This window comes from Actinoallomurus purpureus (genome assembly GCF_024055795.1).
Taxonomy (GTDB): Bacteria; Actinomycetota; Actinomycetes; order Streptosporangiales; family Streptosporangiaceae; genus Actinoallomurus; species Actinoallomurus purpureus.
In genome coordinates this window covers 57,672-112,743 of record NZ_JAMXMY010000011.1, presented here as the reverse complement: position 1 = coordinate 112,743, position 55,072 = coordinate 57,672, and the positions used below count along the sequence as shown (strand labels likewise).

The window sequence follows — 55,072 nt, the reverse complement described above, 5'->3', positions numbered from 1 at the left end:
GTGCCGTACGTCGTCAGCACCAGGTCCGCCTCTGCCGCCGCCTTCGCGAGGTCCTCGCCCCGGTGCCGCCCGCCGCCGTGGTGGACGTAGATCCGCAGCTTCGGCGTGAACCGCGCCGCCTCCCGCTGCCAGTTGCCGACCAACGACATCGGCCCGATCAGCAGTGTCGGTCCGGATGTCCGATTGGTCATCAAAGCAAGGGTTTGCGCCGTTTTGCCAAGTCCCATGTCGTCCGCGAGGATTGCGCCGAGGCCCAGGCCGTCGAGGAAGGACAGCCAGGCGAGGCCGCGTTCCTGGTACGGGCGGAGGGTGCCCTCGAAGTCGTCGGGGGTGCTCATCGGTTCGAGGCGGCGGTCGGCCTCGCCGGAGAGCAGGTCGCCGAGTGCCCCGTCGGCGTCGATCCGCAGCAGTGGCAGCGCGTCGTCGCCCGCGTGGATCGCGGCGCGGACGGCCTGGGCGGCGGTCATCTCGCCGGTGCGCCGCTGCTTGAGGAAGTCGATGGCGGAGGCGAGCTGCTTCTCGTCCAGCTCCACCCACTTTCCGCGCAGCCGCACCAGCGGCGCCTTGAGCCGCGCGAGCTCGGCCAGCTCCTCCTCGGTGACGTCCTCGCCGTCGATCGCCAGATCCCACCGGAAGTCGACCAGGTCGCTCAGGCCGAAGCCGGAGGAGGTGGCGGCGCCGGCCTCGGTCGTGGTCTGGGTGCGCGTCGTGAGCTTCATGCCGAGCCGGGCGCGGCCCGCCCACTGCGGCAACTGGACGCCGAACCCGGCAGCGGACAGCAGCGGTGCGGACTCGCGGAGGAACCGGAACGCGCCCTCGGCGTCGGTGGTCACGCTGGTCGGCGTCGCGACCCGCAGGGCCTGGGCCACGTCGGGGTAGAGCCGCAGCGCCCGGCCCAGGCCGGTGAGGAGGGTCTCCTCGGCGTTCGGCACCGAGGTGACCTCGCCGGTCCAGAGGGCGGCGGCCGGGACGTACAGGCTGGGGTCCTCGGTGCCCTGCACCGCGAACTCGACGGTCCACGGCCTCTGCTCGGTGGTCTCGTCGTCAGGGGCGGGCGGCTCGACGAGGCGGAAGCAGACGCGCAGCGGGCCGGTCGATCGGCGGGCGGCGGCGGCCCAGGCGTCGAGCTCGGCGGCGAGCGCGTCCGGATCGTCGCCCGGCTCGCGGGACACCGTGGGGTCGGGCCCGGTGAGCGCCGCCGCCCAGCGCTCGGCCAGGGGCAGCCGGTCCGGGACCCGCCCCATGCGCTCGGGCAGGAGCGGGTGCGGCACGACGCCGCGGGCGGCCGCGTCCACCAGGCCGGACAACGCGTCCAGCAGGACGTCGGAGGCGGGACGGCCCTCGTCGGCGGCCCGGCAGGCCGGCGGCATGGCGGTCGCGAGCTCGCGGAACCGCGCGGCGTCGTCGCCGGTGATCACCGGTCGCCACCGGGCCGTCACGTCGCCGTCCTCCCGCGCGAGTGCGGGCAGGACCCGGCCGCGGGAGGCGAGATGCACCGCCTCTTCGGCGACGTGCGCGAAGAACCGCAGGTCGGCGCCGCGCACGACGTCCTCAGAGTCGGTGGCCAGGTGCAGCAGCGTCATCGCGGAGAGCGGGTCCAGCACGAGTGCCGGAACGCGCCAGGGATGCGGCTTCGGCCGCCGGGACGACGGCTCGCGCGCCAGCTCGGGGGAGGGGAACGGGCCGGTGGCGGCGCCGGGGAGCAGCAGGGTCGGCTCGATCCTCGGCGCGCCGTGCGTCACGGCGGCGTAGGAGGTGCCGGAGAAGTCGGAGGTCGCGAAGGGGTGCGGCTTCGGGGACGTGCGCACGCGCGTGGTGGGTGGGAGCGCGGAGTCCTCCGCCCACAGGCACAGCGCACCGCCGTGCCAGGTGGCGTGCGCCACAAGCATGTTCGTTCGCCCCCCGGGATGGCGCTGCGGACCAGCTGAAGTTACCAAACGGACCCGACGGTTCTCGCCGTTCCCGCGCACACGGAGCGCCATCGCCGCGCGCCGCCGTGTCAGCAAATTTCTCCTTTTCCACCAACTCGGGCTCTTTGATCCGCGATTGTGGATCTTGCTCAGAGCCGATCTTGGTGAGGAGAAACGTGGCACGACGAATGACATTCGCGGCTGCCCTGGTCCTGGCGCTGCCCCTCGCGGTGGGCACGGCCGTCGAGGCGTCGGCGGCCCCGCCCACGCCGCCGACGGCGGCCAAGGTCCGTACGGAGCTCACGAAGCTCAAGGTCGCCAAGGAGGGAACGCTGACCGGCTACAGCCGGGCGCAGTTCCCCCACTGGATCGACCAGGGGCACGAGTGCAACACCCGGGAACTGGTGCTGAAGCGGGACGGCAAGAACGTGCACACCAACGCGAAGTGCGCGCCGACGTCCGGCACCTGGTACTCCCCGTACGACGGCGCGACCTGGCACAAGGCCTCCGACGTCGACATCGACCACATGGTGCCGCTCGCCGAGGCGTGGCGGTCCGGGGCGAAGGCGTGGACGAAGGCGCGCCGCCAGGCGTTCGCGAACGACCTGACCCACGCCCAGCTGTGGGCGGTCACCGACAACGTCAACCAGGAGAAGGGTGACAAGGACCCGGCCAAGTGGAAGCCGTCCCTCAAGCGTGAGTGGTGCGTGTACGCCCGCGCCTGGACCGACGTGAAGTACCAGTACGGCCTCACCGTCGACACCAAGGAGAAGGCCGCCCTCGCGGCGATGCTCAAGGGCTGCTGAGCCGCGTGGCCCGCGGCGCGCCCCCTCCGGTCGGCGGGCCGCGGGCAGGCGGGCATTAGGCTCGCCGCGCAAGCGCAGTCGATGAGGGAGGTCCCCGTGGGCGAGTTCGTACGCGTGGAGGTCGAGAAGGCCGTCGCCACCATTCGGCTCGACCGGCCGAAGATGAACGCCCTGAACGCCCAGGTGGTGGCCGAGCTCGCCGAGGCGGCCCAGGTCGTCGACACCGATCCGGCCGTCCGTGCCGTCGTCCTGTACGGCGGCGAGCGGGTGTTCGCGGCAGGGGCCGACATCAAGGAGATGGCCGAGCTCCCGTACGCCCGGGCCACCGGGCACGCCCGCGCGTTGCAGGACGCCCTGAACACCGTCGCGGGGATCGGTAAGCCCGTCGTCGCCGCGATCACCGGCTACGCCCTCGGCGGCGGTCTCGAACTCGCGCTGTGCGCCGACTTCCGGGTCGCGGGAGAGTCGGCCAAGGTCGGCCAGCCGGAGATCCAGCTCGGCGTCATCCCCGGTGCCGGCGGCACTCAGCGGCTGCCCCGGCTGATCGGCCCCGCCAAGGCCAAGGACCTGATCTTCACCGGCCGGCACGTCGCCGCCGACGAGGCCCTGGCGATCGGCCTGGTGGACCGGGTGGTGCCGGACGACCAGGTGTACGCCGCCGCGACCGAGATGGTCGCGCGGTACGCCGAGGGCCCGGCCGTCGCGCTGCGCGCCGCCAAGCAGGCGATCGACGCCGGCCTGGAGACCGACCTGGCCACCGGCCTGGAGATCGAGCGGCTGCACTTCGCCGGCCTGTTCGCCACCGAGGACCAGAGGAACGGCATGCGGAGCTTCGTGGAAGAGGGCCCCGGCAAGGCCCGCTTCACCGGCCGCTGACGGAAGGGAACCCGACGCCCCCCGCCGGACGTCTCACGACTTGACGTCCTCCCTCGCCTGGAAGGCGGGGGATTCCAACCCGGTCTCTACCCGGAGGTGAGAGCAGGTTGAGGTTCGCGGTTCACGGCCCCGCCTGGTGGCTGGAGGGCTCCTCGCGCTGTCACGGCACGTCCTGCCGCGATGTTCTTGGCCGCGTTCACATCAGCGTGATCGGTGTGCCCGCAGGCGCGACAGCGAAAGACCGCTTGGCTCTCACGGCTCTCCGCTGCGCAGTGCCCACAGGCATGACAGATCTGAGATGTGTACGCGGGATTGATCTTTTCCACCCGGCCCGGCGCCTTCTGCTCCAGGCGGTTCACCAGCAGACCCCAGCCGGCCGCATGGATAGAACGGTTGAGCCCGGCTTTGGCTCGCACGTTCGTGCCCGGCGCGGCGATCGTGCCGCGCGCGGACCGGACCATGTTCTTGATCTTCAGGTCCTCGACCCGGATGACGTCGAACTCGGTGGCCAACTGGGTGGAGGTCTTTTCAACCCAGTCCTTACGCCGGTCGGTCTCACGTGCCTTGATCCGGGCGATCGCGATCTTGACCCGAGCGCGGCGATTCGATCCCCGCTTGGCGCGCGCCAGCCTGCGTTGCAGACGTCGCAGGCGTTTGGCCTCGGTGTCGCGCAGGCCGGGCACGGTCAGCTTTTCGCCGGTGGACAGGGCGGCCGAGACCGCCACGCCACGGTCCACCCCGACGATCTCACCGGTACCGGGCCCGTCGATCCGGGGCGGGATCACCGCGAACGCGACATGCCAGCGGCCCGCCCGATCCCGGTTCACCCGGAAGGACTTGGCCGAATCGGGGACCTGGCGGGACCAGCGGAACCGGACCCAACCCACCTTCGGGACCCACACCTCACCTGTCTTGCGAGACAGGCGGCGCACGTCCCAATGCTGGCCACGCTTACCGACGATCCGGAACCCCTCATGCACGCCCGCCTTACGCCAGGTCGGCCGCCGATGCGTCCCGGCGAAGAAGCCCGCCATGGCCTGGGCGAAGTCACGCAACGCCTGCTGCTGCACCGTCTGCGACCCCGCCGCCAACCAGGCGAACTCTCGTCTCGCCTCGGTCAGCTGGCGGGACTGCTCGCCATAGCCCGGCGCGGACGCCCGACCCGGCCGCCAGTGCTGATGCTGCTCAACCGCGAGATTCCACACAAGCAACCCCCGCTCTTGAGCAGGCGTGGGCGCAAGCCGAAACCGCATGCCCGCACACTAACCACCACCACCGACAATCCGAGGAGGGAACGGCGTTTCCTCCCCGGCCCGACGGCCGGGGCCTCCACGCCACCAAGCAGATGAACGCGTCCGGCCGGGGCCGGGGAAGAGGGGGCCGGGTGTCGAACGATTCACTGCCGCCGGCGGCACAGGCGCGGCTCGGCCAGGCCCGGCAGAGCGGCACCTGGACGTCCGGCCTGACCGTCGACGAGTTCGCCGGGCTGCGGTCCGTCGGGTTCGAACCGGTCGGCCAGGTGATGGGCAGCACCGTCCACAACCTGGGCTGGTGGTACCGCTCCACGATCGACTGCGGCTTCCGCGGCGGCCTCTTCGGGGCGGGCTCCGCCAGCACCATCACGTCCGGGATGCAGGGGGCGTGGGCCGGCTACGGCGCCTACATCGACACGCTCTACCGGGCCCGGCACACCGCGATGGGCCGGATGGCGGCCGAGTGCGCCGCCCTGGGCGGTGACGGCGTCGTGGCCGTCAAGCTCACCATCGCGCCGTTCCAGGGGGCGGCCCATCACCTGGAGTTCCAGGCGTTCGGCACCGCCGTGCGCGCCACCGGGCCAGTCCGGCCGGGCCGGGTCTTCCTGTCCCATGTCAGCGGGCAGGAGTTCGTGAAGCTGATCGAGACCGGTTGGGTCCCCGTCGACCTGGTGATGGGCGCCGCCGTCGGCGTCCGCCACGACGACTGGCGGGTCAACTGGTCGACCGGCCGGTTCGCGCCCGCGCAGGAGGTACAGGGCTGGACCGAGCTGGTGTCGGCCACCCGGCACGAGGCGCGCGGGCACCTGCTCGCCGATGCGAAGCGCACCGGCGCCGACGGCGTCGTCGTCTCCCGTGTCGATCTGCGGGTCGACGAGCGCGCCTGCAACGTCGGCGACCACAACCATGACCACGTCGTCGAGAGCACCATCCTCGGCACCGCGATCGCCGAGTTCCGTACGCCGCACCGCCCGATCCGACCGCTGACGATCATGAGGTTCTGACGATGACCGATCCCGTCGCCCAGGGAGTCCCCACCGACGCGATGGCCCGGCTCGCCGAGCTGCGCCCCGGCGCGCCGGGTGGCCTGTTCACCAGCGACCTGTCCGTGAACGAGTTCCTCCTCGTCCGGGAGGCCGGGTTCCGGCCGCTCGGCCTGGTCCTGGGCAGTTCGATCTACCACGTCGGCATCCAGATCGGCCGGTGGAGCAAGAACATGGAGCTCGACCAGCTGTCCAGCGCGATGTACCACGCGCGGGAGCTGGCGATGACCCGGATGGAGGCCGAGGCGGACCAGCTCGGCGCGGACGGCATCGTGGGCGTACGCCTGCGATTGGAGTTCCGCGACTTCGGCAGTGACATCGCCGAGTTCATCGCCATCGGCACTGCCGTGAAGGCCGACGACACGTCCCAGAACTGGCGGAACAACAAGAACCAGCCGTTCACCTCGGACCTCAATGGACAGGACTTCTGGACCCTCATCCAGGCCGGGTACGCGCCGCTGGGCATGGTGATGGGCACCTGCGTCTACCACATTGCGCACCGGCGGCTCGGCTCGGTGCTCGGCAACCTGGGACAGAACGTCGAGATCCCGGAGTTCACCCAGGCGCTGTACGACGCGCGGGAGCTGGCCATGACCCGCATGCAGGCCGAGGCGCAGACCCTGCACGCCGAGGGCATCGTCGGGGTGGAACTCGACCAGTTCCACCACCAGTGGGGCGGCCACACGATGGAGTTCTTCGCCATCGGCACGGCCGTACGGCCGCTGCGCGAGGACCACGTCATCGCCAAGCCGCAGATGGTGCTCGGCCTGGACCGCTGATTCACTGGTGACCATGGATTTCGACATGGTGGCCGCCGCGCTGCGCCGGGACACCGCCGACGTCGCGACGTACGCCCGCGTGCTCACCGGCACACTCGCCGACGCGCTGCCGCCCGGCTGCGTGAGCGTGGAGTACGAGCGGAGCCTCGGCGACCGGCTGCGCGGCCGTGAGGGCGATCCCCGCCGCGTGGTGGTACGGCTGGGGGAGCGCACGCTGTCCCTGACCGCCGGGACCGGGCGGCCGGTCGCCGAGATCCACCATGAGGTGCGCGGCGTGGTCCTGTCCCGGGACCAGGTGACGCTGGACGTGTGGGTACGGGCTCTCGCGGAGGAGTTGGTCACGCAGGCCGACGCCGACGCCCGCGCCGCCGAGGCGCTGCGCCGCCTGGTCGCGGGCGGCTGACATGAGGCAACGGATTTCTCGCGGAGGGAGTCATCAGTGAGGGTGTTCGTCTCGGTCGACATGGAGGGCGTGTCCGGGCTCACCGATCCGGATGAGATGCGGGCGGGCGGGCGCGGGTACGAACGCGGCTGCGAGCTGATGACCGCCGACGCGAACGCCGCGGTGGCCGGGGCGTTCGACGCCGGGGCGGACGAGGTGAGCGTCACCGACTCGCACGGCAGCACCAAGAACCTGCGCGTCGACCTCATCGACGAGCGGTCTACGCTGATCCGCGGCCCGTACCGTCCGCTGCGGATGGGGCAGGGGCTCGACACCGCCCACGACGCGGCGATGTTCGTGGGCTACCACGCACGCGCGGGCGTGCCGCACGGCGTGCTCAACCACACGTGGATGGGTTATGAGATCCAGAACCTCTACCTGAACGGCGAGGTGTGCGGCGAGATCCGGCTGATCGCCGGGCTGGCCGGGTCGATGGGCGTGCCGGTCGCGCTGGTGGCGGGCGACGAGGCGGCCTGCGCGGAGGCCCGCGAGGTGCTCGGCGACGTCGAGACGGTGGCGGTGAAGAAGGGCATCGACCGCTACTCCGCGCAGCTCCTGCCGCCCGTCCGCGCCCAGGCCCTGATCCGGGAGGCGGCCGGCCGGGCGCTGCGGGACATCGGCCGGTTCCGCCCGTACACCGTGCCGTCCCCGTACACGCTGGGCATCGACTGGGCGTCCACCGCGATGGCCGAGTCCTGCGCCATGATCCCGGGCATCAAGCGGGCCGGCCCCCGGTCGGTCGAGTTCACCACCGACGACTACGGCGAGATCGTCGGCGTCCTCGGCATCATGGCCACCATCGGCGGCAGCGTCGGCTGCACCGGCCAGCACTACGGCTGACCGTCCGCCCTTGTCTGCAGGTGTGACCCCTGCGTCCTTACTGGCGATTGAGGTAGGTGAGGACTGCGAGGACGCGGCGGTGGCCGCTGTCGGCCGGCGAGAGGCCGAGCTTGGCGAAGATGTTGCCGATGTGTTTGTGGACGGCGTTCTCGGTGATGACGAGCCGGGCCGCGATCGTGGCGTTGTCCTTTCCCTCGGCCATCAGGGCGAGCACCTGACGTTCGCGTGGCGTGAGATCGGCGATCGGGTCGCGGGCGTGACGGGTGAGGAGTTGCGCGATCACCTCGGGGTCCATGACAGTGCCGCCGGCGGCGACCTGCCGCACCGCGTCGATGAACTCGCTCACCCGGCTCACCCGGTCCTTGAGGAGGTAGCCGACGCCGCCGCGTTCATCGGAGATCAGTTCGCCGGCGTACTGCTGCTCGACGTACTGGGAGAGTACGAGCACCGGCAGGCCGGGGTGCAGGCGGCGGGCCTGGAGGGCGGCGTGGATGCCCTCGTCGCGGAAGGTCGGTGGTAGCCGTACGTCGACGATGGTGATGTCGGGCCTGTGTTCGGTGACGGCGTTGATGAAGCCGGGGGCGTCCTGGGCGATCGCGGCGACGTGGAAGCCCTTGGCGGTCAGCAGGAGTTCCAGTCCACTGGACAGCAGGACGTTGTCCTCGGCGATCACGACGCGCATGGCAGGCTCACCGTGATCGTGGTCGGGCCGCCGGCGGGGCTGTGGATCTGGATGGTGCCGTCGAGTGCCAGCACGCGGTGGCGTATTCCGGCGATGCCGGTACCCAGCGTCTCGTCGGCGCCGCCGATCCCGTCGTCGGTGACCTCGATCGACAGCCGGTCACCGTCGCGTGCGACCCGGACTTTGGTCCGGGTGGCCCGGCTGTGCTTGGCGGCGTTGGTGAGCGTCTCGGCGATGGTGAAGTAGGCCACGGCCTCGACTGCGGCGGGGATCGTGCCGAGCTCGCCGATATCGAGGGTGGTGTCGATTGCCGATCGGGTCCCCAGGGCGGTCAGCGCCCCGGCGAGGCCGCGATCGGCGAGGATCGGCGGGTAGATCGTCCGGATCACCGCGCGGAGCTCTGCCATGGCCTCCTCAGTACCCTCATGCGCCTCCCGCAGGAGTCTGTCCAACATCTGAGGGTCCTCGCCCAACGACTCACGCGCCGCGCCCAGCCGCATCGCGATGGCCACCAGCCGGGCCTGCGTGCCGTCGTGCAGGTCGCGTTCGATCCGGCGGAGTTCCGCGCCGTGCGCGTTCATGGCGCCGGCTCGTGTCTCGGTCAGCGTCTCGACACGGTGCGTCAGCCGCTCGGCGGCCGAGGGGGACAGCAGCGCCACACAGATCCGGGCGTGCAGGCGCGCCAGCAGTGGAACCAGCCAGTAGGTCAGGGCCGCGAAGATGGCGAATTGTACGGTCCCCAAGGTCAACGCCGTGCCCCACCCGGACAATGGAACACCGACGGCGAAGCCGCCCGCGCGGGTGCCGGGGGGCAACGCCCACCACAAGGGCACCGTGATGGCCGTGGCCACCGCGTTGCCCGCGCACACCACCACGACGAGCCCGAACGCCAGACTGGTCACGATGTACGTGCACAGCCACCCGAGAACACGCCACGTACCGGCACGGACGGGACCAGAACGCGGAGAAAGCAGCAACCGGTCGGCGCGGCGACGATGCCAGGACGCCCAGGCGCGGGCCATCCTCGGGACGATGAGCACAGGCAGCGCGAACAGGGCAACCGCAGCGGTCAACAGGCTTACCAGCAGATAACCCAGACCGCGCCACATCGCCGAAAGCCGACCGGCCCCATGATCGTTCATCCGCACAAGTCTGAGCCATGGCGATCGAGCCTGGCACTACAGCCCACTACCCCTTTTTCCGACTAGTGAGCTGTATCGTGCGCTTCCCCCCGCCAGACCTAGCGTCAACGCCCATGACGACATCACCGATTTATTCACCGCGGCGGCGCGGCCGGTCCATCCGGCGGAACCTGGCTCTGGCCGCCATCGTGGCCGGTGCCCTCTCCACCAGCATGCCCGGCGCGATGGCCGCCCAGCAGCACGGCGACCAGGCGCGGCTCCGGCGCGACGCCGACGCGATCACCGCACTCGGCGTGGCGGGCGTCCAGGCCCGCCTGACCAGCCCTGACGGCCGGAACCTGATCGCCACCAGTGGCGTCGCCGACCTGACGACCCGGCGGCCGGTCTCCCCGAACGGCTACTTCCGGATCGCCAGCGTCACCAAGGCGTTCGTGGCCACCGTGATCCTGCAACTGGCCGGCGACGGCAGGCTCTCCCTGGATGACTCGGTCGAGCGATGGCTTCCTGGCGTGGTGTCCGGAAACGGCAACGACGGCCGCGCGATCACCATCCGCCAGCTGCTCCAGCACACCAGCGGCATCCACGACGACTACCCGGACTACACCTCGGCGGAGGACTTTTACCAGCACCGATACGACACCTACACACCCGAGCAGATCGTCGCCAGGGCGATGCGCCACCGCCCGGACTTCCAGCCCGGAAAGGACTGGCGTTACTCCAACACCGGCTACGTCCTGCTCGGCATGGTCATCCAACGGGTCACCGGACACCCCTGGCATGAGGAGGTACGGGATCGGATCGTCCGGCCGCTCGGCCTCGATCACACCTTCTGGCCGGGCACCTCGCCCACGCTGCCCCGGCCACACGCCAGCAGCTACCAGCGGTTCAAGCCCGGCGAACCACTCGTCGACGTCACCGAGCAGGTCGGCTCGGGCAACAATGGAGAGGCCGGACTCGTCTCCACCACCGCCGACCTCAACCGATTCTTCCGCGCCCTGCTCGGCGGCCGGCTTCTGCCCTCGGCGCAGCTAGCGCAGATGAAACGCACCATTCCAGTAGGCAAGGAGTTCGAGCCGCTCATGCCCGGCGCCCGTGACGGGCTGGGGCTCTTCTCCCGCCCGCTGTCGTGCGGCGGCAGGTACTGGGGCCACGAGGGCGGCGATTCCGGCTGGATCAGCGCCGTCGGCGTCACCGCCGACGGCCGGCGCAGCGTCACGGTCTCGATGTCGGGCACGATCGCCGATTCGACGGACGACGTCCTGCGCATTACACAGACCGAGAGCAAGCTGGTCGACGACGCGCTGTGCTCGACTTCCGAACGCCGACCGTATGCGGCGTTGAGATAGGCGAAGATCGTCGTCAACCTCTAGTCTGGCGCCCATGTGGGGACTGTCGCTAGAGCCCGCCCTTGACCGCACCGACCTGCTCGCCGCGCCGGTCGCCGAGGCGATCCGCGCCTGGAAGGGCGACGACGCCTTCCAGGTCGCGCAGATCGACCCGGACCTCGCCGACACCGCCGCGTTCTGCGAGCGCTACGGCGTTCCCCTCGACGCGTCGGCCAACTGCGTGATCGTCGCCGCCAAGCGGGGCGGCGACGTGCGGCTCGCGGCCTGCGTCGTGCTCGCCACCACGCGCGCCGACGTCAACGGCGTCGTACGCCGCCGCCTCGACGCCCGGAAGGCGTCGTTCGCGCCGCAGGAGCAGGCGGTGGCCGAGGCGGGCATGGAGTACGGCGGGATCACCCCGTTCGGCCTGCCGGCCGACTGGCCGGTGCTCGTCGACCAGGCCGTCGTCGAAACCCCGCACGTCGTCGTCGGCAGCGGCGTGCGACGCTCCAAGCTGATCGTTCCGGGGACGGCCCTGGCCTCGCTCGGCCAGGCCGAGGTCATCGAGGGCCTCGCCCACTGACCTCTGAATCGGCCTGGTAGCCGCGCACCTGCGCCAGCGTCAACCCCCGCTCGGCGAGCCGGTCGATGGTACGGCGCTCGATGTGGGAGATCAGGGCGTACAGGTCGGCGCAGAAGACCGAGGGATTCACGAAGCCCGATCCCTCCCGATAACGGTGCGAGTAGAGGCCGCCGCCGCAGGTCGCGACCAGTCGGCACGCGCGGCAGGTCTCGCTCAGCGCGTCCAGCCCGACCTGGCGCGCGACGATGCCGGGCGTCACCAGAAGCTCGTCCAGCGAGTGGGTGAAGACGCCCATCCCGGTCGCCGCCGCGCCCTCGTACGCGGCCTTCATCGAGTCCACCTGCTCGTACGTGCCGTCGGTCTCGACCACCACCAGGCAGACCGGCGCCAGGCCGAAGAACTCGTAACTGTCGATGCCGCCCATCAGAAGGTTCAGGATGTCCTGGAAGATCCGCACCGCGGCCGGTCGGCGCGGCGCGTCGAACCACTCATCGAAGATCGGAATCAGCCAGTCCGCGTACGGGGTGCCTGCCTCTCCGGGCCGTACGCCCGGCGGCGGGCTGGACCAGGTGCCGTGCGGCAACAGGAAGTCCACGGCGGGGGTGCCGAGGTCGAGCAGGCTGCGCCAGACGCGCAGCGGATCGGCGGGCAGCTGCACCGTGCACAGGACCCCTCCGAACCGGTCGCGATTCTCCGGCCGGACCATCCGCCGGATGGCCGCCTCGACGAAGTCGTAACTGGACCTGCCGTCGCGGAATCGGCGATGCAGGTCGTTCGCCGCCCGGTCGCCGTCGAGACTGATCCCGACGATGACGCCCTCCTCGACGAGGAAGGCCGCCATCGCGTCGTCGAGCAGTACCCCGTTGGTCTGCACCGAGAAGTCGATCGCGATGCCCGGGGTGTTCTGACGCATGATCGACAGGAAGTCGGCGAGGTACTCCCGCCCGCCCAACAGCGGCTCACCGCCGTGGATGGTGACCTTGACCCGGTCCATCCCGTGCCGCCCGGCATGCTCCGCCATCCGCCGCGCGGCGGTCCGGACCGTGTCCGGCGCCATGTACTTCGGCTGTCTCCGCCAGCCCTGATCGGCCAGGTGGTAGACGTAGCAGTAGTCGCAGTCTAGATTGCACCGCGACTGAACCTTGAACACGTACTGGCGAAACGGATACGACGTCGAGCCCGGTTCGGTCCAGTCGGTGTGCGGCACGGGCCATCTGCGCTCAGGAACCGAGCCCGCCCGACGACCAGGACGTGCATTCGTAGCGCACGGTCGGCGGAGCCTCGGGATGAGTCGCCCGATGCGCCCGTTCTTCGTGGGACCGGCGAAGCGCGAGTGCGAGAGCGTCATCTTCTGCTTGAAACTGGTCAACTGCGTCATACGGGAAGTTTTCGCCCGCCGTGGGGATCTGGGTCATCCCGGAACCTCCTTGCGAGGATACTGCGGCAAACTTTACCTTTTGATTTGATGCTTTCATATAGGCCGCGTGCGTAATCCGTGCTGATGCTCGTAGGAGTCGCTGGAAGATGACTGAGGCCGACCGGATCGCGACGTCTCATAACGAGTTCACCGGCGGAAGGGCCGAAAACGTAATTCAGGTTCGGGATATATATGGAAATCTGGTTGTGCCCGAGCGGACGCTTCCGGTTCCCAAGCAGCTACCGCACGGAGTCGCCCGGTTCACCGACAGGACGGCGGCCCTGGACCAGCTCGACTCCACACTGGCCGCGAGCACCGCCGGTCCTCTCGCCGTGCTCATCTCGGGAACCGCCGGTGTGGGCAAGACCGCTCTGTCGATTCACTGGGCTCAGCGAGTTCGTGAGCGCTATCCCGATGGTCAGCTCTATGTGAACCTTCACGGCTACCATCGTCGGCCGCCGATGGAGACGGAGCAGGTCCTCGACGGTTTCCTGCGGGCGCTGGACGTCGACCCGGACAAGATCCCCGCCGAGCTGGAAGCGATGATCGGGCTGTACCGGACGCACCTCAACGGTAAGCGGGTTCTCGTCGTCTTGGACAACGCGAACAGCGCAGAACAGGTTCGTCCCCTGCTCCCTCCCTCGGAGGATAGTCTCGCGCTGGTCACCAGCCGGAGCAGACTGAGCGGACTGGTCGTTCAGGAGGGTGCCGTCCGGCTGATCCTGCCGCCTCTCGAGCCCGAGGCGGCGGTGCAACTGTTCGAGAGCGTCGTCGGCCCTCAGGCGCAGGCCGACGCGGAGCTCGCAACGGCTCTCGTCCAGCGGGCCGGATGTCTGCCGTTGACGGTTCTGATCACAGCGGAGCAGGCGGCCGCCCGGCACTATCTCGATCTGGCCGAGATGCTCGAAGAACTCGAAGTGGAAAGTGACCGCTTGGATGCGTTCGCGACCACTGATAAGGACATGGAGGTCCGGAGCGTGTTTTCCTGGTCATACCGGGAGCTGGCGCCGGAAGTCGCGCGTATGTTCAGGCTCTTGGGCCTGCATGCCGGCCCTGACATCAGTGTGCCCGCGGCTGCCGCATTGGCCGGGCTCTCCGTCACCGCCGCACGCCGGGCGCTCATCACGCTCACCGGCGTGAGCATGGTGGAAGACGTCGCCCGTGACCGCTACCGCTTCCACGACCTGATCCGGAACTACGCGGTGGAGCAGGTCAATGAGGTGGAGCCGGTGGAAGAGCGGAACAACGCCATCCGCCAGGAACTCACCTGGTACTTGTACACGGCGGACGCCGTCGACCGGTTGCTCGCACCACAACGCCGCCATGTGCCGCTCGACCCGCCTCCAGAGGGCATCCATCCGCTGACCTTCTCCCGGTACGAAGACGCGCTCAACTGGTGTGAGGCGGAGCGCCCCAATCTGCTGGCGGCCGTCGAGCAGGCGGCGGCGATCGGCGCGGACGACATCGCCTGGAAGCTGCCCGTCGCTCTGATCATGTTCTTTCACTGGCGTAAGCACCGGATGAACCGGCTGTCGACGACGCTCACCGCCCTTGATGCGGCGCGGCGCGCGCACGATCGATACGGGGAGGCGTGGAGCCTGATCTGCATCGGCGGTGCCTACGCCGATCTCAAGAGATTCGACGAGGCCGCCGCCCAGTATCAGCAGGCGGAGGTGATCTGCCGCGAGATCGGCGATCGTCAGGGCGAAGGAATGTCCCTCGTCAATGTCAGCTTTGCCCTTCGGGGCAGCGGGCGTGACGCGGAGGCGATCGACTATGCCGAGCGGGCGCTGCCCGTCTGGCGCGAGATCAACGACCGGCGCAATGAGGTCATCACGCTGAACGCCCTGGCCGACGCATCGTGCGGGCTGGGACGACTGACGGACGAGCTCTCGTACTACGAGCAGGCGCTTCCGGTCGCACGAGAGGTCGACAAGGAGAACGAAGGGGTGAGCCTGCACGGTCTCGGCACGGTCCATCAGAGACTCGGTGATGCCGCGGCGGCCATCGATTTCTTCAGACAGGCGATCACGGTCCGGCGTGAGATCGGCGACAGTGAGGGCCAGGCCGTATCGCTGTACGCGCTGGGCGGCGTGCTCCGGGACACCGGAGACCGGGAGGCGGCCCGCGAGGCGTTCACCGAAGCATTGGCGATCTTCGAGAGCCTGAAAGACGCCACTGCGAACGATGTGCGACGCGATCTCGCCGAGCTGTGAGTTGTAAGGCGCGCGGCCACGCGCCGCGCTAGACGATGCGGAAACCCTGAATTCCGGGCGAATTGTACGAGGGAGGCGTGGGTGTCTTCTCTGAGGTTTCTACTGAGGCGAGATATTTATCGCCTCAGTAGAAACGCCGGAACGAGATGGCCGAGGCGCGGCTGTGATGGGCCGCGCCGGATCCCATTGGTGCCCAAAGCACTGCCTACCGACACCGAGAATCCCTTGGAATCAATCGTCTATCGGGCAGCCGTGGCTCATTCCGGGACTCCGATCTGTGCGAGCTCAGCGGCCGTCAGCGTTACGTCCGGTGCGGCGATGACGACGTGGACGGTCTTGGCGTGTTCGACGTAGGTCACCCAGCGTGCGACGGCCAGATGGTCGACGATGCTCATGCCCCGGCCGTGTTCGGCGAGCTGGCCGCCCTTGTCGCCGTGATCCCGTTCGAAGCGGGAGCGCACGCGGGCATGACGAGTTCGTTCCATATCCTGCGGTTCCCCGAAGAAGGTGCCGCTCGAAGTCACCGCGATACCTTGGCGCTGATCGCCGAAGGGTGATTTACGGGACCGAGAGGGACGTATCCATGCCAAGAGATGTGCCCGTCGCCGCCTGGAGAAAGAGCAGCAGGAGCAGCCAGCAGGGGGCCTGCGTCGAAGTCGCAAAGGTGACCGAGCGGTCCGACGCCGAGTAGCGCTCGAAGAGGCAAAGGGGCTCGGTCAACTTGGTCGCCGACCGAGCCCGCGGCCGACTGGTTCCGAGCCGAAATCCGTGGTTGACGGGCGGGTCTTCAACGTTCGGCAGGTCGACGGGAACCTGCGGTCGTGATCGGGCGTCGAACCGGGCATGGACGCGACGGGAGTTGCGCCGCTCGGAGCGTACGAGCTGCTGGAGCGGGTCGGTGAGGGGGCCACGTCCGTGGTGTACCGCGCCATGGACCGGTTCGGGCGTACGGTCGCGGTGAAGGAGCCTCGGCCCGACTTCGCCCACGATCCGACCATCCGACGTCGTCTGCGGCGTGAGGCCCGGGCGATGGCGCGGGTGCGGAGCCCGTATGTCGCCGAGGCGCTCGACGCCTGCCTGGAGGGGGACCGGCCCTACCTCGTCACCGAGTACATCGCGGGCGTTCCCCTGCGGGACCTGGTCACGACGTACGGGCCGCTGTGGCAGGAGGCGCTGTGGGGCTTCGCCGGGCGGTTCGCGCAGGGCCTGGCGGCGGTGCACGGGGCCGGGGTGCTGCATCGGGACCTCAAGCCCGGCAACGTGATGGTGCTGGGCGGCATCCCGAAGATCATCGACTTCGGGATCGCGCAGGAGACGGGGGCCGAGCAGGTCACCCAGCCGGGGGTGCTGACCGGGACGCCGGGCTACGTCGCGCCAGAGCTGATCGACGGCGGTCGCTGCAGCGAGGCCTCCGACGTGTTCTCCTGGGCCGCGACGGTCGCGTTCGCGGCGACGGGCCGCCCGCCGTTCGGAGCCGGGTCGCTGCACGGCATCTGCTTCCGGGTGCTGCGGGGGGCCGCCGACCTGGACGGGGTGCCCGAATCGGTTCTGCCGCTGCTGCACCGGGCCCTGGCGCGCGACCCGGCCGAGCGTCCCACCGCCGCCTGGCTGGCGGGCCGCCTGGCCGAGCGGCGGCCGGTCCCCGCTTCGTGATCGGTTCCGCCGGAAGGCCGTGAGGGAACACATGCCCAGGTATCGTGACGCACCTATGAAGGGGGTAGAGACGTCCGGGGACAGCATGGGCCGGTACCGCCTGCTCGAGAAGATCGGGGAAGGCGGCATGGGGGTCGTGCACCTTGCCGCCGACCCCATGGGCCGCAAGGTCGCCGTGAAGGTCCTGCGGCCCGGCGTGGCGTCCGACCAGACGGCGCTGCGCCGGCTCGCTCGTGAGGTCGACTCCATGCGCCGGGTGCACAGCCCGCACGTCGCGGAGATCGTCGACGCGGACGTCACGGCCGAACCGCCCTATGTCGTCACGCAGTTCGTCCCCGGCCGCACGCTGGAGCAGACCGTGCGCGACGACGGCCCGCTGCGCGGGGAGAGGCTGCAGCGGCTGGCGACGGGGCTGGCCTCGGCGCTGACCGCCATCCACGACGCCGGCATCGTCCATCGGGACCTGAAGCCGGGCAACGTCATGTTCCTCGAGAGCGGCGAGCCGGTCGTCATCGACTTCGGCATCGCCCAGGGCGTCGACGCCACCCGGCTGACCGCCACCGGTCTCGTCATCGGCACGCCGGGCTTCCTCGCTCCCGAGATCATCGAGGGTGAGGACGCCGGCGCGCCCGCGGACGTGCACGCCTGGGCCGGCACGATCGCCTACGCGGCGACCGGGCGGGCGCCGTTCGGCGGCGGCACGTTCGAGTCGATCTTCTACAAGATCATGGAGGGGCGGCCGGACCTGGACGGCGTGCCCGAGGCGCTGCTGCCGCTCGTCCGGGCGGCGATGGCGCGCAATCCCGCCGAACGGCCGACCGCGCACGCCCTCGTCGGGCTCACCACGCGCATCGACGTCAACAGCACCCGGGTGGACCCGCCGTCGTCCCAGACCAAGCGGCTCACCGCCGTCCAGGCCCCGCCGCCGGCGCCGGCCCGCCCGCGTGACTTCGTCGGGCAGCTGCCCCCGGCGCCGCCCCCGCCGCCTCAGCAACCGTACGCGCGGTCCCCGTACGGCCCGCCGGGTCAGCAGCCTCCGGGACGGTACGAACCGCGCCCCCCGAAACAGCCACGGCCCGACGAGCCGAAGCCGTACGGCGTCTACCGCTTCCTCAGCCTGCTGCTCCTCGTCGGCGCGGTGGGGCTGGCCGCGGTGACCCCCGCGATCGCGCTGATCGTCGTCCTGGCCGTCCTGCTGGTGCTGCGGACCGCGGACCGCGGCCACAAGGAGCTCAGTTCCAAGCGCACCCGGCGCGGGCCGAGAGCGGGCGACCTGGTCGCGGTCGCCGCCAAGTCGCCGTTCTCGGCGGTCCGCGCGGCGCTGGGCATGCTGCTGGTCAGCCCGCTGGCGATCATGGCCGGCGTCGTCGTGCTCCTGATCGGGCTGGCCGCCAAGACCGGGCTGCCGATCTCGCGGGCGGTCGCGCTCGCCACCGCCGCGTTCGTCATCGTCCAGTGCCTGGGGCCGGGCAGCGAGCCCGCGCGCCGCCAGCTCGCCCGGTTCTGGGGAGCCGTTCTGCCGAGGAGGTCGCAGGCCATGATCGCCCTGGGCGTCCTCGGCTTTCTCGTCTTCCTGCTCGTGTCGTTCTCGCTGAGCCAGACGCCGGACCTGCGGCCGTTCGATTCCGCGTCGCTCACCAAGAGCCTGGCCCACGTGCGGTCCGGCATGCGGAGCTTGCTCGGCGGCTGAACCGGGGACACTCTGACAGCGAAAGACCGAACATGCCAGTGGAGGACGCCGCGGTGGAGATGGTGGGCCCGTACCGCTTGGTGGCGACCCTCGGCGAGGGCGGCATGGGCGTGGTCCACCGGGCGGTCGACGACATCGGCCGCGAGGTCGCCCTGAAGGTGGTGCGTGCGGAGTACGCCGAGAACGCGACCTTCCGGCGGCGGCTGGCCCGCGAGGTCGACACGATGCGGCGGGTGCGCAGTCCGTACGTCGCCGAGGTCCTCGACGCGGACGTCGCCGCCGAACGCCCCTACATCGTCACGCGGTTCATCGACGGCCACCCGCTCGACGGCGTCGTCCGGGCGGCCGGGCCGCTGTCCGGCGGCCCGCTGGCGCGCCTGGCGGTCGGTCTGGCCGAGGCGCTGACCGCGATCCACGAGGCCGGCGTCGTCCACCGGGACCTCAAACCGAACAACGTCATGATGGTCGAGGGCGCTCCGATGGTCATCGACTTCGGCATCGCGCACGCGGTCGACTCCACCCGGCTCACCCAGACCGGGATGGTCGTCGGCACGCCGGGCTATCTCGGACCAGAGATCATCGACGGCAAGCCACCCGGCCCCGCCGTCGACGTGTACGGGTGGGCGGCCACGGTCGCGTTCGCCGCGACGGGGCGGGCGCCGTTCGGCGGGGGCTCCCTGGAGGCGGTGCTGGCCCGGATCCTGTCCGGCAAACCCGACCTCGACGGCGTGCCGCCGGCGCTCGAGCCGCTGCTGCGCGCGGCGCTCGCCCGGGATCCGGAGGCCCGGCCGTCGGCGGTGGAGCTCACGCGCCGGGTGCGCGCCGTCGACCTCGGCGCGCCACCGCCCATCACCGCCACGGCCTTCGGCGTGACCGACGCGCCGCCCGGGCCCGCCGGCACGCCCCACGGCCCCTACGGGCCGGCTCCGGGCACACCTGGGACGCCGTGGACACCGGGCGTTTCCACGGTCCCGCCGAGTCCGCCTCCCGCGCCGATGACGCCGCCTCCGGTGCCGCGCGTGGCACTGGGCTGGTACAAGCTGCTCGCCTACCTGGCGATCGTCGCGGCCGTGGCGGTCTGCGGGGTGGTCCCCGTCGTCGGCGTGCCCGTCGTGGTGGCGGCCGTCTGGTACCTACGGGCGGGAGACTCGGCCGTCCGTTCCCGGCGGGTGCCCGTGCGCGGGGCCGAGGATCTGGCCCTCGCGCCCTTCCGCGTGTCCGGATCCCTGGGCTGGTCGACCGGGGCACTGGTCCCCGCCCTGCTCTACTCCGCCCTGGCGGCGACGGGGACCGGCCTGGCGCTGCTCGTCTGGAGCGCCGCCCATGCCGAAGAGTGGCCCGACGCCGTCACCCGGTGGAGCGCGGTGGCGTTCGCCCTGGTGACGCTTGCGGGGCCCGGCATCATGGCTCCGCGCCGCCAACTGGTCCGGCTGCTGTCGGCGGTGGCCCAGGACCGGCGCCACGCGGCGTCGGTGGGCCTGTTCCTGGCCGGTGTCGCGTCGCTCGCGGCGGCGGCCGGATGGCTGCTGCGGCCGCGGTGGTGGCCGATCGGCGACAGGGCCGGATTCTTCGTCGACCTCACGCACCGGATCGCCCTGCTCCTGAATCAGTGACGTTCGGGTCGCCCACCCCCGAACGTGCCCGGTCAGCTTCTCGGTCCTGAAGGTCCTGAAGGACTGAGCGTGCGGCTAGAGCCTCACTGGTTGTGAGGTGGTCTGCCGCGCCTTGGCCATCAGCTGTGCAGGCTGGTGGCCGGGACGTGTGACTTCCGCCCCGCATCCCACGCGTTCTGGCCTCTTCGGGCCAGGACGCGGGAAGCGTTCCGGTCCGCGTGCGCAACGACGCCGCAGCTCCGGCAGGTGAACACGGCTTGAGACACGCGGTTGAGCCGGTCGATGTGCCCGCACTCGGCGCATTCTTTGGAGGAGTAGGCCGGGTCGACGAACACGACAGGGACGCCGGCTCGGCGTGCCTTGTAGACGATGAAGTCTGCGAGCTGGGCGAAGGCCCAGGAGTGCAACGCGACCCGTTGGGGCTTGCGGAGCCGTACCCGTTCACGGATCCCCGTCAGCTGTTCGAGGGAGATGCCGCGCCCGGTGCGTTCAGCCTCGGTCACGATCGTCTTGGAAACACAGTGGTTGATGTCTTTGGCCCGCCGCGATTCCTTCCGGCGCTGTTTCTTCAACAGCCGTTTGGCGGACTTGGTGCCCTTCTTCTGGAGCTTGGCCCGCAAGGCGAGTTGCCGCCTGCGGTAGCGGTTCAGGTTGCGCCCGGCGGCCCGGTAACCGGTGGAGGTGGTGGCGATGTTGACGATGCCCAAATCCACCCCGATGAACCCGTCCGGCTCATGGGCCTCGGCCTCGGGGACCTCGCACGTAGCGATCAGATAGAACACGCCGTCGCGTTCGACCAGATCGCTCTCGCCTTTGCGGTGGGCGATGAGCTGTTTGAGCGCGTTCGGGGAGCAGGCGAAGCGTACGCCTTTCAACCGGCCCGCCATCGTCCAGATCGAAACGGTCTGCGCGTCGTACTGCCAGCTGAGACACCGATCATCGTACGGCTGGGCGGCCTGGGGCCGGAAAGCGATCGGCTTGGACTCGGCCTTGATCCGCCGCTTGGAACCCTTCTTGCCCAGGTTCCCCGCCCGCAGGTTGGCGTGAAGGCTGGTGTAGGCGTCCCGGACCTTTTTGATCACATGCTGGGCCGCCTGCGCGCCAAGGCCGCGTTCCTTGAGTTCGGCATAGGTGTGCTTGCGCAATTCGTACTCACGCGGAACACCCTGGGCGAACGCCACTAACGACACCCGGCACGCAGCCTCATTGACCGTGCGCAGGGTGTGTTTCAGCGCCGCCGCCTGCTCGGGCGTCGGCAAGAGCTTTACTTGCACAACAACCTTCACAGGACGTGACCATAGCATCGCTTTATGTCACATCGCTGGAAGTTGGCCCCCGATCATTCGCGAGAGAACACGCGAGGGAAGGAGCGCCGTCCACACCCTGCACACGCACGTGGTCTCCGACCACGTCCGCACGTGCCCGTGCGGCCACCACTTATGGCCGGCCGCCTATATCGCCGCTTTGCGCGACGGCGCGCCCCTCGCCGTCATCAAGGAGCACATCGACAACCAGAAACGCCCCGCCTGAGCGGGGCACCGTTCCGACTCGACGCTCCAGCGCTCCGCGCCGCAGGGCTCGGGATCCGATTCCTCCGGGGGCCTGAAGTTGAAGGCCCGGGGTTCCTCGCAAGAGCCGGCTGAAAATGCGTGCCTGCGGCCTCATCGAACCGGCGGCACCGGCGCGGCGCGGTAGTGTGGCGTTGCCTTCGCGTCCGCCCGATGCGGGGACCCCAGCGACATTCCGAGGAGGGAACGGCGTTCCTCTCCGGCCCGACGGCCGGGGCCGCGCCGCGCACCGATGACGTGGGACGAGACATCCGGCGCGCTCTCCGAGCGGCCGCGCGCGGCCGAGGAGACCGTCGACGCCGTCGTCGAGGGATGGTCACGGCTCTTCGCGTACCTCGTCGTCGCGATCGTTCTCGGGCTCAGCGTCATCATGCCGTTCTTCGGGCTCCTGCTGGCGCTGGCGGGCGCGTCGTACCTGCGCGCCGGTCAGGTGCACGCGCGGCGGCATCCCGGCGGGTTGCTGCGGCTGGTCGTCGGCCCGCTGACCGCGCCACTGGACCTCGTGCGCGGTGTCGCCGGGACCCTGCTCACCGTGCCGTACGCCGCGGTGTTCGCGGTCGTCGTCCCCATGGCGATCATGGCGACGGCCGCGATCGACGTCCAGGTCGCCCCGCTCGTCGCCGCCGCCTGGGGGGCCGGGGCCGCGGCCTACGTCCTCCTGGCCGCGCCGGGGGTCCGGGCGCCGCGCCGCCACCTGGTCCAGGTGTTCACCGCGCTGGCGTACGGGCCGCGCCGGATCGCCGTGGTGGGAATCCTCCTGTGCGTCGTGACGCTCGCCGTGCTGGCCGCCGCGATCGTGCTGAAGCCGACCTTCGCGCCGATGTACGAGCTGGAGAACTCCATCGCCCAGGAGTTGTCCCGGTTCCAGGACTCCATCCAGCAGCGCGTGTCGTGACGGCGGGCCCGCCGGGCCGACATTTACGATCATGCGGTAGCCCGTCCACCGCGGAATCCCCCAATGACGTCCCTGCGCGAGAGTCTCGGCCCGTACCGGCTCCTTGAGGAGATCGGTGTCGGTGGCATGGGCGAGGTGCACCTCGCGCTGGCTCCGGACGGCCGCACGGTGGCGGTCAAGATCCTGCATCCCGCCGTCGCCCGCGACGCGCTGGCCCGCCGGCGCCTCGAACGCGAGGTCGCGACGATGCGGCGGGTCCACAGCCCGTACGTCGCCGAGGTCGTGGACGCCGACTTCACGGGACGCCGGCCCTACGTCGTCACGCGGTACGTCGAGGGCCGCTCCCTCGACGTGCGCGTCCGCGGTGGGGGCCCGCTGCGCGGGTCGGCGCTGCCGAGAGTGGCGCGCGGGCTGGTCCGCGCGCTGCACGTGATCCACGCGGCCGGGGTCGTTCACCGAGACCTGAAGCCGGCCAACGTGATGCTCCTCGACCGCGATCCGGTCGTCATCGACTTCGGCCTGGCGCATGTGCTCGACGCGACCCGGCTGACGCGTACGGGCACGGCGATCGGCACGCCCGGATACCTCGCGCCGGAGATCCTCGACGGGGACCGGGCCGGGCCGGCCGCCGACGTCTTCTCCTGGGCCGGAACGGTCGCGTTCGCGGCCACCGGCCGGTCGCCGTACGGCCCCGGGCCCGCCCAGGCGATCTTCTCCCGCGTGCTCCGGGGTCGGCATGACCTCCGCGGCGTGCCGGGCGAGCTGCGGGCGATGCTCGAGGCCGCGCTGGCGCTCGACCCGGAGTCGCGTCCCGGGACCGGTGACCTTCTCGAGGCGCTCGCGGTCCGTGGCCGCCCACGGCCGGTCGCCGTGCCGGACGGACCTCCGGAGGCGGCCGGCCCGGAGCCGGACGGTCCCGCGTCGGACCGGGCACCGGACGGCCGCGCGGCCCAGGGCGGGGCGCCCGGCGAGCACGCCGTCCAGGGCCGGGTGCCGGGGGAGCGCGCCTCCCTGGACGGCCGGGAGGCCAGGAGTCCGGCGCCGGGCGACCGCGCCGCTCCGCGGCGGGCGCCGGACGGTCCGGTCCCCGAGGCGGCCGACGTTCCGGTCGCCGCCGGTGCCGCGGAAGGGGAGAGGCGCGCCGAGCCCGGTGCCGGGACCCGCCGCCGCGGGCTGCCGGCGCGCCTTGTGCGGGGAACGGGGGTTCTGGTCGTTCCGGCGGCCTGCTACGCCCTGCCGGTGGTGGCCGTCGCGACGATCCTGTCGGCCTGCGCCGCCGGTTATACCTGGGACGCCATCGCCCGCGCCCGCCGCCGGACGGAGGTACGGGTCGGGCGGCTGGCCCGCCTGCGGTCCGTGCTGGGCGCACTGGTCGCGGTTCCGGCGCAGACGGTCGCCCGGCTGGTCGCGCTGGTCAGCGCGCTGGTCGTCGGGTACGGCGCGGTGCTGGCGATCACGTGGTGGTCGGTCGTGCCGCGCGAGCGGGCCCTGGCGCTGCCTCTGGGCGTGCTGGCGGTCGTGGCGGCGGTCGTGCGCGCCCGCTATGCCAGTGAGCGCCGCCCGGTCCGGCTGGTCGTGGCCGTTCTGGCGGCCGGGATGCTGGTGCCGGCGGTCCTGGGGATCCCGTTTCCGGCGTGGTGGCCGGTCACGGCACCGTGATCAGGGGGAGCGGACTTTGCGCACTGCCTACCGGTGGGTAACATCGGGGGCGATGCGTCCGTGAACGCCCCCGGGGCCGAATCCGCTTCGGGTCTTTGGCAGGCTTGGGGCGTCCAACGCATCAGCCCGCGTCGCCCGTAGGGGCGGCGCCCGTCGTGCCGGAGGAGCGCGTAGATGAAGTGTGCAGGGAGGGCGGACACCATATGAACATCGTCGTCTGCGTGAAGCAGGTCCCCGACACGGCGACCGAGCGCAAGCTGCGGTCCGACGACAAGACCCTCGACCGTGAGGCCGTCGATGGTGTCATCAACGAGCTCGACGAGTACGCCGTCGAGGAGGCTTTGACGATCAAGGAGGCCCATGGCGGTGAGGTGACCGTCCTCACCATGGGTCCCGCCAAGGCGTCGGACTCGATCCGCAAGGCTCTGGCCATGGGCGCCGACAAGGCCGTCCACGTGTCCGACGAGGCGCTGCACGGCTCGGACGCGCTGTCGACCTCGTACGCGCTCGCCCAGGTGCTCAAGAAGGTCGGCTTCGACATCGTCATCCTCGGCTCGGAGTCGACCGACGCCCGTACGGGCATGCTGGCCGCGATGCTGTCCGAGCGGCTCGGTGTGCCCCAGGTGACGCTCGCCAACAAGGTGGAGATCGACGGGTCCTCCCTCAAGGCGCAGCGGCTGACCGACTACGGCTTCGACCGCGTCGAGGCGAGCCTGCCGGCCGTCGTGAGCGTCGTCGAGAAGATCAACGAGCCGCGCTACCCCTCCTTCAAGGGGATCATGGCGGCGAAGAAGAAGCCGGTCGAGAAGCTCGCCGTCGCGGACGCGGAGATCGACGCAGCCAAGGTCGGGCTCGCCGGAGCCTCGACCGAGGTCGTCGACTTCGCCGACGCGCCACCGCGCGAGAAGGGCCAGATCGTCAAGGACGAGGGCGACGGCGGCGTGAAGGTCGCCGAGTTCCTCGCGTCCAAGAAGTTCATCTGAGAGGCGGGGAAATGGCGGAGATTCTCGTCCTCGTCGACCATGTCGACGGTGAGGTCAAGAAGGTCACCTTCGAGCTGCTGACGCTCGCGCGCCGGCACGGCGACGCCGCGGCGGTCTGGATCGGCCCGGGCTACGAGGGTGCCAAGGACAAGCTCGCCGAGTACGGCGCGGCCAAGGTCTACGTCGCCGCCGACGAGGAGCTGACCTCCTACGTCGTCGCGCCGAAGGCCGAGCTGCTGGCGCAGCTGGTGGCCGAGAGGTCGCCGGCCGCGGTGCTGGTGGCCGCGACGGGCGAGGGCAAGGAGATCGCGGGGCGGCTCGCGGTCAAGACCGAGTCCGGCGTGCTCACCGACGTCGTCGACGTCGCGGACGGGTTCGTCGGCGAGCACTCGATCTTCGGTGGCTCGATCGTGTCGCACGCCAAGGTGTCGAAGGGCACACCGATCATCGCGGTACGCCCGAACTCCACCGCCCCCGAGGCCGCGCCCTCGACGCCCGCCGAGGAGCAGGTGTCGGTGACGCTGTCCGACGCGGCCAAGGCCGCGAAGGTCGTCGAGAAGGTCGTCCAGGAGAAGGGCGAGCGCCCGGAGCTCACCGAGGCCGCGATCGTCGTCTCCGGCGGCCGGGGCGTCGGCGGCGCCGACAACTTCAAGCTCATCGAGGAGCTGGCCGACTCGCTCGGCGCGGCCGTCGGCGCCTCGCGCGCCGCGACCGACGCCGGCTGGTACCCCCACACCTTCCAGGTGGGCCAGACGGGCAAGACGGTGTCGCCGCAGCTGTACATCGCGGTCGGCATCTCCGGTGCCATCCAGCACCGGGCCGGCATGCAGACCTCCAAGACGATCGTCGCCATCAACAAGGACCCCGAGGCGCCGATCTTCGAGCTGGTCGACTACGGCGTGGTCGGCGACCTGTTCCAGGTCGCTCCGAAGCTCACCGAAGAGATCACCAAGCGCAAGTAGCCGCGCGCACGGCGACGCCCCGGCGGAATCCCGCCGGGGCGTCACCGTCTTCAAGACCGCGTCACCGCGCGGTCGGCGTCGGAACCGGGGCGCCCAGAACCGGCGGCTTACCCGAACCCGCGCGGGTGTGGGCCTGCCGTGTCGGGCCGACGAACAGCACGACCTGGTTCTGCGCCCACGGGTCGGCGTCGTGCACGAACCAGCCCTGCTGCACCTTCGCCGGCGGCACACCGTTCTGATACGGCGCGTTGTCGCCGTCGGCGGCCTCGTACCGGTACTGCGGCACGGTGACACCCCGCTTCTTCAGCATCGCCAGGACCTCGGCGACCGTACGGCCGCGATAGGTCATCCCGTGCATGACCTCACCGGGCGCGTCGACCGGGGCGGTCGAGTCGTAATGCTCGCCGGGCTTGGCCGCACGGCCGAAGGCGAGCTGGATGTGCTTCTTGAACCCGAGGGGGATCTTCACGCCCACCGGGCAGGCGCCGCCGCCCCCGGTACGGCATCGGCCGGGCGCGTTGATCGTTTTGATCGCGGTGCCCACCGATTCCGACATGACCACCGTGCCGACGATCGACGGGGACGCCGGGACCATCATCAGGTCGACGCTCATGCCGTGTGCGGCGAACTCCTTCCGGTACCGCGCGGGGTCGGCGAGCGGGTCCTTGACCGTGACGACCAGGTACTTCCCCTGCGTCGAGAAGCTCAGGGCCGCCAATTGGATCTTCACGGGTCCGCTGCCCGGACGCGCCGTCGGCGTGGGCGGTGTGGGCTCGGAGCCGGAACCGGAGCCGAGGGAGGCCGCGACCACCGCCGCGGCGGCCGCGGTCGCGATCAGCGGCAGGCCGACGAACAGGGCGCGGCGGCGCCGGGCCGGCCGTCTCTCCGGGGCGGCGGTGGACGTGATCCGGTCGGCCAGGTCGGTCCTGGTCCGCGGGCTCACCATGCGGGCGGCCTCCTCATCGGTGACGGGCGCGAGCCGCCCGATCAGTTCGTCGTGGTTCATGCGTGCTCTCCCTTCGCCATTCGTGCCCGGCGCGACCGGGCCTCCGCGAGGGCCTCCCGGCCCTCCCGCTCCTCCCGGGCCGCCAGCTCGCGGGCGAACCGCTTGCGGGCCCGATGCAACCGGATGCGTGCGGCGTTGCGCGAGCAGCCGAGCACGGTCGCGATCTGCCCGGCGTCCAGGCCCTCCCAGCCGACCAGGGACAACAGTTCCCGGTCGTCGTCGGACAGGCTGCGGAACGCGTCCGCGACCGCGCCGGCCGGTTCGCGGTGATCGGGGGACCGTACGGCGGCCCCCAGCTCGGTGCGGAGCCGGTCGCTCAGCGCGGTGCGCCGCCGCTCGCCGCGGCGGTGGTTGGCCAGGACCCGCCGCGCGACGCCGAACAGCCAGGGACGAGCCCGGTCTCCGGCCGGGACGTCGTCGAGCCGCCGCCAGGCGATGAGGAACGTCTCGGCGAGGACGTCGGCGGCGTCGTGACCGTCCTCGGTGCGGCGCATGACGTACCCGAGAACGGGGTCATGGCAGGCGGCGTAGATCTCCTCGAATCTTCGCCTTCTCTGGTCGAGAGGTCCCAAGGACCCTCTCCTCTCGGTCGGTGCCGACCCGCGGAGGTGCGCGGTCATCTCGGACGTGTCCGGCCGACCCATACCATTTCGCGAAATGATCACCTGATTCCCGACAGTGGTGTTCGGGCCGTCCGCCGGGACGTCCCGGGGAGAGGGGGCCTCGTGGCGATCGGGCGAGTCGGCTTCGGCGTGGGCGCGGCCGTGGCGGAGGACGACGGCCGCCCTCAGGCGACGTGGCCCGCAGCGGGTGCCGGCACGTCCCGTCGCTTGTGGGCGCAGCCCCGCTGGGACCCGTACTGGCTGGCCGCCGCGCTGTTCCTCGCGTACGCGGCGCTGTCGCTCGCCCGGTACCGCCGCATGATGACGCTCTCCTGGGACCTGGGCATCTTCGAGCAGGCCATCCGCGGCTACGCGCACCTGCACGCCCCGATCGCCGACATCAAGGGCCCCGGCACGAACATCCTCGGCGATCACTTCAGCCCGATCATCGCGCTGATCGCGCCGTTCTACCGGCTCTTCCCGACACCGGTCACCCTGCTCGTCGCCCAGGCCGCGCTGTTCGCGTTCGCCGCCGTCCCGGTCACCCGGGTCGCCGCGCGCCTCCTCGGGCGCGGGCAGGGGGTGGCGATCGGCATCGCCTACGGCCTGTCCTGGGGCGTCCAGCGCGCCGTCGAGTTCGACTTCCATGAGATCGCGTTCGCCATGCCGCTCCTCGCCCTCTCCTTGGAGGCGATCCTGCGCGGGCGGTGGTGGACGGCGCTGGCGTGGGCGTTCCCGCTGGTCCTCGTCAAGGAGGACATGGGTCTGACGACGGCCGCGATCGCCTTTGTGGTGGCCCTGCGGGCGCGAAACGACCCCTCGCGCGGGCGTGTCGTGCCGTGCGCGATCGCGCTGGCCGTCTTCGGTGTCCTGGCCACCGTCCTCGCCCTCACCGTGATCATTCCGGCCTTCAACACCGGCGGCGACTACGGGTACTGGCAGAAGCTCACCGGCCACGGCGTGTCCGGTTCCCGGCACGTGCCGCCCGGCATCGCCGTGCGCACCGTGCTGTGGATCCTCGTCCCCACCAGCGGCCTGTACGCCCTGCGTTCGCCGCTTCTCCTCGTCGCCGTGCCGACGATCGGCTGGCGCCTGGCCGCCAAGGACGACCACTACTGGGGGCTGGACTGGCACTACAGCGCCGTCCTCATGCCGGTCGCCCTCCTCGCGCTCGTGGACGCCATCGCGCGGGACCGGGCCCGTACGGGGATGCCGCGCCGGCTGCGCGCCTACGCCGCCCGGCTCCCGGCCGCCGTCGCGGTCGCCGCCCTCGCGCTCACGACGACGCTCCCCCTAGGGGCCCTGCTGCACTGGGGGGCGTACCGGGTGGACGCCCGGACCATCGCGGTGAAGAAACTACTCCGACGTATCCCCGACGGCGCGACCGTCGAGTCCGACACCACGCCGATCAGCCGGCTCACCCGCCGCACGACCGTGTACTGGATCGGCGACGCGAAGGGCATCGCACCCGACTACATCACGTTCTCCCTGCGTCCACTCGGACGCGGCGACCCCCTCGGCTACGCCCGTGCCCTCCATCCCGGAGCGACCTACGACGAGGTCGCCAGGGCCGGCGGCCACATCCTCCTGCGCCGGGACTGAGGACGCTCGTCGCGCACGGCCCCCGCCGGAGTGGTCGACCAGACGGTGATCCGTGCCGACCGGGGAGCGACACGCGAAACAGCACGCAATTCCGACGTTTCGGTTGACGCGGTCTGACCGCTCCGGCAGTCTTCCGGGGTCAAGTCGATCTTGGGGGAGCCACCGAATGATCAACCGACGTCGCGCGATCGGTGCGGGGGTCGCCCTGGTGGCGGCCCTCGGCACCGGCGCGGTCCTTGTCCAGCAGCAGTCCTCGTCCTCAGCGGGGCTGCAGTCGTCGTCCTCGCCCACGCGGCAGACGGCGTTCGCCGCCGCGGCCAAGCAGTACAAGGTGCCGGCGAGCGTCCTGCTCGGAGTGTCGTACCTGGAGTCCCGGTGGGACGCCAACGACGGCCTGCCCAGCACGAGCGGCGGGTACGGCCCGATGCACCTGATCCAGGCCCCCGCCGCCGCGTCGGGGCGTGGGATGGAGCAGGGAGGCGGTGACGACTACGCCGCCGCCTCGGCGCCGAAGACCACCGCGGCGCCCGAGCCGCAGACCCTGCCGGCGGCGGCCAAACTGACCGGCCTCGACGCCGCGAAGCTCCGCACCGACCCGGCCGCCAACATCCGCGGCGGGGCGGCGCTGCTGGCGAAGTACCAGCGCGACGCGGGCAAGCGCCTGAGCACCGACCCGGCCCAGTGGTACGCCGCCGTCACCCGGTACGGCGGGAGCGCGTGGTTCGCCGACGAGGTCTTCTCGGTGATCCGCTCCGGGGAGTCCCGTACCACCGACGACGGGCAGCAGATCTCGCTTGCCGCCGACCCCAAGGCCGTTCCGGCCGGCTCGGGCGCGAGTACCGCCGCGACCACCGCCGCGGCGACCGACTGCCCGGCGAGCCTGAAGTGCGAGTGGATCCCGGCGCCGTACAAGCAGCTGGACTCGAAGGACCCCAGCAAGTACGGCAACCACGAAAAGGCGAACCGGCCCGCCCAGCAGAAGATCTCCTACATCGTCATCCACGACACCGAGTCGTCGTACGCCTCGGCGGTCCAGTCGGTGCAGGACCCGGCCTACCTGGGGTGGCACTTCACGATCCGCTCGAAGGACGGGCACATCGCCCAGCACGTGCGGGTCAAGGACGTCGGCAAGCACGCCGGGAACTGGTACATCAACTCCAAGTCGATCGGCGTCGAGCACGAGGGCTACGTCGCCAACGGCGCCTGGTACACCGAGGCGATGTACCGGGCGTCGGCCAAGCTGGTCGGCCACCTGGCCGCGACCTACGGCATCCCCCTGGACCGTGGGCACATCCTGGGCCATGACAACGTGCCCGCCCGTGCCATGGACACCGTGTCCGCGATGCACCAGGACCCGGGCCCGTACTGGGACTGGGCGCACTACTTCTCCCTGCTCGGCAAGCCGCTCACGGGCGCGGCGACGATTCACGGCCGGCTGATGATCCTGCCGTCCTACGGCAAGAACAAGGTGGCCTACACCGGCTGCGACTCCGCCCACCCGAGCGCCAAGTGCCCGACGCACGGCGGCGCGTCGATCATGTTGCACACCAAGGCCAGCTCGACCTCCCCGCTGGTCAAGGACGTCGGCGCGCACCCCAGCACCGGGGGCAAGGCGACGATGAGCGTCTACGACCACTCCGCGCGGGCGGCCACCGGCCAGACCTACGCGGTCGCCGGGAAGAAGGGCTCGTGGGTGGCGATCTGGTACCTCGGCCAGAAGGCCTGGTTCTACAACGCCAAGACCAACCGCAGGGCGGTCGCGGCACCGGGTCAGATCGTCACCCTCAAGAAGTCGGCGAAGATCTGGGGCATGGCCTACCCCAAGATCCCCGCCGGCATCACCCCGCCGGCGGACAGGGTCGCCGCGTCCCTGAAGTACGCGGTGGCCACGGGTCAGAAGTACGCCGTCCTGGGTTCGCAGACCGGCGAGTACTTCCACTCCGTCACCTACGACGCCGCCAAGCACGTCGTCTACAAGGACGCGACGAAGTACTACGAGATCCAGTTCGGTCACCGCGCCTACTTCGTCAAGGCCGGTGACGTGACGGTCTCCACCGTCGCGTAGTCCCGAGGAAGAGCTCCTGAGGAAGCGCGCCGCCGCGACCGCCCGCCCGGGCGGCCGCGGCGGCGTTCGCCTTTTTCCGTACGAGATGTCCCGGCCGATGAGCCCGCGTCCTCTGACGCGCCGCCGTGACCGGGTCACGGCCTCAGGTGCGGCGGGCGGGCCGCGCCTCCGTTCCCGGGCTCTCGTTCCAGAGCCGGTCCAGGGCCGTGACCGCGTAGACGTACGCCTTCCCGGGCTCGGCGGTGGTGTCGGTGAAGGAGGTCCCGCCGGTCACGGCGATCCGGTGGGAGGTGTCATCGAGGGCGCAGCGGCCGGGCGGGCCGTCGAACCGGTAGACCGCGTACCGTACGGCCCCCGGCACCGGGCGCCAGGCCACGGTGGAGCCTGTGACGGCGGGCAGCGGCCGGTGCGGGGCGTGCCCGCCGAGCCGCGGCATGAGGGGGACGAGCGCCGGGCGGGCGTAGTGGTCGGCGACCATCCGGCTCACCGCGCCGATCCGGTCGGCGTCCATGTCCTTGGCGCTGAAGTGGATGTCGCCGGCGACCTGCGGGTAGGCCCGGTCGAACGTCAGGTGCCGGGAGAGTTCCGCCGGGTCCTGCCAGGGCGCGGCCTGCCCGGCGGCGCCCTGCCGGTAGTCGGCCTGGCCGATGTACAGCTGCACGCCGGTGCCGTCCACCTGGCGGGCCCACCACGGGACGAGCTTGGCGTAGTCGGCGATGGCGAACCCGATGTACCAGTAGATCTGCGGCGCGATGTAGTCGATCCACCGCTTCTTCACCCATCCGCGCGTGTCTGCGGAGATGGCGGTGTAGGACTCGGTGCCGTTCGTGTCCGAGCCCTCGGGGTCGGATCCCTTGTTGCGCCAGATGCCGAACGGGCTGATCCCGAACTTCACCCACGGCTTGGTGGCGTGGATCCGGCGGTCCATCTCGTGGACGAGCAGGTCGATGTTGTGCCGCCGCCAGGACGCCTTGTCGGCGAAGCCCGAGCCGTACCGGGCGAACGTCGCGTCGTCGGGGAAGTCCGTGCCGCCGCTCGGGTAGGGGTAGAAGTAGTCGTCGAAGTGGACGCCGTCGATGTCGTAGCGGCGCACCGCGTCGAGCATCGCCCGCTCCACGAAGTGGCGGACGTCGGGGATGCCCGGGTTGTAGTAGAGCTTGCCGGCGTAGGGGAGCACCCAGTCGGGGTGGCGGCGGGCCGGGTGGTCCGGCGTGAGCAGGCTCGGGTCGGCCTTCATCGCCACCCGGTAGGGGTTGAACCACGCGTGGAACTCCAGGCCGCGGGCGTGCGCCTCGCGTACGAGGAAGGCCAGCGGATCGTACCCCGGGTCCTTGCCCTGCGTTCCGGTCAGCCACTGGGACCACGGCTCGTACGGTGACGGCCAGAACGCGTCGGCGGTCGGCCGTACCTGCACGAACACCGCGTTGAGGTGACGGGCGACGGCCCCGTCCAGCAGGCGGACGTACTCCGCCTGCTGGCGGGCGACGGACAGCCCCGGGGCGGGCGGCCAGTCGATGTTGGTGACGGAGGCGATCCAGACACCCCGCAACTGACGCTGGGCCGTGGCCGGCGCGGGGCAGGATCGGGTACGGGCGTCGGCGGGGGTGGTCAGCGGCCCGGCGGCGAGTGCGCCGCCGAGCAGCGTGGCGGTGGTGAGAGACAGGACGCGGCGAAGGATCATGAAGCTCTCCTCGGACTCTTGAAGAGAACTTACGATCACTGACTATGTGATGTAAATCATTCACCGATCCGTGGCGTGCCGGGTTCCCGCCGGTCAGGCGGCGAGGCGCACCGGCTCGAGCTCGCCGTCCCGCTCCTTCGCCACGAACATCAAGCGGCGCGCAGGGACGAACCGGGCGCTCGCCGCGATGAGCAGTGCCAGGACGACCGCCAGGCCGAGCCCGACCCGCAGCGACGCCGCGTCCGCCAGGAAGCCGATCACCACCGGGCCGAGCACCAGCCCGCCGTAGCCCATCGCCCCGACCTGGCCGACCGCCGCGGCGGACCGGCCGGGCACGATCGTGCCGGCCACGGAGATCGTCGTCGGGATCACGGTGCAGACCGCCAGCCCGGCCAGCCCGAAGCCGACGAGCGCGAACGGCGTCGCCGGGGCCAGGGCCGCGATCGAGACGGCGGCCGCCGTGCCCAGACCCGCGTACGTGAGCATCCGGCGGGTGCCCAGCCGCGCGCGGACCCGGTCGCCGACGAGCCGTCCGGCCAGCATGGCGGCCTCGAACAGCGGGTAGGCGAGGGCGGCGACCGACTGCGACGCGCCGAGCTCGCGGTTGAGGAACAGCCCGCTCCAGTCCGCGATCGTGCCCTCCATCATGAAGGCGACGAAGGCCAGCGCGCCGATGAGGTAGACCACGAGCGGCAGCCGGGTACGACCCCCGCCGGTCGAGGCGGACGCGGTGTCGCGGATGTACGTACGGCCCAGGATGACGGTCAGGGGGAGGGCGATGATCGCTCCGCCGACGAGGGTGTCGGCGAACGACAGCCCGGCCGAGGCGCTGAAGGAGCCGATCAGGCCTCCGAAGATGCCGCCCGCGCACCAGCCGGCGTGCATCCCGTTCATGACGGGCCGTCCGTAGGAGCGTTCCACGGCGCTGCCCTGGGCGTTCATGCCGATGTCGGTCAGCCCGAACGCCATGCCGAACAGGGCCACCGCGACGAACAGCAGCGGCCGGGTGGGCGCCAGCCCGACCAGGGCCAGGCTGACCGCCGTCAGCGGCGCCGCGACCTTCAGGACCGCCGAGCCGCCGAGCCGCGCCATGACGCCCCGCAGACCCTGCATCGCGATGATGGCGCCGATTCCCCAGACGAGGATGGCCATCCCGACATCGCCTTCGCCCATCCCGAACTTGTCGGCCAGGGCCGGCGTCCGCGACACCCAGACCCCGCAGAGCATGCCGGCCAGGGCGAACGTCAGCACGGTGCCCAGGCGGGCCCGGACGAGGACGCGAGACGTCATGATTTCACCTCTTTACTTTCTTGCCGTCGTACGCACGGAACGACCGGTACCCGTGATGGGTACCGGCTCGTGATTCTGATCAAGTGCCCGTTAGAGCATGCCGAGCAACCGGTCGCGCAGCGTCTCCAGCTGCGCCTCGTCATAGAGGCCGGGGTCGTGCATCGCGACCTCCCACAGCCCCTCGGCCGCGAGCCGCGCGACCTGGGCGGCGACCGGATCCGGATCGTCGGCGGGATCCGGGTCGTGCCAGCGGCGCATCGCCTCACGTATCTGGGCGAGCAGCGCCGGGTCGGCCGCCGCCGCGCTGACCGTCGCCCATCGTCGCAGCAGCCGCGAATGGTCGCGGTCCATGACGACGGCGAGGTTCGCCTCCACGAAGGCGCGGGTGTACGACCCCGGGCCGCCGGTCTCGTATGAGGCGATCAGCGCGTCGAGCTCCTCGATCAGCCGCTCCACCAGCCCTCTGATCAGGGCTTCCTTGTTGGGGAAGTGGTAGAGCAGCCCGCCCTTGCTGACCTGGGCGCGCTCGGCGACCGCGGACAGCGTGAGCGCCTGGGTGCCCTGCTCACAGAGCAGGGTCTCGGCGGCATCGAGGAGGGCATCTCGTTTCATGACATCTCTACTATACCGTCCGGACGGTACAGTTATTCCCATAACGGACAGTCGCCCTGGCGATCAGCGACGCGATGGCCTCCGCCGTCTCGTCGTTCAACGCGGCGTGCTGAAACAGCATGCGGTACCACAGCACCCCGTACACCATGTCCTGTAGCAGGCCGAGGTCCTCGTCGGCGGAGATCTCGCCGCGGTCGACGGCGCGGTCCAGCATCGCGTGCAGCGCCGCCCGCCGGCCGGCGAGGAAACGGTCACTGAAGGCGTCGGCGAAGCCCGGATCGAGCAGCGACTGGGCCAGCAGGCCCATCAGCACCGGCCGGGCGCCCTCCTGCATGTCGAAGGTGCGGCGGAGGAACACGCGCAGATCGGCTTCGAGGGTGCCCTCGTCGGGGATCGGGATGCCCTTCGACGCCACGTTCAGCAGGGCGTCGAGCGCGACCTCCGCCTTGGACCGCCACCACCGGTAGATCGTCTGCTTGCCGACCCCGGCGCGCGCGGCGATCCCCTCCATCGTGAGCTCGCCGTAGCCGCGCTCGAGGAGCTCGTCGTGCGCCGCCTTGAGGATCGCCAGCCGGGCCGCCTCGCTGCGCGGGCGTCCGGGACGCCGGGTGCCGTCGGTCATGGCCCCACTTTACAAGACGGCACGTCTCGGAATATATTTCGAGACGAAGCGTCTAGAAATTTGGAGACATCATGCGTGTTGTCGTGCTGGGCGGTACGTCGGGCATCGGGCTGGCGATCGCCGAGAGCTGCGCCGCGAACGGCGACGAGGTGCTCGTGACCGGCCGCGACCCGGAGAAACTGCAGGCGGTGTCGGAAAAGGTCGCCGTCGCCGAGGCCGTGGACGGCCGGTCGGAGGAGGACGTGCGGGACTTCTTCGCGCGGCACGGCCGATTCGACCACCTGGTCCTCGCGCTGAGCGGCGCCGGTGGCGGGGGCGCGCTGCGCGACCTGAAGCTGGACGACCTGCGGGACGCTTTCGAGGGGAAGTTCTTCCCTCACCTGCTGGCCGCGCAGGCGTCTCTCGACACGATCGCCGAGGACGGGTCGATCACGTTCATCACCGCCGTCAGCGCCCAGGCCGCGCTGCCCGGCACGGCGGGTCTGGCCGCGATCAACGGCGGGCTGGAGCGGGCGGTGCCGCCCCTGGCCGCCGAGCTCGCGCCGATCCGCGTGAACGCCGTCTCGCCCGGCGTGATCGACACGCCGTGGTGGTCCTTCCTCCCGGAGGAACAACGGCGTGAGCAGTTCGCCGCCTACGCCGAGCAGACGCCCGTCGGCCGGGTCGGCCGTCCCCAGGACGTCGCCGACGCGGTCCGCTACCTCATGGGCGCCGGCTTCGTCACCGGCACCGTGCTCAAGTGCGAGGGCGGCCTGACCCTCTAACCCTCTGACCGGCGGATCCATCGGCACCGCGCCGCCGCCATGGCCTGCGGGCGGCGGCGCGGATAAGCTGAGGCCGCCATGGTGTATTTGGATCACGCGGCGACGACGCCGATGCTGCCCGAGGCGATCGAGGCGATGACCGCGGAGCTCTCGCGCATCGGCAACCCCTCGTCGCTGCACGCCTCCGGCCGCCGTGCCCGTCGCGTCGTCGAGGAGTCGCGGGAGATCATCGCCGAGGCGATGGGGGTCCGGCCCAGCGAGGTCGTCTTCACCAGCGGCGGCACCGAGGCCGACAACCTCGCGGTCAAGGGGATCTTCTGGGCCCGCCGGAGCGCCGACCCGGCCCGGACCCGCGTGCTCGTCAGTGCCATCGAGCACCACGCCGTGCTCGATTCGGCGCAGTGGCTGGCCGACCACGAGGGCGCGCGCGTCGAACACCTCCCCGTCGACCCGTACGGCCGGGTCCTGCCCGACACCCTGCGGGCCGCCATCGACCGCGAGCCCGACACGGTCGCGGTGATCAGCGTCATGTGGGCCAACAACGAGATCGGCACGGTCCAGCCGATCACCGAGCTGGCCGCGATCGCCCGCGAGCACGGCATCCCGTTCCACACCGACGCGGTCCAGGCCGTCGCACAGCTCCCCGTCACCTTCGCCGTGGACGCCATGACCATCACCGGCCACAAGATCGGAGGACCGGTCGGGGCCGGTGCCCTGCTGCTCGCCAAGGGCCTCGACCCGGTCCCCGTCCTGCACGGCGGCGGCCAGGAGCGCGACGTACGCTCCGGCACCCTCGACACCGCCGCGATCGCCGGCTTCGCCGCCGCGACGCGCGTCGCCGTCGCCCGCCGGGCCGCGGAGGCCGAGCGCCTGGCGCGGCTCCGCGACGACCTCATCGAGCGGGTCCGCAAGACCGTGTCCGACGTCGTGCTCAACGGCGACCCCGACGACCGGCTCCCTGGCAGCGCGCACCTGTCCTTCCCCGGCTGTGAGGGCGATGCGCTGCTGATGCTGCTCGACGCACGGGGCGTCGAGTGCTCGACCGGGTCCGCGTGCTCGGCCGGCGTCGCCGAACCCAGCCACGTCCTGCTCGCGATGGGCGCGGACCTCGCGCGGGCACGCGGTTCGCTGCGGTTCTCCCTGGGCCACACCAGCACGCAGGCCGACGTCGACGCCGTCGCCGAGGCCATCGGCCCCGTCGTCGAACGCGCACGCCGCGCCGGCGCGGCCTGACCCGCTCCTTCGGGCGCGGCGGCGCCAGGCCTATTTCGTCGCAGTGATCACCATTTGGGGCCCTGAACGGTGGCGATGCCGAGCGTGCTCGTCCCGGGAAGGAGACCGGACAGGAACGCGGCGGTGAGGATGGGGCCGTTCAGTTCGACGAGCCGGTCGATCTCGGCTTCGCTCAGCGCTCTCCAGGCTCCGGCGGCGAGCTGGTCGGTGAGCCGCTCGACCTGGTCGCGGCCCTCGAAACCGAGGTCGGTGGCCTTGCCGTCGGCATCGATCCAGCCGCGCGACCGCAGGCGGTCCGCGGCCGCCTCCCACTGGTCCCGGGTCCAGTGGCGGCTGCCGAAGGTCTCGACCGGGGCGGCGCCGATGGCGGCGAACGAGACCAGGGCCTCGCACGGGTCCAGGCCCTGGGTGAGCAGTGCGGCGATATGTCCGTCACCGCGCTGCTCGCGGATGATGGTGATCGCCTGCCACAGAACCAGGTGCGGCTCGTCGGGCCAGGGCAGGTCGGCGTTGCCCGCCGCCATGGGCCGACCGCTCGTGTCGGCGGCCTCGGCGACCCTCCGTACCAACCGGGCGGTCTCCGCGAACTCGGCCGTGCCGATCTGATCACCCATCAGCCTGCGGAACAGCCGATCGACGCCGCGCGACCTGGCGGCGAGGACCTGGTCGGAGTCCGCGATCGTCCAGGCGGGGCCGATGTGCTCGGCCACCATCTGCGGGCTGAAGCTGTAGAAGGCCGATGCCACCCGTTCGGGGCCGGGCGCGGTGAGGGGTGCGGAGCGCAGGGGGAAGTAGGTCGGCCACCGGGTCGCCACGTCGTATCCCAGGGCCGCGAACTCCTCGAAGACCTCGGGCGCGTAGTAGACCAGGGCGTGAACCGGCTCGAACTGCTGCCACATCCGGCGAGCGGCCTGCGGATGATAGGTGTCGCGGATCATGCAGCACATCCTGGCGCGAGGTGGCGCACGATGTCACCGCACTGAGCCGCCCTGAGCCGTCCCCGTCGGACGACGGCGTCAGGGCTGGTACGGCTCCAGGGCCTCCCACGCCGGGTCGGGCTGCGAGGACACCTTGGCCCGGCCCTCGGACCAGCTCGCGGCGAGCTGATCGAGTTCGGCGACCGCGCCCGACTCCGGGTCGACGTACAGGTGGAACACCCGCCGCCCGTCACCGCTCTCGTGCGCGGCCAGCACCGCCCGCTCGCCCATCGCCGCGATCGACTTCTCGAACTCCCGCAGCGCCGACGCCGACGGCTCCACCGGAAGACGATCGGGGTTGGCGTGGGCGTACGGCAGCGCGACCGCGACATACAGGTCGCACAACGGGTGGTCCTGCCGGTGCAGCGGGAAGCGCACGGCCACCCGCGCGGCGTGACCCAGTGGCGTACGGCCCTCGCCGGTCAGCCAGGCCGACTCGGCGAACGGCCCCGCGACCTGCTCGACCACCGCGGACAGCATCGACGGCGGCAGCGCGTCCATCGGCTCACCGGTGACGACCGTGACGTTGCCGATCCACCGCGCGACGTCGTCCTCGCCCAGTGCCCAGTCGAGCACGCGGTACGTCAGGACGAGCTGCGTCTCCTCCGGCACGAACAGGAAGTCGGGATGATAGGCCGTGACGTCGACGCGGGCCCGGCGGGCGTCCGCGCGCAGCCCCATCCTCACGTAGCTCAGGTCGAACTCATCGTCTTCGAGCTGGAGCTTGCCGTCGAGCATCTCCGGATTGGCGGCCCGCGCCGGGCGGTACTCCCAGCCGTCGTCGGGCGCGGCCCGCGACCAGCGTTCGGCGATGCCGCGCAGCTCGCCCGCCCCGCCGCCGCTCACGGTCAGGCTCGGCCCCGGACCGATCTCCCAGTCGAGATCGGGGTGCATCGCCTCGACATGTTCGGTGATCTGCTCGGCGATGCCTTCGGAAGCGCCGTCGTTCAGTCGCTCCCGGACCTCCGGCCACCACTCCCAGAACCGGGCGATGGCAGGGTTGGGCGAAGGCGTCCCTGGAGAGCGTCGGAAGATACCCATGGTGCGGCCAATCGTACGGCCGACGGTCACCTCCCTAGACTACGCACGTGGGATTCGCCGCCGTGATATTCGACTTCTTCGGAACGCTCACCGTCGCGGCGACGCGGGCGGAGCGTGCCGAGGCGGTCCACGCGACCGCCCGCCTCATCGGCGCCTCGCCCGAGGAGTTCCGTACGGCCTGGTGGGCGACCTGGCCCGAGCGCTGCACCGGCCGGTTCGGAACCCCCGCCGAGACCCTCGCGCTGATCGCCGCCCGGATCGGCGTCCGGCCCGACGAAGACCAGATCGCGGCCGCCGTCGAATTGCGCCGCGAACTCGAGGCGGGCTTCTGCCGCCTCCGCGCGGACACCCTGCCGACGCTGCGAGCCCTGCGGGAGCGTGGCACGCGCATCGGCCTCATCAGCGACTGCACCCACGAGCTTCCCGACTGCTGGCCCCGGCTGCGGGTCGCACCGTACGTCGACGCGGCGGTCTTCAGCGTGCTGGCCGGGGTGAAGAAGCCGGATCCGGAGATCTACCGCCTCGCGGCCGAGGCCCTGGACGTCCGCCCCGCCGACTGCCTGTACGTCGGCGACGGCGGCAGCAACGAGCTGACCGGCGCCGAGGCGTTCGGCATGACGGCCATCAAGATCCTCGACGAGGGCGGCGTGAACCACCGCTTCGAGACCGACCCCTGGCATGGCCCCCATCTGACGTCCCTGGTGGATGTGCTTACATCGACCTGTCGCTCTAGGTGACTAATTCTGTACGGAGCGGCTTGACACACGTGTCTCTGCGCGAGAACCTAAGACCACTAGCCGACCTCATCGGGGTCTGGAAGTGAAGCCGGGAACCCCCGCACAGCCGGGAGCCCGGCTTCGCGCGTTTCATCACCGGCACGCCACCTCGATCAAATTCGTGTGAGGTGCGTACCACCTCGACCAGTTGCTCTTGCCTTCGACAAGGTCGCGCCGCCAGGCCGCCGCTACGGCGTCGGCCATCCACAGGCCGGGAGCCGTCGATGCCGGCGCCTGGTCGACCGGAAGAGCGAGGTCCAGAAAGCCGCCATCGCGCAGTCGGCCGATGGTACGGGCGTCGGCGGCGCGGAGCTTCGCGTCCTCCCGTTGTTCCAGCAAGATGCCCCCTGCTTCCTCCTTCGCCGCCAGGTGGGGGAGAAATTCCCAAAGAATCTTGGCGCGTATCCGCTCTCGCGACTTGGGGTCGACGTATCCCGAGGTCCAGCCCACGGTGAAGCGCGTTCCTCGCAGGCTCGCGAGCAGGGCGGCGAGTTCATGCTTACGGTGTCGGTCTCTGATGCGTGACAGGTGCAACCGCCGATGTCCCTTGGAGTCCACATCCTCTTCGCGAACGAGAGCGCGGAGCACGGCTTCGCACTGGGCGAGGTGCGCACTCTCGATGATCGCCGCCGCGATGAGATAGAGACCAGGTCGTGCGGGTGTCGGCTCGGCGTCGGCCTCGTCCAGGTATGCAAAGGATCCCACGCCGCGCACCGTAGAGGATATGAGTACTCTCCGTGTGTGGATCGCGACAGATCGCAGCCGTGATTTGCTCTTCGTCCTGTTATGTCGGCCGGAACGGCTGAGCGGGGAGGGAGTGGGAGCGCGTACCCTCGTTCAGGTCATGACTCTTCGCGTACTCGCCGCCATGTCGGGCGGTGTCGACTCCGCCGTGGCCGCCGCCCGTGCCGCCGAGGCCGGTCACGACGTGACCGGCGTGCACCTCGCGCTCTCGTCCAACCCGCAGTCGTACCGCACCGGCGCGCGCGGGTGCTGCACGCTCGAGGACGCCCGCGACGCCCGCCGGGCGGCCGATGTGATCGGCATCCCGTTCTACGTCTGGGACATGGCCGAGCGGTTCGACCGCGACGTCGTCCAGGACTTCGTCGCCGAGTACGCCGCGGGCCGTACGCCCAATCCGTGCCTGCGCTGCAACGAGAAGATCAAGTTCCAGGCGCTGCTGGACAAGGCGCTGGCGCTGGGCTTCGACGCGGTCTGCACCGGCCACCACGCCCGGCTGGCCGACGGGGTGCTGCGGCGCAGCGTCGACTTCGGCAAGGACCAGTCGTACGTTCTGGCGGTCTGCTCACGCGAGCAGCTGGCGCACGCGATGTTCCCGCTCGGCGACACGACCAAGGCGGAGGTGCGCCGGGAGGCCGATCGGCGCGGGCTGGCCGTCGCCGACAAGCCGGACAGCCACGACATCTGCTTCATCGCCGACGGCGACACGCAGGGCTTCCTGGCCGACCGGCTCGGCGCCGACAAGGGCCCGATCGTCGACACCTCGGGCGAGGTTCTCGGCGAGCACGACGGGGCGTACGCCTACACGATCGGCCAGCGGAAGGGGCTGCGGCTCGGCCGCCCGGCGCCCGACGGCCGGCCGCGCTACGTCCTGGACATCTCGCCGGTGACCAACACGGTGACGGTCGGACCGCGCGAGGCGCTCGACGTCCACGAGATCCACGGCGAGCGCCCCGTCTGGCTGGCCGAGCCGCCGGCCGCGCCGTACGACTGCCGGGTCCAGCTGCGCGCGCACGGCGAGGTGTACGACTGCACGGCGGTCCTGGACGGAGACGTGCTGCGGATCTCGCTGCACGCGCCGGCACGCGGGGTGGCCAAGGGCCAGGCGGCCGTGCTGTACGACGGCGACCGGGTGCTCGGCTCCGTGACCATCGCGGCGACGTTCCCGGCGAGCGCCGTACGAGCCGACGCCTGAGCTTCTCAGGCGTGCGGGCGGGCCGCCGCGACGATGCGCTCCAGGGCGGCGGCGTGGGCGGCGAACGCGGTGCGTCCCTGGTCGGTGAGCCGGATGAGGGCCCGGCGGGCGGTGCCCGAGCGTTCCTTGCATGCGGGTACGCCACGGCCCGGCGGCAACGGGTGTTGCCGACTCCACTCCGCCCCAGACGGTCCTCTCCAAGAAGTCCCGCACGCTGTGCGGGACCCAACGCAAAGGAGATGATCAGCGTGCCGAAGCAGTACAACAGCAGCCTGGCCGTGGAAGAGGCTCGCGAGACGAAGCGACGGACCTCGGCCAACGGCACCGAGGGCCGCGGATCCGGCCAGGCGGGCCGGTCCGGAGGCCAGGAGAGCCGGTCCGGAGGCCAGGAGAGCGGCCGGCAGTAGCGATGGCCTGCGCCATCCTGCCGTGACAAGTGAAGGCCCGGCCATCGCGCCGGGCCTTCTTCCTCATGCTCCGTCCATGGGAGACCTCTGCGATCGGCGGGGGCGTAGGCTCAGGAGAATGAGATTCGGTGTATCGACCTTCGTGACCGATGAGGGCATCGGACCGGCCGATCTCGGCCGGGCGCTGGAGGAGCGCGGGTTCGCGTCGCTGTTCGTCGCCGAGCACACGCACATCCCGGTGAGCCGGGAGAGTCCGTACCCCGGCGGCGGCGACCTGCCGCGCGTCTACTACCGGACCCTCGATCCGGTCGTCGTGCTCACGGCGGCCGCCGTCGTCACCGAGCGGCTCACCCTGGGCACCGGCATCGCGCTCATCCCGCAGCGCGATCCGATCATGTTCGCCAAGGAGATCGCCTCGCTCGACCTGGTCTCCGGCGGGCGGACGGCCGTCGGCATCGGCGGCGGCTGGAACCGCGAGGAGATGCGCGATCACGGCACCGACCCGAAGACCCGGATGGCGTTGATGCGCGAGCGCGTGCTCGCCATGAAGGAGATCTGGGCGAAGGACGAGGCCGAGTTCCACGGCGAGCACGTCGACTTCGACCCGATATTCTCCTGGCCCAAGCCGGTACGGACTCCGCCGATCCTGATCGGCGGCTGGGGGCCCAAGACGTTCGACCGCGTCCTGGAGTACGGCGACGGATGGCTGCCCATCGCCGGGGACGTCGACCGTCTCGCCGAGGGCGTCAAGGAACTGCGCGAGCGCGCCGGACGCCACGTTCCGGTCACCGTGTACTCCAGTCCCGCCAAGCGGGAGGTCGTCGACAAGCTGATCGCCGCCGGTGTGGACGAGATCCTGCTCTTCCTGCCGACCAAGCCCGCCGACGAGACGCTGCGCCGCCTCGACACGATGGCCGAGCTCATCGCCTGACGGTCAGCCGATCGCCCGGCGGAAGCGGTCGCCGAGACCGGTCAGGCGCTCGACCGGCTCGTTGGCGAACACCAGCCGCAGGTACCGGCTCCCGCCCGGACCCCAGCCGTCCATGGGAGTGGCGGCCACCTTCGCCCGGTCGAACAGCCGCCGGGACAACTCCACCGGGGTCAGGCCCAGGGGGCCGGTGTCGACGAGCAGCGACCAGCCGCCGTGCGGCCGGACGACCGGGTACGCGGAGAGCTCCCGCAGCACCGCGTCGCAGCGCCGCCGCCACTCGGCCGTCGCGGCGGCGACGTCCGCGTCGGCGTCCGGGGCGTCCAGCGCGGCGGCCACGGCGTCCTGCGCCAGCCCGACCTGGCAGACGACGTTGGTCAGGCCGACCAACCGGACGTCGGCGAGGATGTCGGCCGGGCCGACGACCCAGCCGACGCGCCAGCCGATCATTCGCAGCTCCTTCGAGGCCGAGCCCACGGTGATCGTCCGGCCGGCCGGCCCGTCATGGGAGGCCGGGTGGCTCGGCGGCCGGCCGTCGAACCGGATGCGCTCCATCGCCGCGTCGTAGATCAGCCACGCGTCGTGGCGCTCGCACGCGTCGGCGAGGGCGGTCCAGTGCCGGTCGTCGAGGACCAGGCCGGTCGGCATGGCCGGGCCCATCATGAGCACCGCCGCCGTACGCGGGCCGACCGCGGCCGCGAGCCGCTCCGGGTCCACGGCCCAGCCCTCCGCCGTCGCCTCGGCCGGCACGAAACGCGGCACCCCGCCCGCGAGCCGTACCCGGTTGACGAGACCGGCGTAGATGGGGTCGCACAGCACGACCTCCTGTCCAGGCTCGACCGTCGCGAGCAGCGTGTTGAGGATGCCGTTCAGCCCACCCGCCACGCTGACGCATTCGGTGGCGGGATCGTACGAGCGCCCGGCGATCCGGCCGACGTGCGCGGCGGCCGCCTCCCGGAGCGACCGGTGCCCCTGGAACGGCAAGTAGCTGTTGGCGGCGTCGTCGTCGACGGCCGAACGGGTGACGGCGAGCGCGACGGCGGGCGGCCGGATGTCGGTGTCGAGGTTCTCCAGCCGCAGGAAATCGGGGTCGGCGACCGCGTCGGCCGCGTCGCCGATCACGTCCACCCCGATGCCGGGAATGTCGCGGAGCCTGGTGACGGTCATTCAACGCCTCCGTTCGTTATACCGGTACGGTCATGCCACTATGCTGATACGCATGGACGTTGGGCAAGTGGTCGGCGGCAACCTTCGGAGGCTGCGCACCGCGGCCGGCATCTCGCTGGCGGACCTCGCCGCGGCCGGCGGCATCAGCAAGACCACGCTGCACGGCATCGAGCAGGGACAGGCCAACCCGACGCTCGGCACCCTCTGGGCGCTGGCCACGGCGTTGAAGGTGCCGCTCGGCGAACTGCTGGAGGCGCCCGCCTCGGCCATCGAGGTCGTACGGTCGACGGATGACCGGCCGCGTGTCGAGGGCGACGCGGTGAGCGCGCGCCTGCTTCACCGCATCAGGATCCGCGGCACGGTCGAGGTGTACGACATCGGCGTCGCCGACACCGCGCAGCACTCGGACGCCCACCTGCCCGGTGTCGAGGAGTGCATCGTCGTCACGGACGGGCGCATCACCACCGGACCTGCGGACGCCGCGACGGACCTCGAGGCGGGCGACTCCATCCGCTTCGACGCGGCCCGGCCCCACGTCTACCAGGGGCGCGGTCCCCGCAACCGCGCCGTCCTCCTGATGCTGCATCCCGAACCCTGACCCGAAGCGTGCCCCCTGCGGGCGACCCGGTTCCCCCTGGTGGGGGAAGCGTGGGGATACCGCTGCTTGCGATCTTGAAATCGATGACACGCAGGCACGACCCACCGGAGGACGGATATATGAGCACGCGCGGCGATCGGGGGCCCGCATGCGGAGGGTCCTGGACCGTTCGGCGGATCGCTGCGAGGATGCACGGCCGGACGGCGGCCGGCGTCCCTCGATGGGCGGTGCGGGCGGCGTACGCGACGACCCTGACCGTGCTTCCCTCCTGCGTCTGGCGGATCGCGGCGCTCAACTTCGACGTCCCGCTGCTCGAACGGACCGCGGAACCCGCCGCGGGCCACGGCCCCGTGGTGTTCACCGGCCTCTGGTACGTCGTCGTGCTCAGCTTGGTCAGCGAAGCGCTGGCCTACCTCGCCTTCGGGCTGGTCAGCGAGTGGGGTGAGGTGCTACCACGCTGGATCCCCGGCCTGGGCGGCCGACGAGTGCCGATCCTCGCCGCCGTCATCCCGGCGGGCCTCGGTGCCGCCGCGCTACTGATCTTTCCGTACGCGCTGATCATGTTGGGCCTCGGCCGGATGATCGACGGCACTCACCACGCCGGCCTGGTCGTGCACGGATGGAAGGCCGTCGCCTTCGTCGTCGCCTACGCGCCACTGGCCGCCTGGGGACCGCTGCTCGGCCTGCTGACCGTGCACTACTACCGACGCCGTCGCGCTGCCCGGCCCGCACTCCGTGGGCCACAGGTCGTCCAGGTGGGATGAACCGGTTGGCCACGGAGATCCCCGATCGTCACCGATGAGCCGGCGTCGCGAAGCGCGCCCACACGACCTTGCCGCCGTCGGTGCCGGGGTGGTGGCCCCAGGCGGTGGCCAGCGCGGCGACGATGAAGAGACCGCGCCCGGTCTCGGCGACGAAGTCGGGTTGCCGAAGTTGCGGCCGTCCGGGTGCGTCATCCCACACCTGGAGTTCGACGGTGTCCGCATTCCACTGCCACTCGATGAGCGCGTGGATGGCGCCGGCCCCGGCGCGATGCGAATTGGTCACCAGCTCGGTGACGACCGTCTGCAGATCGTCGGCGAGGGCGGCCAGGTCCCAGCAGGCCAGCACCTTGGCCGCCCATTCCCGTGCCTCGCCCGCGGCCGTCGGTCCCGTGGACAACTGCCGGAAAGCGAAGATCCGTTCTTCCTCAGGGAAAACCCGGTCGGTCATGGCGTCGCCCGTCTTCCTCGGAGATCGTGCGCATCGCGCGCTCGTTCTGTAACAATGACCTCACTCTGAGTAACATGGAAGATTCAAATCGACCTTCGAACCCCCCGGAGGCAGCGATGACCGCGGCCGAGAACCTCGATCCCGACGAGTCCCTCTGGAACGCCATCGCCTTTCACCTGCGCTACGAGCGCCAGAAGCGCGGCATGTCACAGACCGAGGTGGGGCAGATCATCGGCGTCAACAAACATGGGGTTTCAAACGCCGAAGCGGGCCGCAACAAGCTCACCCGCATCCAGGCCGACCGCCTCGACAAGGCCTGGGACACCGGCGGCCTGTTCGCCAGACTCCGCCGCTTCGCCCGCCTCGTCCACAACCCCGACTGGCCCGCTCAGGTCGACCGCTACAAACGCGAGGCGGACCAGGTCAAGATCTTTTACAACAGCTTCGTCCCGATTCCCTTTCAGACGGAGGACTACGCACGGGGACTGCTGTCCGCAGGTCACGCTGCTGGACTGATCGAGGATGTCGAGGCCGCAGTGGAACGGCGAATGGCTCACCAGGCCGCGGTCCTCGGCCGAAGTCCTCAACCGCCGCTGATCTGGGCCGTCCTCGACGAGGCGGCATTAAGGCCGATGGGCGATCCGGCGGTCATGCGGGCCCAGTTCGAGCACTTGCTCGCATGCAGCAGGCTGCCTCAGGTATCGCTTCGCGTCATCCCGCTCGCAGCCGCTCCCCACATCGGAATCGACGGATGGTTCTGGTTCTTCGAGTTGCCTGGGCGGCGACTGGCCGCGTTCGCGGGGACGACGCTGGATGTCGGTCGGGTGATCGATGACCAGGCAGAGGCGGCCAGCGTGTCTGTCCGATTCGACCGGATCGCCGCTCGGGCGTTGAATGAAGACCAGACGCGTGACCTCTTGAAGAGGATGGCTGACACTCATGACGGAATGGCGTAAGAGCAGCTACACCACTGGAGGGGGCGGCACCACCGAATGCGTCGAGGTCGCACAGATCACCGGCGTCAGCGATGCGCCAGACCTGAATGACCTCCTGCACGACAGTTCGGACTGAGGCAGGTCGGTGTGCGGCGGCGTCGGCTTCGGTGAGTGAGCGCCTGAACGGGGTTCACTCAGTCGTGCCGCGCGGGCGGTCGGGCCGGAGGCGGAGGAGTTCGGGCCTGTCCGCGCGGGCGCGCCACGCGTGGGCGGGGTCGGCGATCAGCCGGCGGGTTCTGAGATCGAGCAGCCCGCTCACGTGAGAGACCTCGGCGGCCACGGTGCCGTCCACATGTGTCATCACATGCCGAACGCGGTAGGTCTTGCCGTCGCCCCACTCCCAATCACAGGACACGTCGACCTGGTCTCCGCCGCGCAGCTCACGGTGATACTTGATCACCGTTTCCAGATTGACGGGCCCCATCCCGTCGGCGAGTAGATCCTCGACCGAGATTCCGGCGGCTTGGACGCACGCGAAGCGAGAGTGATCGGCGTACTGGATGTAGAAGCCTCCGCCCAGATGTAGCTGAGGGTCGATCTCGTAGCTGCGTATCTCCAGACGGACGCTGAACGGCTCAGTCGTCGGCTCCGCTGTCATCGGAGGCCCCCTCTTGTGTCAGCCAGTGCAGCGAACGGTCGGTCAGATAGCGGCGGCCGTCCTCGCGGACCTCGAGCCAGTCGCCTCGGGCCCAGCCGCCCGCCGCCTGGGGGGAGAAGCCGTGCTTGCGGAACAGCGCACTCGCCTCGGCTCGCGTCAGGCCCCGCTCTCCCCACTCGGAGATGAGGGAGCGATACCGGCTCTCCGCCGGGGCTTCGGCGGGGTCGGCCGAGATCGCGTCGGCCAATGCGGCGAAGCCCGCGCTGATCTGGCGCAGTGCCGCGGCCACCTGTTCCCTCTGCGCCGGGGATGACGGCTCCATGCGCATAGGTTAGCAATCGATAGCGATTGCATGACCTATGAGAGTGCTCCGTATCTTTCTGGTGCCCCGCCCTTGACCTCAACTGGACTTCAGGTAAGAGCCTCTTCGCTGAGCGGGTCGCACCGGAGCGACGTGCAGTGAGGGACGAAGAGGTGTGGGATGTCGGAGTCGATGATGGCCGAGTGGATCACGGAGAGTTCGCATGAGCTGGTCGCTCGGGAGCCCGGCGAGCCGTTGGACGACCTGCGGCCGCTCGCGCCACTGGTGCGGGATGCGAAGGTCGTGGCGCTCGGTGCCGCCGCGCGGATGACGCGGGAGTTGGCGGTCGTCGCGCATCGCACCCTGCGGCTGTTGGTCGAGGAGGAGGGCTTCCGGTCGCTGGCCCTGGAAGGCGACGACGCGGTACGGCTCGGGCTCGACGCCTACATCGCCACCGGCGAAGGTGATCCGCGCGAACTGCTGGCCGGAGCACGGGCGTTCCTGCGGACGGAAGAGATCCTCGAGGTCGTCCGCTGGATGAAGTCGTACAACGAACGGCACCCGGACGATCCGGTGCGGTTCGCCGAGGCTCCGGACCGGACGGTGAGGCACGCGACGCCGCTCGACGGCCTCGCCGGGGTGGAACGGGCGCTCGCCGACGGCGTGACCTGGTGGCAGGAGCGCACCGGCGACAAGGTCGTGTACTGGGGTGGCATGGCGCACACCGCCGTCGGTGACCCCCGTACGGTGTCCCAGGCCGCACCCCCTGAGACGCATCGCAACATGGGCGGTTACCTGCGGGAACGCATGGGGGAGGGCTACCGGTCGATCGGACTGACCCTGGGGCACGGCTCGATCGGCGTGCCCCTCCCCGCGCCGAGCACGCAGTTCGCCGACTCCACGCTCAGCGCGGGCGCCGCCGGCCGAGCGGGATACGTCCTGGACCTGCGGGCGCCGCAGCCCGAGCCCGTACGTCGCGGGCTCAACGCCTCCGCCAGGACACGGCTGATCGGCCCCTCCTACGACGCCGCCGATGACGCGGCCTACCACCTGTCGGGCGGATCGCTACGGTCCTGGTTCGACGTCATCATTCACACGGAAGAGGTCACGCCCGCCCGGCTTCTCCAGCCACTGCCCGCCTGACACTCGCGCGGACCGCCGTCGCCGCCGTAGGAACCTCCCTCCGACCGTGCGGCTGCTGGAGGCCGTCGGCGAAGACCCGGCGGCCAGGCCATAGGCTTCTGCCGTGCCTGATCTTCCGTGGACCATTGGGACCGCCACCGGCGTCGGCTCTCATCCCGGCGATGATCCCGCCGAGGCGCTGCGGGTCGTCCTCGGTGGGCTTCCCGACCTGCCGTACCTCCCGGAGCTGCCGGAGCGTGGGCCCGGTGCGGACATGATCGGGCGGGCCGCCGGGTTGCTCGTCGAACTCGCCGTCGGGCTGCAGCCGTCCGGGTGGAGGTTCGCCGACCGGCCGGGCCGGGACACGTCCCGCGCCCGGAGCATGCTCGCCCGGGACCTCGACACGCTGGAGGAGCGGGCGGGGGAGTACGAGGGACCGTTCAAGATCCAGATCGCCGGGCCCTGGACTCTGGCCGCCTCGATCGAGCTCAGGCACGGTGACCGCGCGCTCCGCGACCCCGGCGCCGTACGGGAACTGATCGCCTCGCTGGCCGAGGGTCTCGCCGCGCACGTCGCCGACGTACGCCGCCGGCTGCCCCGGGCGACGATCCTTCTCCAGCTCGACGAGCCCGGCCTGCCCGGCGTTCTGGCGGGAACCGTTCCGACCGCGAGCGGTTTCTCCCGGCTCCGTGCCGTCGAGGCTCCCATCGCCGAGGACGGCCTGCGGCGGGTGATCGAGGCGGCGGACGCCTTCCCGATCGTGCACTCCTGCGCTCCGCGCACGCCGTACGGCCTGCTGCGTTCGGCCGGAGCGAAGGCGATCTCGGTCGATGCCGCGCTGCTGCGCGGCCAGGACGAAGACGCGATCGGCGAGGCCGTCGAGGCGGGCACCGGCTTCCTTCTCGGTGTCGTCCCCGGCACCGACACCCGCCTGCCGGCGCCGAAGGAGTCGCTGACCCGCGCGCAGGAGCTGTGGCGGCGTCTCGGTTTCTCCCCGAAGGTCCTCGCCGAGGGCGTCGTCGTCACGCCCGCCTGCGGCCTGGCCGGAGCGAGTCCCGCCTACGTACGCGCCGCGTTGAGGCACTGCCGCGAAGCGGCCCAGGTCCTGGCCGAGACCGCCGAGGACTGATCAGTACCGTCTGGCTCATCTCAGCCGGCGACGGTTCGGCCGGATCGCAGCACATCAGGGAGGGGCAGCTGCAATGGCGCGGCGAGCGGTACGGCATGCCGAGGGCGGGTCTGCCGGCAGGCGGAAGACGAGCGGTTCCACCGGTGGGCGAAAGCGCAGTACGCCCGCCGGCGGGAGGAAGAGGAGTGCTTCCGCCGGTGGGCGGAAGAGCAGTGCTGCTGCCGGTGGGCGGAAGAGGAGTGGTTCCGCTGGTGGGCGGAAGCGCAGTAGGCCGGCCGGCGGGCCGAAGAAGCGCAGCCCCGCCGGCAGGGGAAAGCGGAGCAGGCGCAGGTCGGCAGGGTCTCCATCGAGCGTGTTGCTCACCGCGGTCGGCGTACTCGTCGCGATGGGAGTCCTCGGTCTCGCGGGCTGGCTGCTGACCTTCCCTCTCAACGACGCCCGCTACACGTCCGGGCTGGCCGGGACACCGGGGACGTTCACGGCCGCGCGGTGCCACACCACCGGGTCCGGCAAGAGCAGCACCCGCATCTGCAGCGGGACGTTCGAGTCGACCAAGGGGGGCTTCATCGACCGGGCCGCTCAGATCCGCAACGCTCGGATCGGCGTCGGTAAGCCTGCCACGCTGCGCCGCAGACCCGATGGCGGGTACGTCCAACCCGGTCCGGTGAACGCGGGCATGAATCTCGCGACCGCCTTCGGGATCGTGAGCCTTGCCGCGTTCCTGCTCGTGGTGCTCTGTGCGTCGCCGAAGCAGGTCTCGGCCGGAGGCTGGAAGCGGCTGCGGAAGAATCCCCCTCCCTGGGGAGTGTTGCTGTCCATCCTCGTCCCGCTGTTCGGGGCCTCCCTCGTCCTGGCAGGACTGTGTGCCTTGGTCGGCTTTCTCCTCTCGCTGGTCTTCTGAGGCGGACCGTTCGCAGCCGTCACCCTGCCGTCGCCGCAAAGCGGCCCAGATCTTGAAGGAGACCGCCGAGGACTGAGTCCCAGCTCCCGGGCGCCGTTGACTTTGGGATTGTCGCCCATTCGCGCGCCTCGGGAAGGGCGATAACCCCAAGATCAACGCGGGCGAGCTGCGCGTGCTGCTCTGGTGCCGTTCTTCCCCCGCCGTCGGGCTGACTCTGTCGTCGCGGTGGACACCTTGCCGTCGGTATGGACGGTGGGTCGGGTGTTTGGTCGGAATTGTCCCGGCAAGAGCGACGGCAAAGACCTCCGGCGACGCACCCCAGCCACGCGCTCGGGGTTCGGGGCGGGGGTCCGGGGGGATGGCCACCCCAGGAGGACGCCATGGTGCGGCACACCAGACTGGCCGGGGAATCGGCGGACTACCTCGCCGCCCGCGAAGAGCTGCGCCTGGCCGAGATCGACCTCATGCGCCACCGGGAGAAGGTCGCGGCCCGGCGACGGGCGCTCCCGAAGGGGCCGCCCGTCGACGACTACGTCTTCGTCGAGGGCCCCGCCGACCTCGACGCCGGCGACACACCGGTCCGCGAGGTCACCCTGAGCGGGCTGTTCACCGCTCCGGACCGCCCGCTGATCGTCTACCACCTCATGTACGGCAAGCGGCAGACCGGCCCCTGCCCGATGTGCACCCTGTGGATCGACGGCTTCAACGGCATCGCCCGCCACATTGCCCGCAACGCCGACTTCGCCATCGCCGCGGCCGCCGACCTCCCCGCACTGCGGCAGCACGGCCGTAACCGCGGCTGGCACCGGCTACGGCTCCTGAGCTGCGGCGACAGCACTTTCAAGTACGACCTGGGCAGCGAGGACGAGGACGGCGAACAGGACTCCACCGTCTCCGTCTTCACCCGCGACGGCGACGGCACGGTCCGCCACTTCTACTCCACCCACCCACGCATGGCCGACGACATCGACCAGCGCGGCATCGACCTCCTGGCCCCCGTCTGGCACCTCCTCGACCTGACCCCGCAGGGCCGCGGCGACTGGTTCGCGAGCCTCGACTACTGACCCCCGCAGCAAGATCCCACCAGCGTCACGGCTGCCGTCGGGACGGACGGTGGCGAGCCGAACGGCACCGGTGTCGGTGGCGCGCGATGACGTCCTGGAAGGGCTGCCGCGGCCTGCCGGATCGCATGATTCGTAACGGCCGTGTCCAAGAAGTCGATTCTGTGGTGACTCGTCCGCAAGACGAGGACGTGAGGAAACGGTCATGGGACGGGATCGGCAGGTCCTCGGAGCGGGAGAGGGCGAGAGCGCCGACACCGCCCCGTCGCTGCGCCTGGTGCGCACCGCGGCCGGTGTGCTGGTCGCAATCGGGGTGGTCGTCCTGGCAGCTCGGCTGGTGCTCTTCCCTCTCGACGGCTTCCAGTACGCGGCCGGACTCGCCGGGACACCCGGACGGTTCACCGCCGCACGCTGTCACTCGGTCCCGGCCGGTTATGGAAGCAGACGCATCTGCACGGGGACGTTCGTGCCGGCGAAGGGCAGGCCCGTCGACGGCGCCGCCCGGATCAAAGACTCGCGGGTCGGCGTGGGCGGGTCCATGACACTGCGCCGCCGGCCGGACGGCCGATATGTCCAGCCGGGGCCGGCCAACGCCGCGCTCGACCTGGCGGGTGTCTTCGGGATCGTGAGCCTCGCCGCGCTGGCGCTGGTGGTGCTGTCCATCATGGCGAGGCGGGTCCGGTTCGAGGTCGGCGTGCCGCTCCGCGCGAACCCGCGCCCCTGGGGGACACTGCTGCCCTTGCTCATCGGGCTGTGCGCCGGCTTCGCGGTCGCGGCGGTGCTGTCGCTCCTGGCCGCCATCCTGCTCAGTCTGGGCCAGGCGATCTTCTCCTAGTACGGATCGCGGATCGCAGGCGCGTACAAAGTCTGCGCACGGACCGGCGATGGACCACGAGCCGCAGGTCAGAAGTGTCTGTGGCGCGCGAGACACTAAGACCAGTGGCACTCGCAGGCAGGGAGAGAGACTCGTGGCGACAGGCGCACCCGACGCGGTCCGGCAGCGGCATGCGGAGTTGGCTCAGGAGCTCGACGAGGCCAACTACCGCTACTACGTCCTCGACTCCCCGACGATCAGCGACGCGGACTACGACCGGCTGATGCTCGCGATCCGGGCGCTGGAGGGCGAGCACCCGGAGCTGGTCACGCCGGACTCGCCGACGCAGAAGGTCGGCGCGCCCATCACGACCGACTTCGCGACGGTCGAGCACATCGAGCGCATGCAGAGCCTCGACAACGCCTTCAGTACCGATGACCTCTCGGCGTGGCTGACGCGTGCGGAGAAGGAGGTCGGCTCCGTCGCGAACTTCCTGTGCGAGCTGAAGATCGACGGGCTGGCGGTCAACCTGACGTACGAGAACGGCAGGCTCGTACGAGGCGCGACGCGCGGTGACGGCCGTACGGGAGAGGACATCACCAACAACATCCGCACGATCGACGCCGTGCCGCTGCAGCTCGAGGGCGACGACGTGCCGGAGCTGCTGGAGGTGCGCGGCGAGGTCTACCTGCCGGTGGAGGCGTTCGAGAAGCTCAACGAGACGCGCGTGCAGGCGGGCGAGGAGCCGTTCGCCAATCCGCGCAACGCGGCCGCCGGGTCGCTGCGGCAGAAGGATCCCCGGGTCACCGCGCGGCGTCCGCTGAGCATGATCGTGCACGGGTTCGGCGCGTGGCGCGGTGGCAGGCAGCCGGAGAGCCAGTCGGACTCCTACGAGATCATGCGGTCGTTCGGCCTGCCGATCAGCGACCGGTACAAGGTCGTCGACGGTCTCGACGACGTCCGCGAGTTCATCGAGTACTACGGCGAGCACCGGCACGAGCCGGCGTACGAGATCGACGGCGTCGTGGTCAAGGTCGACCAGCTGGCGCTGCAGCGGCGGCTGGGGTCGACGAGCCGGTGGCCGCGGTGGGCGATCGCGTTCAAGTACCCGCCGGAGGAGGTCAACACCAAGCTCCTGGACATCAGGGTCGGGGTGGGCCGCACCGGCCGCGTGACGCCGTACGGCGTGATGGAGCCGATCGAGGTCGCCGGTTCCACGGTCGCGTACGCCACGCTGCACAACGCCGACGAGGTCAAGCGCAAGGGCGTGCTGATCGGCGACACGGTCATCCTGC

General features: G+C 70.8%; 57 protein-coding genes (2 of these 57 only partly in view). 35 read left to right on the top strand and 22 right to left on the bottom strand.

The annotated features are described in order from the left end of the window. A protein-coding gene (locus tag NE236_RS21415; RefSeq protein WP_252843833.1) for a DEAD/DEAH box helicase crosses the window boundary here: on the bottom strand, positions 1-1,889 show its 5' portion. It extends 1,105 nt beyond the left edge of the window; the window shows 1,889 of its 2,994 coding nt (coding positions 1-1,889); its start codon is at positions 1,887-1,889; its stop codon lies beyond the left edge, outside the window. A gap of 197 nt (positions 1,890-2,086) precedes the next feature. Between NE236_RS21415 and NE236_RS21410 the strand changes: the two genes are divergently transcribed. Together NE236_RS21410 and NE236_RS21405 are read left to right on the top strand one after the other, a co-directional pair. Further along, positions 2,087-2,716, top strand: coding sequence for an HNH endonuclease family protein (locus tag NE236_RS21410; protein WP_252843832.1), 630 nt, complete (start codon positions 2,087-2,089; stop codon positions 2,714-2,716). A gap of 96 nt (positions 2,717-2,812) precedes the next feature. Further along, a complete protein-coding gene (locus NE236_RS21405; RefSeq protein ID WP_252843831.1) occupies positions 2,813-3,592 on the top strand; it encodes an enoyl-CoA hydratase/isomerase family protein in 780 nt (259 codons plus the stop codon). An 86-nt stretch (positions 3,593-3,678) separates the two neighbouring features. Here the strand turns inward: NE236_RS21405 and NE236_RS21400 are convergent, their stop codons facing one another. Beyond that, on the bottom strand, positions 3,679-4,845 hold the full coding sequence (locus tag NE236_RS21400; protein ID WP_252843830.1) for an RNA-guided endonuclease InsQ/TnpB family protein: 1,167 nt from the start codon (positions 4,843-4,845) through the stop codon (positions 3,679-3,681). Between the two features lie 131 nt (positions 4,846-4,976). Here NE236_RS21400 and NE236_RS21395 point away from each other — a divergent pair, with 131 nt between their 5' ends. Genes NE236_RS21395 through NE236_RS21380 form a run of 4 tightly spaced genes read left to right on the top strand, consistent with a single transcriptional unit; the run spans position 4,977 to position 7,949 of the window. Further along, complete coding sequence (locus NE236_RS21395; RefSeq protein WP_252843829.1) at positions 4,977-5,849, top strand: heavy metal-binding domain-containing protein; 873 nt, start codon at positions 4,977-4,979, stop codon at positions 5,847-5,849. A 2-nt stretch (positions 5,850-5,851) separates the two neighbouring features. Next, positions 5,852-6,667 carry a heavy metal-binding domain-containing protein gene (locus tag NE236_RS21390; protein WP_252843828.1) on the top strand — a complete coding sequence of 272 codons (816 nt, stop codon included), beginning with the start codon at positions 5,852-5,854 and terminating at the stop codon, positions 6,665-6,667. Positions 6,668-6,680: 13 nt separating this feature from the next. Continuing rightward, positions 6,681-7,070 carry a hypothetical protein gene (locus NE236_RS21385; RefSeq protein ID WP_252843827.1) on the top strand — a complete coding sequence of 130 codons (390 nt, stop codon included), beginning with the start codon at positions 6,681-6,683 and terminating at the stop codon, positions 7,068-7,070. Between the two features lie 36 nt (positions 7,071-7,106). Continuing rightward, positions 7,107-7,949 carry a M55 family metallopeptidase gene (locus NE236_RS21380; RefSeq protein ID WP_252843826.1) on the top strand — a complete coding sequence of 281 codons (843 nt, stop codon included), beginning with the start codon at positions 7,107-7,109 and terminating at the stop codon, positions 7,947-7,949. A 37-nt stretch (positions 7,950-7,986) separates the two neighbouring features. Here the strand turns inward: NE236_RS21380 and NE236_RS21375 are convergent, their stop codons facing one another. Both NE236_RS21375 and NE236_RS21370 read right to left on the bottom strand, forming a co-directional pair. Then, positions 7,987-8,631, bottom strand: a complete 645-nt coding sequence (locus tag NE236_RS21375; RefSeq protein ID WP_252843825.1) for a LuxR C-terminal-related transcriptional regulator — start codon at positions 8,629-8,631, stop codon at positions 7,987-7,989. Further along, positions 8,619-9,704 (bottom strand): sensor histidine kinase, encoded by a 1,086-nt coding sequence (locus NE236_RS21370; protein ID WP_252843824.1) that lies wholly within the window; start codon positions 9,702-9,704, stop codon positions 8,619-8,621. The genes NE236_RS21375 and NE236_RS21370 overlap by 13 nt, the downstream gene beginning before the upstream one ends. A gap of 182 nt (positions 9,705-9,886) precedes the next feature. On the opposite strand from NE236_RS21370, the gene NE236_RS21365 reads away from it, so the two are divergent. Next, a complete protein-coding gene (locus NE236_RS21365) occupies positions 9,887-11,119 on the top strand; it encodes a serine hydrolase domain-containing protein (protein WP_252843823.1) in 1,233 nt (410 codons plus the stop codon). Positions 11,120-11,153: 34 nt separating this feature from the next. Then, positions 11,154-11,681: a YbaK/EbsC family protein gene (locus NE236_RS21360; protein ID WP_252843822.1), complete on the top strand. Its 528-nt coding sequence runs from the start codon at positions 11,154-11,156 to the stop codon at positions 11,679-11,681. Here NE236_RS21360 and NE236_RS21355 read toward each other — a convergent pair. Together NE236_RS21355 and NE236_RS21350 are read right to left on the bottom strand one after the other, a co-directional pair. Then, on the bottom strand, positions 11,659-12,831 hold the full coding sequence (locus NE236_RS21355; protein ID WP_252843821.1) for an FxsB family cyclophane-forming radical SAM/SPASM peptide maturase: 1,173 nt from the start codon (positions 12,829-12,831) through the stop codon (positions 11,659-11,661). The two genes, NE236_RS21360 and NE236_RS21355, sit on opposite strands and share 23 nt — an antisense overlap. A gap of 70 nt (positions 12,832-12,901) precedes the next feature. Beyond that, positions 12,902-13,096: a hypothetical protein gene (locus tag NE236_RS21350; protein ID WP_252843820.1), complete on the bottom strand. Its 195-nt coding sequence runs from the start codon at positions 13,094-13,096 to the stop codon at positions 12,902-12,904. A gap of 109 nt (positions 13,097-13,205) precedes the next feature. Here NE236_RS21350 and NE236_RS21345 point away from each other — a divergent pair, with 109 nt between their 5' ends. Further along, positions 13,206-15,314, top strand: a complete 2,109-nt coding sequence (locus NE236_RS21345) for an ATP-binding protein (protein WP_252843819.1) — start codon at positions 13,206-13,208, stop codon at positions 15,312-15,314. A gap of 257 nt (positions 15,315-15,571) precedes the next feature. Here NE236_RS21345 and NE236_RS21340 read toward each other — a convergent pair whose 3' ends face one another. Then, a complete protein-coding gene (locus NE236_RS21340; protein ID WP_252843818.1) occupies positions 15,572-15,799 on the bottom strand; it encodes a hypothetical protein in 228 nt (75 codons plus the stop codon). Positions 15,800-15,897: 98 nt separating this feature from the next. On the opposite strand from NE236_RS21340, the gene NE236_RS45115 reads away from it, so the two are divergent. From NE236_RS45115 to NE236_RS21325, 4 genes are all read left to right on the top strand, one after another. Next, entirely contained in the window at positions 15,898-16,005 is a 108-nt protein-coding gene (locus NE236_RS45115) for a DUF397 domain-containing protein (protein ID WP_372494402.1), read from the top strand. Positions 16,006-16,157: 152 nt separating this feature from the next. After that, positions 16,158-16,967, top strand: coding sequence for a serine/threonine-protein kinase (locus tag NE236_RS21335; RefSeq protein ID WP_252843817.1), 810 nt, complete (start codon positions 16,158-16,160; stop codon positions 16,965-16,967). A 55-nt stretch (positions 16,968-17,022) separates the two neighbouring features. Further along, entirely contained in the window at positions 17,023-18,657 is a 1,635-nt protein-coding gene (locus tag NE236_RS21330) for a serine/threonine-protein kinase (protein ID WP_252843816.1), read from the top strand. Between the two features lie 32 nt (positions 18,658-18,689). Continuing rightward, on the top strand, positions 18,690-20,270 hold the full coding sequence (locus tag NE236_RS21325) for a serine/threonine-protein kinase (protein WP_252843815.1): 1,581 nt from the start codon (positions 18,690-18,692) through the stop codon (positions 20,268-20,270). A gap of 119 nt (positions 20,271-20,389) precedes the next feature. Here NE236_RS21325 and NE236_RS21320 read toward each other — a convergent pair whose 3' ends face one another. Then, positions 20,390-21,574, bottom strand: coding sequence for an RNA-guided endonuclease InsQ/TnpB family protein (locus NE236_RS21320; RefSeq protein ID WP_252843814.1), 1,185 nt, complete (start codon positions 21,572-21,574; stop codon positions 20,390-20,392). Between the two features lie 496 nt (positions 21,575-22,070). Between NE236_RS21320 and NE236_RS21315 the strand changes: the two genes are divergently transcribed. The 4 genes from NE236_RS21315 (at position 22,071) to NE236_RS21300 (ending at position 26,337) form a co-directional block, all read left to right on the top strand. Beyond that, positions 22,071-22,733 carry a hypothetical protein gene (locus tag NE236_RS21315; RefSeq protein WP_252843813.1) on the top strand — a complete coding sequence of 221 codons (663 nt, stop codon included), beginning with the start codon at positions 22,071-22,073 and terminating at the stop codon, positions 22,731-22,733. 63 nt (positions 22,734-22,796) lie between these two features. Then, positions 22,797-24,392 carry a serine/threonine protein kinase gene (locus tag NE236_RS21310; protein WP_252843812.1) on the top strand — a complete coding sequence of 532 codons (1,596 nt, stop codon included), beginning with the start codon at positions 22,797-22,799 and terminating at the stop codon, positions 24,390-24,392. A gap of 203 nt (positions 24,393-24,595) precedes the next feature. Next, positions 24,596-25,375 carry an electron transfer flavoprotein subunit beta/FixA family protein gene (locus NE236_RS21305; protein WP_252843811.1) on the top strand — a complete coding sequence of 260 codons (780 nt, stop codon included), beginning with the start codon at positions 24,596-24,598 and terminating at the stop codon, positions 25,373-25,375. 11 nt (positions 25,376-25,386) lie between these two features. Next, entirely contained in the window at positions 25,387-26,337 is a 951-nt protein-coding gene (locus tag NE236_RS21300; RefSeq protein ID WP_252843810.1) for an electron transfer flavoprotein subunit alpha/FixB family protein, read from the top strand. A 61-nt stretch (positions 26,338-26,398) separates the two neighbouring features. On the opposite strand, the gene NE236_RS21295 is transcribed toward NE236_RS21300, so the two are convergent. Together NE236_RS21295 and NE236_RS21290 are read right to left on the bottom strand one after the other, a co-directional pair. Then, complete coding sequence (locus tag NE236_RS21295) at positions 26,399-27,343, bottom strand: hypothetical protein (protein WP_252843809.1); 945 nt, start codon at positions 27,341-27,343, stop codon at positions 26,399-26,401. Further along, positions 27,340-27,915 (bottom strand): RNA polymerase sigma factor, encoded by a 576-nt coding sequence (locus NE236_RS21290; protein WP_252843808.1) that lies wholly within the window; start codon positions 27,913-27,915, stop codon positions 27,340-27,342. Before NE236_RS21290 ends, NE236_RS21295 begins: the two co-directional genes overlap by 4 nt. Before the next feature lie 153 nt (positions 27,916-28,068). On the opposite strand from NE236_RS21290, the gene NE236_RS21285 reads away from it, so the two are divergent. Together NE236_RS21285 and NE236_RS21280 are read left to right on the top strand one after the other, a co-directional pair. Beyond that, positions 28,069-29,547 carry a DUF2079 domain-containing protein gene (locus NE236_RS21285; protein WP_252843807.1) on the top strand — a complete coding sequence of 493 codons (1,479 nt, stop codon included), beginning with the start codon at positions 28,069-28,071 and terminating at the stop codon, positions 29,545-29,547. A gap of 166 nt (positions 29,548-29,713) precedes the next feature. Then, positions 29,714-31,612, top strand: coding sequence for an N-acetylmuramoyl-L-alanine amidase (locus NE236_RS21280; RefSeq protein ID WP_252843806.1), 1,899 nt, complete (start codon positions 29,714-29,716; stop codon positions 31,610-31,612). A gap of 142 nt (positions 31,613-31,754) precedes the next feature. Here the strand turns inward: NE236_RS21280 and NE236_RS21275 are convergent, their stop codons facing one another. The 4 genes from NE236_RS21275 to NE236_RS21260 form a co-directional block, all read right to left on the bottom strand. After that, positions 31,755-33,293 carry a glycoside hydrolase family 10-like protein gene (locus NE236_RS21275; RefSeq protein WP_252843805.1) on the bottom strand — a complete coding sequence of 513 codons (1,539 nt, stop codon included), beginning with the start codon at positions 33,291-33,293 and terminating at the stop codon, positions 31,755-31,757. A 93-nt stretch (positions 33,294-33,386) separates the two neighbouring features. After that, complete coding sequence (locus NE236_RS21270) at positions 33,387-34,583, bottom strand: MFS transporter (RefSeq protein WP_252843804.1); 1,197 nt, start codon at positions 34,581-34,583, stop codon at positions 33,387-33,389. 90 nt (positions 34,584-34,673) lie between these two features. Beyond that, a complete protein-coding gene (locus NE236_RS21265; RefSeq protein WP_252843803.1) occupies positions 34,674-35,195 on the bottom strand; it encodes a TetR/AcrR family transcriptional regulator in 522 nt (173 codons plus the stop codon). Between the two features lie 10 nt (positions 35,196-35,205). After that, positions 35,206-35,817 (bottom strand): TetR/AcrR family transcriptional regulator, encoded by a 612-nt coding sequence (locus tag NE236_RS21260; RefSeq protein WP_252843802.1) that lies wholly within the window; start codon positions 35,815-35,817, stop codon positions 35,206-35,208. A gap of 71 nt (positions 35,818-35,888) precedes the next feature. On the opposite strand from NE236_RS21260, the gene NE236_RS21255 reads away from it, so the two are divergent. Then, positions 35,889-36,581, top strand: a complete 693-nt coding sequence (locus NE236_RS21255; protein ID WP_252843801.1) for an SDR family oxidoreductase — start codon at positions 35,889-35,891, stop codon at positions 36,579-36,581. Positions 36,582-36,659: 78 nt separating this feature from the next. After that, the gene (locus NE236_RS21250) at positions 36,660-37,814 is read left to right on the top strand and encodes a cysteine desulfurase family protein (protein WP_252843800.1); all 1,155 of its coding nucleotides are present in this window, start codon (positions 36,660-36,662) and stop codon (positions 37,812-37,814) included. Between the two features lie 47 nt (positions 37,815-37,861). On the opposite strand, the gene NE236_RS21245 is transcribed toward NE236_RS21250, so the two are convergent. Beyond that, positions 37,862-38,752, bottom strand: coding sequence for an SCO6745 family protein (locus tag NE236_RS21245; protein WP_252843799.1), 891 nt, complete (start codon positions 38,750-38,752; stop codon positions 37,862-37,864). 78 nt (positions 38,753-38,830) lie between these two features. Beyond that, the gene (locus NE236_RS21240; RefSeq protein ID WP_252843798.1) at positions 38,831-39,832 is read right to left on the bottom strand and encodes a DUF695 domain-containing protein; all 1,002 of its coding nucleotides are present in this window, start codon (positions 39,830-39,832) and stop codon (positions 38,831-38,833) included. Positions 39,833-39,879: 47 nt separating this feature from the next. Here NE236_RS21240 and NE236_RS21235 point away from each other — a divergent pair, with 47 nt between their 5' ends. Next, positions 39,880-40,569, top strand: a complete 690-nt coding sequence (locus NE236_RS21235) for an HAD family hydrolase (protein ID WP_252843797.1) — start codon at positions 39,880-39,882, stop codon at positions 40,567-40,569. A gap of 132 nt (positions 40,570-40,701) precedes the next feature. Here the strand turns inward: NE236_RS21235 and NE236_RS21230 are convergent, their stop codons facing one another. Further along, positions 40,702-41,322 (bottom strand): hypothetical protein, encoded by a 621-nt coding sequence (locus tag NE236_RS21230; RefSeq protein WP_252843796.1) that lies wholly within the window; start codon positions 41,320-41,322, stop codon positions 40,702-40,704. A 130-nt stretch (positions 41,323-41,452) separates the two neighbouring features. Between NE236_RS21230 and mnmA the strand changes: the two genes are divergently transcribed. Then, positions 41,453-42,544: a tRNA 2-thiouridine(34) synthase MnmA gene (gene mnmA / locus NE236_RS21225; RefSeq protein WP_252843795.1), complete on the top strand. Its 1,092-nt coding sequence runs from the start codon at positions 41,453-41,455 to the stop codon at positions 42,542-42,544. A gap of 5 nt (positions 42,545-42,549) precedes the next feature. Here the strand turns inward: mnmA and NE236_RS21220 are convergent, their stop codons facing one another. Further along, entirely contained in the window at positions 42,550-42,702 is a 153-nt protein-coding gene (locus NE236_RS21220; RefSeq protein ID WP_252843794.1) for a hypothetical protein, read from the bottom strand. A 90-nt stretch (positions 42,703-42,792) separates the two neighbouring features. Between NE236_RS21220 and NE236_RS21215 the strand changes: the two genes are divergently transcribed. Together NE236_RS21215 and NE236_RS21210 are read left to right on the top strand one after the other, a co-directional pair. Further along, on the top strand, positions 42,793-42,951 hold the full coding sequence (locus tag NE236_RS21215; protein ID WP_252843793.1) for a hypothetical protein: 159 nt from the start codon (positions 42,793-42,795) through the stop codon (positions 42,949-42,951). A gap of 118 nt (positions 42,952-43,069) precedes the next feature. Continuing rightward, on the top strand, positions 43,070-43,882 hold the full coding sequence (locus tag NE236_RS21210) for an LLM class F420-dependent oxidoreductase (protein WP_252843792.1): 813 nt from the start codon (positions 43,070-43,072) through the stop codon (positions 43,880-43,882). A 3-nt stretch (positions 43,883-43,885) separates the two neighbouring features. Here the strand turns inward: NE236_RS21210 and NE236_RS21205 are convergent, their stop codons facing one another. Beyond that, positions 43,886-45,046, bottom strand: coding sequence for a pyridoxal phosphate-dependent aminotransferase (locus NE236_RS21205; RefSeq protein ID WP_252843791.1), 1,161 nt, complete (start codon positions 45,044-45,046; stop codon positions 43,886-43,888). Between the two features lie 52 nt (positions 45,047-45,098). Here NE236_RS21205 and NE236_RS21200 point away from each other — a divergent pair, with 52 nt between their 5' ends. Together NE236_RS21200 and NE236_RS21195 are read left to right on the top strand one after the other, a co-directional pair. Continuing rightward, on the top strand, positions 45,099-45,644 hold the full coding sequence (locus tag NE236_RS21200; RefSeq protein WP_252843790.1) for a helix-turn-helix domain-containing protein: 546 nt from the start codon (positions 45,099-45,101) through the stop codon (positions 45,642-45,644). Positions 45,645-45,832: 188 nt separating this feature from the next. Beyond that, entirely contained in the window at positions 45,833-46,408 is a 576-nt protein-coding gene (locus NE236_RS21195; protein WP_252843789.1) for a hypothetical protein, read from the top strand. Between the two features lie 28 nt (positions 46,409-46,436). Here the strand turns inward: NE236_RS21195 and NE236_RS21190 are convergent, their stop codons facing one another. Next, positions 46,437-46,856, bottom strand: coding sequence for an ATP-binding protein (locus tag NE236_RS21190; RefSeq protein WP_252843788.1), 420 nt, complete (start codon positions 46,854-46,856; stop codon positions 46,437-46,439). A gap of 116 nt (positions 46,857-46,972) precedes the next feature. Here NE236_RS21190 and NE236_RS21185 point away from each other — a divergent pair, with 116 nt between their 5' ends. Then, positions 46,973-47,812 (top strand): helix-turn-helix domain-containing protein, encoded by an 840-nt coding sequence (locus tag NE236_RS21185; protein ID WP_252843787.1) that lies wholly within the window; start codon positions 46,973-46,975, stop codon positions 47,810-47,812. Further along, a complete protein-coding gene (locus NE236_RS21180) occupies positions 47,796-47,927 on the top strand; it encodes a DUF397 domain-containing protein (RefSeq protein ID WP_252843786.1) in 132 nt (43 codons plus the stop codon). The genes NE236_RS21185 and NE236_RS21180 overlap by 17 nt, the downstream gene beginning before the upstream one ends. 54 nt (positions 47,928-47,981) lie before the next feature. Here NE236_RS21180 and NE236_RS21175 read toward each other — a convergent pair whose 3' ends face one another. Next, on the bottom strand, positions 47,982-48,449 hold the full coding sequence (locus NE236_RS21175) for an acyl-CoA thioesterase (RefSeq protein ID WP_252843785.1): 468 nt from the start codon (positions 48,447-48,449) through the stop codon (positions 47,982-47,984). Continuing rightward, positions 48,427-48,771: a hypothetical protein gene (locus NE236_RS21170; RefSeq protein WP_252843784.1), complete on the bottom strand. Its 345-nt coding sequence runs from the start codon at positions 48,769-48,771 to the stop codon at positions 48,427-48,429. The genes NE236_RS21175 and NE236_RS21170 overlap by 23 nt, the downstream gene beginning before the upstream one ends. Before the next feature lie 159 nt (positions 48,772-48,930). Between NE236_RS21170 and NE236_RS21165 the strand changes: the two genes are divergently transcribed. The 6 genes from NE236_RS21165 to ligA form a co-directional block, all read left to right on the top strand. Further along, a complete protein-coding gene (locus NE236_RS21165) occupies positions 48,931-49,893 on the top strand; it encodes an erythromycin esterase family protein (RefSeq protein WP_252843783.1) in 963 nt (320 codons plus the stop codon). Positions 49,894-49,996: 103 nt separating this feature from the next. Continuing rightward, on the top strand, positions 49,997-51,001 hold the full coding sequence (locus tag NE236_RS21160) for a methionine synthase (protein ID WP_252843782.1): 1,005 nt from the start codon (positions 49,997-49,999) through the stop codon (positions 50,999-51,001). Positions 51,002-51,353: 352 nt separating this feature from the next. Next, entirely contained in the window at positions 51,354-51,902 is a 549-nt protein-coding gene (locus NE236_RS21155; RefSeq protein WP_252843781.1) for a hypothetical protein, read from the top strand. Positions 51,903-52,282: 380 nt separating this feature from the next. After that, positions 52,283-52,966, top strand: coding sequence for a DUF899 family protein (locus NE236_RS21150; protein ID WP_252843780.1), 684 nt, complete (start codon positions 52,283-52,285; stop codon positions 52,964-52,966). A 202-nt stretch (positions 52,967-53,168) separates the two neighbouring features. Further along, positions 53,169-53,798, top strand: a complete 630-nt coding sequence (locus NE236_RS21145) for a hypothetical protein (protein ID WP_252843779.1) — start codon at positions 53,169-53,171, stop codon at positions 53,796-53,798. A 133-nt stretch (positions 53,799-53,931) separates the two neighbouring features. Then, positions 53,932-55,072, top strand: partial view of an NAD-dependent DNA ligase LigA gene (gene ligA / locus NE236_RS21140; protein ID WP_252843778.1) — the 5' portion only. Its footprint extends 1,025 nt past the window's final position; the window shows 1,141 of its 2,166 coding nt (coding positions 1-1,141); the start codon lies at positions 53,932-53,934; its stop codon lies off the right edge, out of view.

Bases quoted from the DNA above. Each gene is read 5' to 3' on its own strand.
- NE236_RS21400 (WP_252843830.1), bottom strand. From the start codon at position 4,845: ATGCGGTTTCGGCTTGCGCCCACGCCTGCTCAAGAGCGGGGGTTGCTT.
- NE236_RS21390 (WP_252843828.1), top strand. From the start codon at position 5,852: ATGACCGATCCCGTCGCCCAGGGAGTCCCCACCGACGCGATGGCCCGG.
- NE236_RS21385 (WP_252843827.1), top strand. From the start codon at position 6,681: ATGGATTTCGACATGGTGGCCGCCGCGCTGCGCCGGGACACCGCCGAC.
- NE236_RS21375 (WP_252843825.1), bottom strand. From the start codon at position 8,631: ATGCGCGTCGTGATCGCCGAGGACAACGTCCTGCTGTCCAGTGGACTG.
- NE236_RS21365 (WP_252843823.1), top strand. From the start codon at position 9,887: ATGACGACATCACCGATTTATTCACCGCGGCGGCGCGGCCGGTCCATC.
- NE236_RS21360 (WP_252843822.1), top strand. From the start codon at position 11,154: ATGTGGGGACTGTCGCTAGAGCCCGCCCTTGACCGCACCGACCTGCTC.
- NE236_RS21350 (WP_252843820.1), bottom strand. From the start codon at position 13,096: ATGACCCAGATCCCCACGGCGGGCGAAAACTTCCCGTATGACGCAGTT.
- NE236_RS21345 (WP_252843819.1), top strand. From the start codon at position 13,206: ATGACTGAGGCCGACCGGATCGCGACGTCTCATAACGAGTTCACCGGC.
- NE236_RS21340 (WP_252843818.1), bottom strand. From the start codon at position 15,799: ATGGAACGAACTCGTCATGCCCGCGTGCGCTCCCGCTTCGAACGGGAT.
- NE236_RS45115 (WP_372494402.1), top strand. From the start codon at position 15,898: ATGCCAAGAGATGTGCCCGTCGCCGCCTGGAGAAAGAGCAGCAGGAGC.
- NE236_RS21335 (WP_252843817.1), top strand. From the start codon at position 16,158: ATGGACGCGACGGGAGTTGCGCCGCTCGGAGCGTACGAGCTGCTGGAG.
- NE236_RS21330 (WP_252843816.1), top strand. From the start codon at position 17,023: ATGAAGGGGGTAGAGACGTCCGGGGACAGCATGGGCCGGTACCGCCTG.
- NE236_RS21325 (WP_252843815.1), top strand. From the start codon at position 18,690: ATGCCAGTGGAGGACGCCGCGGTGGAGATGGTGGGCCCGTACCGCTTG.
- NE236_RS21320 (WP_252843814.1), bottom strand. From the start codon at position 21,574: ATGCTATGGTCACGTCCTGTGAAGGTTGTTGTGCAAGTAAAGCTCTTG.
- NE236_RS21315 (WP_252843813.1), top strand. From the start codon at position 22,071: ATGACGTGGGACGAGACATCCGGCGCGCTCTCCGAGCGGCCGCGCGCG.
- NE236_RS21310 (WP_252843812.1), top strand. From the start codon at position 22,797: ATGACGTCCCTGCGCGAGAGTCTCGGCCCGTACCGGCTCCTTGAGGAG.
- NE236_RS21305 (WP_252843811.1), top strand. From the start codon at position 24,596: ATGAACATCGTCGTCTGCGTGAAGCAGGTCCCCGACACGGCGACCGAG.
- NE236_RS21300 (WP_252843810.1), top strand. From the start codon at position 25,387: ATGGCGGAGATTCTCGTCCTCGTCGACCATGTCGACGGTGAGGTCAAG.
- NE236_RS21295 (WP_252843809.1), bottom strand. From the start codon at position 27,343: ATGAACCACGACGAACTGATCGGGCGGCTCGCGCCCGTCACCGATGAG.
- NE236_RS21280 (WP_252843806.1), top strand. From the start codon at position 29,714: ATGATCAACCGACGTCGCGCGATCGGTGCGGGGGTCGCCCTGGTGGCG.
- NE236_RS21275 (WP_252843805.1), bottom strand. From the start codon at position 33,293: ATGATCCTTCGCCGCGTCCTGTCTCTCACCACCGCCACGCTGCTCGGC.
- NE236_RS21270 (WP_252843804.1), bottom strand. From the start codon at position 34,583: ATGACGTCTCGCGTCCTCGTCCGGGCCCGCCTGGGCACCGTGCTGACG.
- NE236_RS21265 (WP_252843803.1), bottom strand. From the start codon at position 35,195: ATGAAACGAGATGCCCTCCTCGATGCCGCCGAGACCCTGCTCTGTGAG.
- NE236_RS21260 (WP_252843802.1), bottom strand. From the start codon at position 35,817: ATGACCGACGGCACCCGGCGTCCCGGACGCCCGCGCAGCGAGGCGGCC.
- NE236_RS21255 (WP_252843801.1), top strand. From the start codon at position 35,889: ATGCGTGTTGTCGTGCTGGGCGGTACGTCGGGCATCGGGCTGGCGATC.
- NE236_RS21250 (WP_252843800.1), top strand. From the start codon at position 36,660: ATGGTGTATTTGGATCACGCGGCGACGACGCCGATGCTGCCCGAGGCG.
- NE236_RS21245 (WP_252843799.1), bottom strand. From the start codon at position 38,752: ATGATCCGCGACACCTATCATCCGCAGGCCGCTCGCCGGATGTGGCAG.
- NE236_RS21240 (WP_252843798.1), bottom strand. From the start codon at position 39,832: ATGGGTATCTTCCGACGCTCTCCAGGGACGCCTTCGCCCAACCCTGCC.
- mnmA (WP_252843795.1), top strand. From the start codon at position 41,453: ATGACTCTTCGCGTACTCGCCGCCATGTCGGGCGGTGTCGACTCCGCC.
- NE236_RS21210 (WP_252843792.1), top strand. From the start codon at position 43,070: ATGAGATTCGGTGTATCGACCTTCGTGACCGATGAGGGCATCGGACCG.
- NE236_RS21205 (WP_252843791.1), bottom strand. From the start codon at position 45,046: ATGACCGTCACCAGGCTCCGCGACATTCCCGGCATCGGGGTGGACGTG.
- NE236_RS21200 (WP_252843790.1), top strand. From the start codon at position 45,099: ATGGACGTTGGGCAAGTGGTCGGCGGCAACCTTCGGAGGCTGCGCACC.
- NE236_RS21195 (WP_252843789.1), top strand. From the start codon at position 45,833: ATGCACGGCCGGACGGCGGCCGGCGTCCCTCGATGGGCGGTGCGGGCG.
- NE236_RS21190 (WP_252843788.1), bottom strand. From the start codon at position 46,856: ATGACCGACCGGGTTTTCCCTGAGGAAGAACGGATCTTCGCTTTCCGG.
- NE236_RS21185 (WP_252843787.1), top strand. From the start codon at position 46,973: ATGACCGCGGCCGAGAACCTCGATCCCGACGAGTCCCTCTGGAACGCC.
- NE236_RS21180 (WP_252843786.1), top strand. From the start codon at position 47,796: ATGACGGAATGGCGTAAGAGCAGCTACACCACTGGAGGGGGCGGCACC.
- NE236_RS21175 (WP_252843785.1), bottom strand. From the start codon at position 48,449: ATGACAGCGGAGCCGACGACTGAGCCGTTCAGCGTCCGTCTGGAGATA.
- NE236_RS21170 (WP_252843784.1), bottom strand. From the start codon at position 48,771: ATGGAGCCGTCATCCCCGGCGCAGAGGGAACAGGTGGCCGCGGCACTG.
- NE236_RS21165 (WP_252843783.1), top strand. From the start codon at position 48,931: ATGTCGGAGTCGATGATGGCCGAGTGGATCACGGAGAGTTCGCATGAG.
- NE236_RS21150 (WP_252843780.1), top strand. From the start codon at position 52,283: ATGGTGCGGCACACCAGACTGGCCGGGGAATCGGCGGACTACCTCGCC.
- NE236_RS21145 (WP_252843779.1), top strand. From the start codon at position 53,169: ATGGGACGGGATCGGCAGGTCCTCGGAGCGGGAGAGGGCGAGAGCGCC.